Genomic DNA, 57,671 nt, shown 5'->3' with positions numbered 1-57,671 from the left:
GGGCGACTTCACCGGTATCGCAGGCGATCTCGTCGGATCCGTCGGTGACGTCACGGGCAATACCGGTAACCTGAGCGGAATCTCCGGTGACATCACCGGTGTCGCGGGCGACCTCACCGGCATCGTCGGCGACCCCAGCCTGATCGGTTCGGTCGGTGACGTCACCGGCGTCGGCGGCGACCTCTTGAGCAATGTCAGCGGCGTTGCAGGCGACCTGACCGGCAACTCCGGTGACTTGACCGGTGTCGCAGGCGACCTGACCGGAGTGGCTGGTGGCCTGATCAACGGCGATGTGACCGGCGGCTTGATCAATGGTGACGTGACCGGCGACCTGATCGACAACACGGGCACGATCACCGGCGTCGCGGGCGGCCTCGTCAACAACACCGGCGACATCAGCGGAATCGCGGGTGACTTGATCGGTTCGGTCGGCGACATCGGCAACAGCGGTGACCTCACCGGTGTCGCAGGTGATCTGATCGACAACTCCGGTGACATCGCCGGAACCGTCGGTGACATCTCGGGCATCGCAGGGGATCTCACCGGCAACTCGGGTGACCTCACCGGCATCGCCGGCGACCTGCTCGACAACTCCGGCTCGATCGGCAGCATCTCCGACAACGTCGACGACCTGGTCTTCTCGGTCGGCGACTGGACCAACTCGGTGGGCGACGTGACCGGTATCGCGGGCGGACTGGTCAACGGCGACGTCACCGGTGTCGCGGGCGATCTCACCGGTGTCGCGGGTGGACTGGTGAACAACACCGGCGACATCTCGGGCATCGCCGGCGACTTGACCGGCGTCGCAGGCGGTGTCGTCAACGGCGACATCATCGGCGACCTGACCGGCAACTCGGGCGACATCATCGGCGACCTGACCAACACCGGCGACCTCACCGGCGGCCTGATCAACGGCGACCTGACCGGCGTCGGCGGTGACCTGCTCAGCGACATCACCGGCAACACCGGCGACGTGGTCGGCGCCATCACCAACAACGGCGACCTCGCGGGCATCGCGGGCGGAATCCTCAATGGCGACATCACCGGCGACCTCATCGACGGCGACCTGACCGGCATCGCCGGCGGCCTCGTCAACGGGGACGTACTCAGCGACATCACCAACAGCGGTGATATCGGCGGCGTGATCGGCACGGTCGGTGACATCACCGGCAACAGCGGCGACCTGACGGGCGACCTGCTGGACAACTCGGGCGACATCGGTGGCGTGGTCGGTGACATCACGAACTCCGGCGATATCGGTGGCCTGATCGGTTCGGTCGGCGACATCACCAACAACGGCGATATCGCCGGCGTAGCAGGAGGACTCGTGAACAACACCGGAGACATCGTCGGTGACATCACCGGCAACAGTGGCGACCTCACCGGCATCGCAGGCGGCCTGGTCAACGGCGACGTGACCGGCGTCGCGGGCGACCTGCTGAACAACTCCGGTGACATCGGCGGCGTCCTCAGCGACATCACCAACACCGGCGACCTGACCGGCATCGCGGGTGGTCTGGTGAACGGCGACATCACCGGTGACCTGCTGGACAACTCGGGCGATATCGGTGGCCTGATCGGCTCGGTCGGTGACATCACCGGCAATACCGGCGACTTGACCGGGGTGGCAGGCGATCTCACCGGCGACCTCGTCAATGGCGACATCACCGGCGATCTGATCGACGGCGGGCTGACCGGCGTCGCGGGTGGTCTGGTGAACGGCGACATCACCGGCATCGCGGGCGATCTCACCGGTGTCGCGGGCGGCCTGGTCAATGGCGACGTTATCGGTGACATCACCAATGGCGACATCACTGGTGATCTGATCGACGGTGGCCTGGGCGGCCTCGTGAACGGCGACATCACCGGTGACCTGGTCGACGGCGGCATCACCGGTGTCGCAGGCGATCTCACCGGCGTCGCGGGCGGCCTCGTCAACGGCGACGTCCTCAGCGACATCACCAACGGCGACTTCACCGGCGTCGCAGGTGGTCTGATCTCCAACACCGGCGACATCACCGGCGACCTCATCGATGGCGACATCACCGGCGATCTGATCGACGGCGGTCTGACCGGCGTCGCAGGAGGCCTCGTCAACGGTGACATCACGGGCGATCTGCTCGACGTGACGGGCGTCGCGGGCGACCTGACCGGAGTGGCAGGTGGCCTCGTGAACGGTGACATCACCGGCGATCTGCTCGACAACTCCGGCGACATCGGGGGTCTGGTCGGCTCGATCACCGACAACGACATCGCCGGCGTCGCGGGCGGCATCCTCAACGGTGACATCACCGGCATCGCAGGCGGACTGATCTCCAACACCGGTGACATCACCGGTGGCCTGGTCAACGGTGATCTCACCGGCGGACTCGTGAACGGCGACATCACCGGCGTGGCAGGCGATCTGACCGGCGGCTTGGTCAACGGCGACATCACCGGCGACCTTCTCGACAACTCCGGCGACATCGGCGGCCTCGTGGGTTCGATCACCGACAACGACATCACCGGCGGCCTCGTGAACGGCGACCTGACCGGCGTCGCGGGCGGAATCATCAACGGCGACATCGTCGGTGACCTCACCGACGTCGGCTCGATCGGCGACATCACGGGTGACCTCGTCGACGGTGACATCACCGGCGGTCTGATCAACGGCGACGTGCTCAACGGCGTCGGTGACATCACCGGGGTCGCGGGCGGCCTGGTCAATGGAGACGTGACCGGCGACCTGGTCGACGGCGATCTGACCGGTGTGGCGGGCGGCATCCTCGATGGCGATATCGTCGGTGACATCACCGAAAACGGTGTGCTCACAGGCGATTTCCTCAACGATCTGTCGGCGGTCACCGGCGGTGTGGTCAACGGCGACATTCTCAGCGATCTCACCGGTGTCGCGGGCGGCGTGGTCAACGGCGACGTCGTCGGCGACATCACCGACAACGACATCGCCGGCCTGATCAACGGCGACGTGCTCAGCGGCATCAGCGACAACGAGCTCACCGGCGACCTGGTCGGCAACGTCGGCAACGTCACCAATACCGGCGACATCGCGAACCTCATCGGTCTCACCGGCCTGGCCGCGGCGGTCACCGGTATCGGCGGCGACTTCATCGGCGGTGACCTGATCGGCGGCGTAGATCTCGCCGGGCTCGCAAGCGACCTGTTCGACAACTCCGGTGACATCACCGGCGTCGCAGGCGGCCTGGTCAACGGTGACGTCCTCAGCAACATCACCGACAACGACCTCGTCGGCGGCGTCCTGAACGGCGACGTCACCAACACCGGCGATATCGGCAGCCTGGTCGGCGACATCACCAATACCGGTGACATCGGCGGTGTCGTCGGCGACCTCACCGGCGGTGACCTGACCGGCATCGGCGCAATCGGCGACCTGACCGGCGTAGCAGGCGGAATCCTCAACGGCGACATCACCGATGTCGGTTCGATCGGAGATATCACCGGCGGTCTCGTCGGCGGTGACCTCACTGGCATCGGCGGAATCGGCGACGTGACCGGCGACCTCATCGACGGTTCGGTCGGCGACATCACCGGCGGCTTGGTCGGTGGCGATCTGGTGGGCGACCTGACCGGTGTCGCAGGCGACCTCAATGGCGTCGGTGACATCACGGGCGATCTCATCGACGGTGGCCTGGTGGGCGACCTGACCGGCGTGGCGGGCGACCTCAATGGCATCGGTGACATCACCGGCGGCCTGATCAACGGCGACATCACCGACAACGACCTCGTCGGCGGAATCCTCAACGGCGACCTCACCAATGTCGGTTCGGTCGGTGACATCACCGGAGACCTCGTCGACGGCGGCTTGGTCGGTGACCTGACCGATGTCGGTTCGATCGGCGATATCACCGGCGGCCTCGTAGGCGGTGACCTCGTCGGTGACCTGACCGGCGTCGGTGACATCACCGGCGATCTGATCGACGGCGACTTCACCAACGTCGGCAACTTGACCGGCATCGCCGGCGACCTGACCGACGTCGGCAGCATCGGTGACATCACCGGCGGCCTGATCAACGGCGACGTGACCGGCGATCTGATCGACGGCTTCATCGGCGACGTGACCGGCGATCTGATCGACGGCGCCCTGGTCGGCGATCTGACCGGCGTCGCGGGCGACCTCACCGGCGTCGGCGCGATCGGCGACATCACCGGCGACCTCCTCGACACCGGCGACCTGACCAACGTCGGCAATCTCGGCGACCTCACCGCCGGCCTGATCAACGGCGACGTGATCGGCGATCTCACCAACGTCGGCACGGTCAGCGACATCCTGACCGGCGACCTGACCAACACCATCGGCGACATCACGGCCGACCCGAGTGGAGCCCTGATCGGTTCCATCGGCGACCTGACCGGCGTCGGCGGCGACTTGACCGGAATCAACGACGTGACCGGCATTGCCGGTGACCTGACCAGCACGGTGGGTGACATGACCGGACCTCTGAGCGGCAACGACATCACGGGCACGATCGGCGACATCACCGGCATCATCGGCGGCGATGGTGGCGGCGGCGGAGGGGGTGGTGGCGGTACCGGCGGCCTGCTGGGCGACATCACCTGGGTCGGCGACGTGACCGGCGTGGCAGGCGGGCTGTCCGGAATCACCGATTCCTTCAGCGATGTGACGACAGTGTTCGGCGACTGGTCGAACATGATCGGCGACGTCGGCGGTACCTTCGGCGATCTCACCGGCACCTTCGGCGACTTCAATGTCAGCGATCTGGTCGGCGATGTCGCGGGCGTCTCCGGTGACTGGTCGGGCATGATCGCCGGCATCAGCGACAACGCGCTGAACATCACCGGTTTCGGCAGCGGCCTGGTGAGCGACCTGGTGTCGGTGTCGGGCGACTGGAACAACACCTTCGAGGGCATCACCGGCAGCTTCGGCGACGTGGTGAACGTCGGCGGCGACCTGGTCGGCTCGATCGCGGGCATCGGCGGATCCATCGGTGACATCGGCGGTTCGGTCGGCGACATCGGCGGCACGTTCGGTGACCTCACCGGCTCTCTCACCGGCATCGGTGGCTCGGTCGGCGACATCACCGGCTCCCTGACCGGTGTCGGCGGATCGCTCACCGGGATCACCGGTTCGCTCGGTGACCTCACCGGCTCGGTGACCGGCATCGGCGGCGACCTGTCCGACGTGTTCGGCGACGTGACCGGCTCGTTCGGCGACCTGACCGGATTCGGCGGTGAGATCGGCGGTTTCGTCGCCGACATCACCGGTATCGGCGGTGACCTCACCGGTTCGTTCGGTGACCTCACCGGCTTCTTCGCAGACTTCACCGGTATCGCCGGTGACGTGGCCGCCTTCACCGGCGACCTGACCGGCATCGTCACCGGCATCGCCGATGTGACCGGTGTCGGTGGTGACCTGATCGGCTCTGTCGGTGACCTCACCGGTGTCGGTGGCGTCATCGGCGATGTGACCGGTTCCATCGGTGACATCACCGGTGCTACCGGGCTGATCGGCGACCTGGATATCGGCGACGTGACCGGCTCTGTCGGTGACATCAGTGGAATTGCAGGTGATGTGACTGGTGTTGCCGGTGGCATTGCGGGAGATGTGACCGGCGTTGTCGGCTCGATCGGCGACCTGACCGGCGTGGTAGGCGACCTTGACCTTTCTGGCATTGGGGATGTGACTGACATGGGCGACATCAATATCGGCGGCAGCAACAACATTTTCGGCGCAGGACTCAACGATGTGAACGGCATCGGCGACAACATCGGCGGCATCGGCAATGGTGTGGCGAGTGCCTGGGAGGACGTGCAGATCCAGGGCATCGGCGGCCAGGTGGACGAGTCGCTCAACAACTTCGGTGGCCTGGGCAACGGCGCGTTGGCAGGCGCTCTGGGTAGCGGCCTGGTCGGCGGCGACCTGACCGGCATCGGCGCCCACGACGTGACCGATGTGGTCGACGGCGGCATCCTGTCCAGCAATACGTTCGAAGACATCACCGCCAACGGCATCGGCGCGGCGATCGACGAGAGTTCGGTCCTCAACGATCTCGCCGCGGGTGGTGGCATCGGCAACGGCAACGTGGTCGGCGGCATCGTGGGCGGCCTGGCCGGCGACGGTGACGGTGGTCTGGCCGGTGCGGGCGGCGTCCTGAACGGCGACGGTGGCCTGCTCGGCGCGGCGGGCGTGGGCAACGGCCTGCTCGGTGCGGGCGGCGACGGCGGCCTGTTCGGTGGCGCGACCGATACCACCATCAACGGGATCGGCGCGGCGATCGACGAGAGCGCGATCCTCAACAACGTCAACGACGGTGGCATCGCCGGTGTGGCGGGCGGCGTGCTCAGTGGCGACGGTGCCGCGACCGGTGCACTGGGTGGCCTGCTCGGCGGCGGCCTGGTCGACGGTGACATCACCGGCCTGGCGGGCGGCGTGTTCAGCGGCGACTTCGAGGACATCACCACCAACGGCATCGGCGCCGCGATCGACGAATCCACCTTCACCGACCTGGTCGACGTGGAGAACATCACCGGCATCGGCGGCGCCCTCGGCGACGTGACCAACACCGGTGACGTGACCGGCCTCGCGGGTGGTCTGCTCAGCGGCGACGGTGGTCTGGCCGGCGCGGGCGGCGTGCTCAACGGCGCGGCGTTCGAGGACATCACCGGCATCGGCGGCAACGTCGACGACCTGGGTGGCATCGCGAACGGTGCGGTGGTCACCGGCCTGGCGGGCGGCGTCCTGAGCGGCGACTTCGAGGACATCACCACCAATGGCATCGGTGCGGCGATCGACGAGTCCAACGTCCTCAACGACGTGCTCGACGGCGGCGTGGCCGGTATCGGCGGCGCGGGCGGCGCGGCGGATCTGATCGACGGTGGCATCGCCTCCGGTCTGCTCGGCGGAGCGGTCTTCGAAGACATAACCACGAACGGCATCGGTGCGGCGATCGACGAGTCCAACGTCCTCAACGACGTGGTCGACGGTGGCGTCGCCAGCGGTCTGCTTGGTGGTGAAGGTGGCCTGCTCGGTGCGGCAAACTTCGAGGACATCACCGCAAATGGCATCGGCGCCGCGATCGACGAGTCGAATGTTCCGATCCTCAACGACGTGCTCGACGGTGGCGTGGCCGGTATCGGCGGCGCGGGCGGCGCGGCGGATCTGATCGACGGCGGTATCGCGTCCGGTCTGCTCGGTGGCGAGGGTGGCCTGCTCGGCGCGGCCAACTTCCAGGACATCACCACCAATGGCATCGGTGCGGCGATCGACGAGTCCCCGATCCTGAACGACGCGGTCGACGACGGTGTGGTCGACGTGCTCAACGGCGCGGTGTTCCAGGACATCACCGCCAATGGCATCGGTGCCGCGATCGACCAGTCCCCGATCGGCAACGATCTGATCGACGGCCTGATCAACGGTTCCAACTTCGAGGACATCACCGGTGTCGGCGGCAACGTCGACAGCGTGGGCGGGGTCATGAACGGCATGACCGACGTGCTCAACCCGACTGCGGTGGCCGGCCTGTTCAGCAGCGGCCTCAGTGGTTCCACGCACGACAACACCGGTTCGACGAACTCCTCGCCGTACAGCTCGGCCACCTCGGCGGCCTCCGACGGCGCGGCTTCCGCGGCCAATGCCGCCAGCGCCCTGACCGGCGCCGCGGCCACCACCGCGGGCCTGGCAGCGCTGAGCGACGACGATCTGGGCTTCGATCTGGGCAACACGTTCGACAACGCCGGTCTGGCCACCGGCCTCGGCGATCTGTCCGGCATCGCACCCGGTGAGCCGAACCCGTCGGGCACCGGCCTGGAAACCGGTTTCGCTCCCCTCGACGCGGTGACCGGAGCCCTGACCGGCGACTCGTCCGGCGGCGGCCTGCTCGGCGGAGTCCTGCCGACCGCGGGCGACGCGGACCTGCCCAGCGGCCTGCTCGGTGGCGTCCTGCCCACCGGCGACGGCGATCTGCCGACCACCGGCCTGCTCGGCGGGGTCCTGCCCACCGGTGATGCCGGCCTTCCGGCAGGCGACCTCGGTGGCCTGACCGGCAACCTCCCGACCGGCGACCTCGGTGGCGTCACCGGTGGCCTGCCGACCAACGATCTGGGCGGCGTCCTGCCCACCGGCGACGGCCTGGTCCCCAGCGTGGACGTGTTGCCCGATACCGCGGGCATCCTGCCCACCGACACCACCGGCGGCCTGCTCGGCGGCGCGACCGACGCGGTCGGGTCCGGCCTGGAAACCGGCTTCGGCACCGTCGACGGTGTCACCAGCGGTCTCCTCGGTGGCGACGGCGGCCTGCTCGGTGGCGGTGTCCCGACCGACCTGAACGGTTCGGGTGCCCCCTTCGACACCACGTCCGGCCTCGGCTCCACGGTCACCGACACCGTCGGTGGCGCAACGGATACCGGCCCGCTGCCCGGCCTGGATTACACCCCGATGCCGACACCGGCGCCGACTGCTCCGGTGTACGACACCACCGAAGCCGCCACCGGCGGACTGGCGGATACCGCCGGCGCCGCGACCGGTGCGGTCACCGACACCACCGGTGCCGCGACCGGCGGCCTGACCGACACTACCGGCGGCCTGACCGGCTCGCTGGACGCGGTCGATGTGGGTGGCGCCTTCGGTCCGGGTCTCGGCGCGACGGACACGGGCCTGCTGGGCGACTCCTCGGGCACCACCGCTCCGGATTCCGACGACGGTGGCCTGCTCGGTGGCGGACTGCTCTGAGAACTGATGACAACACCAGTGAAGACGACGCCGTCGGCAGCGGGCACCCCGCTGTCGACGGTGCTCGGTGACACGATCGAGGCGGCGCGCGCCGCCGACCGTGACGACCTGGTCGTCCGGTTGGAGGCGGTCGCGCAGCGAGTCAACGATCCGCGCAGGCGCATCGTGGTGACCGGTCAACTCGAGCAGGGCAAGAGTCGTTTCGTGAACGCCCTGCTCGGTCTGGACATCTGCCGCGTGGGCGACGACCTGACCACCACGATCCCGCTGCAACTGGAATACGGTGCCGTTCCGCGTGCCGAGCTGGTTCTCACCGCGGCGGGTGCGAACGAGATGCGGGTGGAGGTGCCGTTCGACGAGATCGGCACCATCGATGCCCGCAGCCCGTACGCGCAGGGCAGGCAGATCGCCAGGATCGAGGCGGCGGTGCCCAATCAGCTGCTCAGCGAGGGCATCGTCCTGCTGGACACGCCTGGCGTGGGCGGCCACGCCAGCGCGTACTCGGCGGCGGTCCTGGGCATGGTGCCCGCGGCGGATGCGGTGCTGATGCTGTCGGACGCCTCCACCGAGCTGACCGAGCCCGAGCTGTCGTTCCTGCGTCAGGTGCGTGAGCTGTGCCCGACCGTCGCGGTGTTGATCACGAAGATCGACATGTACCCGCATTGGCGTCAGGTCGCCGAGGCCGATCGCGCGCACATCGCCCGCGCCGGCCTGGACGTGCCGATGATGCCGGTGTCGTCGCTGTTGCGCGCGCACGCGCTGCGGTTGAACAACCCGCAGTTGGGTCGCGAATCCGGTTTCGGCGCCCTGTTCGGTTTCCTCAAGGAACAGGTGGTCGCGCGCGATCAGGTGTCCGCCCGTGCGGCGGTGGCCCGCGAATTGCATTCGGCCGCAGAGCATTTGGCTTTGGTGCTCGGTAGTGAACTCGTGGCCCTGAGCGATCCGCAACGCTCCGACGCCGCGATCAGGGAACTCACCGCGGCCCGCACCGCCGCCGAGGACCTGCGCCGCAATTCTGGTTATTGGCAGCAGACGCTGTCGGACGGCATCACCGATCTGATGAGCGACATCGACCACGACCTGCGCGAACGCCTGCGCGCGGTGGCGCATACGGCCGAGGACTGGATCGATCAGCACGACCCGAGCAGGCACTGGCAGGCCATCGCCGAATGGCTCACCGGAACCGTCGACACGGCGTTGGGCGACAACCTGCTGTGGACCCACACCAGGGCCGAAACCCTGGCCGAACAGGTGGCCGAGCATTTCGGTCAGGCCAGCGCCGTCGACCTGCCCGATGTGGACAACGCGATGGATTCCGAGGGCAAGGGTGCCGCGGCGGGCACCTTGAACGAGCTCGAGCCCGATATCAGCATGACCAGCAAGGTGCTGGTCGGTCTGCGCGGTTCCTACGGTGGCGTGCTGATGGTCGGTTTGGCGTCCACGCTGGCCGGCTTGGCGCTGTTGAATCCGCTGTCGATCGGCGCGGGTGTGCTGGTGGGTGGCAAGGCGTACAAGGACGACAAGACGCAGCGTCTGGCCCGGAAACGCATCGAGGCCAAGGCCGCGGTGCGCCGTTTCGTCGACGACGTGGCGTTCCAGGCCGGCAAGGAAACCAAGGACCGGATGCATCGCATCCACCGGGCCTTGCGTGACCATTACACCGGCGTGGCCGACCGCACCGTGCGCTCGATCGACGCCTCGCTGCGCGCCGCCCAGGATGCCGCCAACAGTGCGGTGGCCGACCGTTCCGATCGCCGCGGCGAACTCGAACACCAGTTGGTTCGGGTGGCCGAGCTGCGTCGGTACGCCGACGGAATGCTCGAGCTGGAAGGTCCGTCGAGTCGCCAACGCTCCTACGTGGCGCCGTCGGCGGGTGTGCGTCCGGTCCCGGTCGCCGACCGCAAGGCCAAGTGACCTGCGGAGTTCGTGCCGGATCCGTTCGAAGGTGTGTTTAAGTGAATAGATGAGGGCCGCGCGACGATGAGGCATCACGCGGACACCCCTGTCTCGGGCGAGATGGCGTCCAGCCGCCCGTCCGAGCCCGTGCACGGCGGTCTCGCCGAGGCGCGCGACCTGGTCGCGGCCGCCGCACAGGCTCTGGGCCATGACCCGTTGGCCCGCAGTCTGCTGTCCGACTGTGCCGACCGGCTGCGCCAACCCTTGCGTGTGGCGCTGGCCGGGTCGATCAAGGCGGGGAAGTCCACGCTGCTCAATGCCCTGGTCGGCCAGAGCATCGCCCCCACGGACGCCACCGAGTGCACCCGCGTGGTCACCTGGTATCGCACCGGCGCCACGCCGATGGTCACCGCGTACGCGTCGTCGGGCGCCTCGGCCAACGTCGTCCTCCGCCGTGGCGCGGGCGCGCACGGCCTGACTTTCGAAATGAACAATCTGCGCTGGAACCCCAAGGGTGACCACCTGGTCGACCACCTCGAAGTCCGTTGGCCGACAGCCGAACTCTCGCGTACCACCATCATCGACACCCCCGGTACCTCTTCTCTTTCGCGTGATGTTTCCGAGCGCACGATGCGCCTGCTGACCCCCGCCGACATCGATGCCGACGCTGTGACGATCCCCGGCGCGGACGCCGTGGTGTATCTGCTGCGCCGGATGGACGCCGCCGACGTGCACTTCCTCGAACAGATCGGCGCCGACGGTCGAGCCGGCCACCTGGGCGTGGTCGGGGTGGTCTCCCGCGCCGACGAGATCAGCGCGGGTCGTATCGACGCCCTCAATTCCGCCCGCGACGTGGCCTCCCGATTCGCCACCGAACTCGAGCGAACCGGCCTGTGCCAGGCCGTTATCCCCGTGGCCGGCCTGCTCGCTTTCGCGGCGGCGACCCTGACCCAACCCGAATTCGCCGCGTTCGCCGCCCTGGCCGCCCTCCCCGCGGAAGACCTCGAACTGGCCATGCTCTCGGCCGATCGCTTCTCCCGCCCCGACATCGACCTGCCGGTTTCCCCGCTGACCCGTGCCCAGTTGCTGGACCGGTTCGGCATGTTCGGTGTGCGTATGGCCACCGAACTGGTCCGCACCGGTATCGGTGACGCCACCGCCCTGTCCGTCGAGTTGACCGCCCGCAGCGGCATCAACGAGCTGCGCACCGTCCTGGACGTCCAATTCGGCCAGCGCGCAGACCAACTCAAAGCTCACTCCGCGCTGACGGCCCTGGATCGAGTCATCACCGCCAACCCCGGCACCGCGGCAGACCAACTCCTCCCGCGAATCCACACCCTCCTGGCCGATGTTCACGGCTTCGCCGAACTCCGGCTGCTCGGTCGGCTGCGCACCGACGAACTCCCACTCCCGCCGGACGATCTCACCGAACTGTTCCGCCTGATCGGCGGCGCCGGTGTCGCCCCCCATGTACGCCTCGGCCTCCCCGCGGATGCCGACCCCGAAACCCTGCGTACGCACGCGATCGCCGCGGCCCACAAGTGGCACACCCGATCCCGTCATCCCCTGATCGACAAGGCCACCGCCACCGCGTGTCTGACCGCGGTTCGCAGTGCCGAGGGAGCACTCTCTCAGCTATCGAGCTGACTTCCCCCGTTACCTTTTCGACTCCGACTCGATCCTACTCGGAAATCCGCGTAACGAAAGGGTTCCGAATGCGGAATATCCTTCCGAAGACTCGCAAGTCCGAGCGTGAAACGCACCCACCGACAGACGAGCACGGATCGGGCCCGCAAGCCGCGATCCGAAGGAGCGCAGGCCCATGAACCCCACCTCGATCCTCGACTTCATCCTCGATCTGCTGCGCGATCCCCAAGCCGCAGCAAACTATTGCGCCAACCCCGTCCAAACCCTGTGCGACGCACACCTGTCGGCCACTCCCGCCGAAATCAGCGCCGCCGCCCCGACTATCGCGGCCTCCCTCCGGCCCGACAGCAGTAACCCTGTCCACGCCATCGTCGCCGCGGGCACCACCGCATCCGCGGCGACCGCAACGACAATTGCTGCCGACACCCAAGCTGCCGCCACCCTCGGCTTGGCGACCAACCTCACCGGCGACATCGCCACCGACCTCGGCACCGCCGTGACCACCTCCACCGGTCTGACGACCTACCTCAGCGGTGCGTCGAACGTGAGCATAAATGGGGGCACCGACATGTCGGCCGCCCTGAACACCGCCGCCGAGATTTCCGGCGCATTCGGCGCCCAGATCGGGGCGGCCGCCAATGCCGGTGCCTCGGCGACCTCGCTCACCGAAGCGAACACCGACCTCGGCGCCCAGATCGCGGCAGGCCTGACCGCAGGCGCCGGCGCCACCCTCGGCACCGCGTTCGAAGCGGCCCCCACCACCGGCCTCGAAACCTCCCTGTCCACCGCATTCGCCACCACCACCCAACTCGCCCCGTCACTCGTCGGCGCGGTAGATACGAGCGCGGCCATCGGCGCAGGCGCAACCACCGGCCTGACCAGCACCGCAACAACAGGCGCTCCAACCGCCATCGACACGTCCATCAGCACCACCGCCCACGGCGCAGCCGAATCAGGCGCGCACCTCGGCACCGGCTTGGAGACCACCTTGGGCACCACCACGTCGTCCACAGTCGCGACCACACAAGCGTCAACCGACTTCGCCGCCACAGCATCCACGTCGACCACCGCCGACCCCACGGCACCGACCACCGCCGACTTCACCACCACCACAACCGCATCCGCCGACACCTGGTCCGCCGTAGACGTAGACAGCGCCTTCGGCCCCGCCCTGCACGCCTCCCCTCTCACCGGCGACACCGGCCTCCTCGACGATTCCCTCACCACCCCGCAGTCCTTCGACGCCCCCGACGAACTCTTCCACTGACCCCCATGGACACCCTGCTGTCGCTCCTCGACGACACCGCGACGGCCGCCCGCACCACCGGCCGCGAAGACCTGGTGGCCCGCCTCGAATCAGCCGCGATCCGTCTGCGTGACCCGCGCAGACGGATCATCGTCGCGGGCCACCCCTCCCAGGGCAAGAGCCGCTTCATCAACGCCCTGCTGAACCAGGACATCTGTCCCGTAGGCGACGACGCAACCACCACGATCCCGCTCCAACTGGCCTACGCCCCGCACGCAAGAGCCGAATTAGTGCTGTCCACAACAGTTTCCGACGAAACCCGCGTCGAGTTCCCGATCGAGGAACTCGCGCAGATCGATGCCCGCGCCGCAGGCAAAACGATCACGAGAATCGACCTCCACCTCCCGAACGACCTACTCGCCGACGGCATAGTCATCATCGACACCCCCGGCATCGGCACCCGCGGCCGCTCGGTGGGAGTACTGGAAATGCTGCCCACCGCCGACGCCGTCCTGATGGTCACCGACGCCTCGACCGAACTCACCGCCCCGGAACTGACGTTCCTCCGCCAGGTGCACGAATTCGGTGTCGCCACAGCAGTATTGGTGACAAAGACCGACCTTTACCCCCACTGGCGCCAGGTCTTCGAAGCGGACCGCGAACACCTGGCCCAGTTGGCCCTGCCCGTCCTTCCAATCTCGGCACTGCTGCGCACACACGCACTACGCCGACAAGACGCCCAACTCGGCGCCGAATCCGGTTTCGGCGAGCTCTTCCAGTTCCTGCGCGAGGTAGTAACTCGCAAGGAATCCGCGACCCGCCGCACGATCGCCTGCGAAATATCCTCCGCCGCAGAACATCTGACACTCGCCCTGGGCAGCGAACTAGCAGCCCTCCGCGACCCACAACACGCAGCCACCACCATCGCCGAACTCGAAGCAGCGAAAGCGACTGCCCAACAACTACATCGGCGAACAGCCGCCTGGCAGCAGACCCTCGCCGACGGCATCACCGACCTGGCAGGCGACGTCGACCACGACCTCCGCGAACGCCTACGCACCATCAGCCGCACCGGCGAGGAGTGGATCGACGACCACGACCCCGGCCGCCACTGGCAAGCCATCGCCGAATGGCTCACCGGCACAGTCGATACCGCCCTCGGCGACAACCTCCTGTGGGCCCACGCGAGAGCGGAAACCCTCGCCGAACGTGTAGCCGAACACTTTCAAGAACTCGGCACCACCGAACTGCCCGCCCTCGCCATCGAAGCCACCCACCAAACCGGCACCCTGGCCGAACTGGAACCCGATATCGGTGTGGTCTCCAAGGTCCTGGTCGGCATGCGCGGTTCATATGGCGGCGTCCTGATGGTAGGTCTCGCAACAACATTCGCCGGTCTGGCCATGCTGAACCCCCTGTCGATCGGCGCGGGCGTGCTGGTCGGCGGCAAGGCCTACCGCGACGACAAACAAGCCCGCCTCACCCGCCGCCGCGCCGAAGCGAAGAACGCCGTCCGCCGCTTCCTCGACGACATCGCCTTCCATGCCGCCAAGGACACCAAGGACCGCACCCACCACATCCACCGCACCCTGCGCGACCACTACGCGGGCATCGCCGAGCGCACCCTCCGCTCGATCGACGAATCCCTCACCGCCGCACAACAATCAGCGGGCATCAAAGCCGCCGACCGAGACCGCCGCACCGCCATCCTGGAACACCAACTGGCAACGCTGCGGCACCGAACGGCCCAACTCCACGTACCGACGAACGCATAGGGGCGCACGGCAACGCGCGCCCCCAGCAGTTTCATATCGTGACGGTTTCCGGCTCATCATCGAGCATCCGCTGCTCCAATCTGGCATCCTTCGGCAGAGCGAAGAATCCGAGGCACACCAGCAGCAGCATCCCGATGCCGTAGAACAGTGTGTGCCGGAAGCTCTCCGCGAAGTTCACGGCATTCGCCTCCGCACCAGCCTCGCCGAGCATCCGCGAAACAGCTTCGCCACCAACACCATTCGGATTACAACTAGCAGGCACCACCGTCGGATCATCCTCCGCCGATCGATCGTGCACACACGCCGCGAACCCGGCCACGATCTGATCCTGCACCCCCACCGGCACCCCCTCGACGGCCAATTCCGCCCGAATCTGCGGCGTCACCGACTCCACCCCACGATCCGAATCCCGGTCCAGCACACTGAAGAACAGCACCCCGACCAGCGCCACCCCGAGCGCCGTCCCCAACTGCTGCCCCGTATTGAGCAACCCCGACGCCGACCCGGCCTCACGCACCGGCACCTGCCCGAGCAACAGATCCAGCGTCGGCGCCACCACCATCCCGAACCCAGCCCCGGTGATCACCAACGGCAAAGCCATCTGCCACGAAGTGAACTCACTCCCGTACCGCACCCCCATCGCCCCGTACAGCGCGAACCCCGCCGCATTCACCAGCGCCCCGATCATCAACACCCGCCGCCCATACCGCGCGGCCAGCACCCCGACCGAAAGTCCCGCTCCCACACCGGCACCCACCGCGAACAATGCCGAGGTGAGCCCCGCCCGCAGCGGCGACCATCCGAGCCCGCCCTGCATGAACAACGTCCACACCAGGAAGAACCCACCCATCGCGATCCAGAACAGCAACCAGGCCCCCAGCCCGACCGCGAACGGCCGCGACCGGAACAGCCCGAGGTCGACCAGCGGCGACCGCCCGGCCCGCGTCAGCGCACGCTCGTAGAACAGGAACGCCGCGAACACCGCGACAGCCGCACCCATCATCACGAAAGTCCAAGCGGGCCAATCGAGTCGACGCCCCTCTGTCAGCGGATACACCAGCAGCAGCACCGAGGAAACCGCCAGCACCATCCCGACCGGATCCAACCGGGGCGGCGTCGCCGACTTCGAATCGCTCATCACGAACCACGCCGCGACGAACCCCGCGATCCCGACGGGGATGTTCACCAAAAAGATGGTCCGCCAACCCAATCCGAACAGATCGGCCTGCACCAGCACGCCGCCGAGTGCCAGCCCCACCGCCGAGGCCGACCCGCCGACACCGCTGTACACGGCAATCGCCTTGGCCCGCTCCTCCTTCGGGAACGTCGTCTGAATGATCGCCAGAATCTGCGGCACCATCAACGCCCCCATCGCACCCTGCGCGAAACGGGACCCGATGAGCATGGTCGGATCGGTTGCCAGCCCACACGCCGCCGAGGCGAGCGTGAAACCGGCCATGCCGGTGAGGAATACGCGTTTGCGGCCGTAGATGTCGCCGAGCCGCCCGCCGGTGATCAACACCGCGGCGAAGGCGAGCACGTACGCGGCGATGATCCATTCGAGCTGCGAGTACTCGGCCTGCAGGTCGCCCTGGATGCTGGGCACCGCCACATTGACGATGGTCACGTCGAGCAGGTCCATGAAGCCGGCGGCCAGCACCACTGCGAAGGCGATCCAGCGCCGGGGATCGGGAGGTGGGGGAGTGGAAGAGGTTGTCATCCTTCAAACTATGCACCTGAAGTGATTATCAATCAATAGGGCAATCATGAACGGTGCGTTAATCGGCGTATCGTAGGGGCGTGACCGACCCGACGCAGCTGTCGACCCACGCCGGATTCCTCCTCGGCCAACTGGGCTTCCACTCCGCCTACCGCTTCAGCGACCTCCTCGCGCCCCTCGGCATCAAGCCCCGCCACTTCGGCATGCTGAAACTCCTGAAGGCTCACGACGGCAGGACCCAGCAGGAGCTCGGCGAGGCCCTCGATATCCACCGCAACGTCATGGTCGGCCTGGTAGACGACCTGGAGAAGCGCAACCTCGTCGAACGCCGCCGCCATCCCGTCGACCGCCGAGCCCACGCTCTCCATCTACTCCCGGCCGCCCACACCCTCCTGGCCGAGGCCGAAGAACGCGTCGCCGAACTCGACGCCGAAGTCCTGGCACCCCTCACTCCGGAGGATCGCGTCCTCTTCCTGGACCTCCTGCGCAGAACCGCCGAAGGCAACGGCCTGCGTCCCGGAATCCACCCCGGCCTCACCCGCTGAGGAAGGTCTCCAGACCGTCACGATCGCGCATCAGGGGCTGACGTTGAGCGCACTCGTGGCAAGAATGGCGTGGGAATGAATCTCCGCAGCTGCTGGTTGTGCCGATCAACAACATTGAGCGACCTGGACTCAACTTCGGGTTGACTTGCGGTGGATCTCGAGGGCAAGATTGAGCCCACCACGCTCAGCGTTGCTGAAACTCGAACGTCAAACAGGAGGAACCACTATGGCTCGTGCGGTCGGAATCGACCTCGGGACCACGAACTCCGTCGTCGCCGTGCTCGAAGGCGGCGAGCCGGTCGTTGTCGCGAACTCCGAAGGCTCGCGTACCACTCCCTCGATCGTCGCCTTCGCGAAGAACGGCGAGGTTCTCGTCGGTCAGCCCGCGAAGAACCAGGCGGTCACCAACGTCGACCGCACCATCCGCTCGGTCAAGCGCCACATCGGCACCGACTGGAACGTCGAGATCGACGACAAGAAGTACACGCCGCAGGAGATCTCCGCGCGCACGCTGATGAAGCTGAAGCGCGATGCCGAGGCCTACCTGGGCGAGGAGATCACCGACGCCGTGATCACCGTCCCGGCCTACTTCGAAGACGCCCAGCGTCAGGCCACCAAGGAAGCCGGCCAGATCGCCGGTCTGAACGTGCTGCGCATCGTCAACGAGCCCACCGCGGCGGCGCTGGCGTACGGCCTGGACAAGGGCGACAAAGAGCAGACCATCCTGGTGTTCGACCTCGGTGGCGGCACCTTCGACGTCTCGCTGCTGGAAATCGGCGAGGGCGTCGTCGAGGTCCGCGCGACCTCCGGTGACAACCACCTCGGTGGCGACGACTGGGACGAGCGCATCGTCACCTGGCTGGTCGACAAGTTCAAGGCGTCCTCGGGCATCGACCTGACCAAGGACAAGATGGCCATGCAGCGTCTGCGCGAGGCCGCCGAGAAGGCGAAGATCGAGCTCAGCTCCAGCCAGAGCACCTCGATCAACCTGCCCTACATCACCGTCGACGCGGACAAGAACCCGCTGTTCCTCGACGAGCAGCTCACCCGCTCGGAGTTCCAGAAGATCACCTCCGATCTGCTGGATCGCACCCGCGCGCCGTTCCAGTCCGTGATCAAGGACTCGGGCCTGAACGTGGCCGACATCGACCACGTCGTGCTCGTCGGTGGCTCCACCCGTATGCCCGCCGTCTCGGACCTGGTCAAGGAACTGACCGGCGGCCGTGAGCCCAACAAGGGCGTGAACCCGGACGAGGTCGTCGCCGTCGGCGCCGCCCTGCAGGCCGGTGTCCTCAAGGGCGAGGTCAAGGATGTTCTGCTGCTCGACGTCACCCCGCTGAGCCTCGGCATCGAGACCAAGGGTGGCGTGATGACCAAGCTCATCGAGCGCAACACCACCATCCCCACCAAGCGCTCGGAAACCTTCACCACCGCCGACGACAACCAGCCGTCGGTGCAGATCCAGGTGTTCCAGGGTGAGCGCGAGCTCGCCTCGCACAACAAGCTGCTCGGTTCGTTCGAGCTCACCGGTCTGCCGCCGGCCCCGCGTGGCGTGCCGCAGATCGAGGTCACCTTCGACATCGACGCCAACGGCATCGTGCACGTGACCGCCAAGGATAAGGGCACCGGCAAGGAAAACAAGATCAAGATCCAGGACGGTTCCGGCCTGTCCAAGGAAGAGATCGACCGCATGGTCGCCGACGCCGAGGCGCACGCCGCCGACGACAAGGTGCGCCGTGAAGAGGCCGAGACCCGCAACCAGGCCGAGTCGCTGGTGCACCAGACCGAGAAGTTCATCAACGAGCAGAAGCTGAGCGAGGGCGGCGCGCAGGTGTCCGCCGATCAGCTGGCGAAGGTGGAGAACGCGGTCGCCGAGGCCAAGGCCGCGCTGGACGGCACCGATATCTCCGCGGTGAAGTCCGCGGTGGAGAAGCTGGCCACCGAGTCGCAGGCGCTGGGCCAGGCCATCTACGAGGCCACCGCCGCCGCCGACGCGCAGTCCGGTAACGGTTCGGGCCCCAGCCAGGCCGATGACGATCAGGTCGTCGACGCCGAGGTCGTGGACGAGCCGGTCGACACGGACAAGAAGTGACGCAGGAGAACTCCTCCGAGCAGGAGTTGATCGAGGACATCGTCGAGGACGCGGAGGTCGCCGATGCGGCGGCCCCCGCCCCCGAGGATGTCGCGCCGGAAAGCGATGAGCTGGCCGAGCGCACCGCCGACCTGCAGCGGTTGACCGCGGAATACGCGAACTACCGCCGCCGGGTCGAGCGTGACCGACAGGCCAACATCGATTCGGCCAAGGCCCAGGTGGTCACCGAATTGCTGGCCGTACTCGACGATCTGGATCGTGCCCGCGCGCACGGCGACCTGGAATCGGGTCCACTGCGGTCGGTGGCGGACAAGCTGGAAACCGCGCTGACCAAGCAGGGCCTTGTCGAATTCGGTGCCACCGGCGACCCGTTCGACCCGACCCTGCACGAGGCCGTGCAGCACGAGGGTTCGGGTGCGGATCCGGTGATCGGGATCGTCATGCGCAAGGGTTATCGGTTCGGCGATCGCGTGCTGCGGCACGCGTTGGTCGGGGTCACCGACGCGGAGGCATCGGACGCTGATGCCGACGCGAACGAGCAATAAGAAAGGAGGAGATGCCCGGTGAGCCAACGGGAGTGGATCGAAAAGGACTTCTACAAGGAGCTGGGTGTCTCCTCCGGCGCCTCGCAGGACGAGATCAAGAAGGCCTACCGCAAGCTGGCCCGCGACCTGCACCCGGACTCCAATCCGGGTGACACCAAGGCCGAGGAGCGGTTCAAGACCGTCAGCGAAGCCAACGCGGTGCTGTCGGATCCGGCCAAGCGCAAGGAGTACGACGAAACGCGCCGCATGTTCGCGGGCGGTGGCGGCGGCGGGCGAGGATACGGCGGCGGTGGCGGGTTCAATCCCGGTGCGGGCGGCGGGTTCTCGCAGGACTTCAACATCGGCGACATCTTCGGACAAGCCGGTGGCGCCGGTGCCGCGGGCGACGGCGGCCTCGGCGATCTGCTGGGTGGGCTGTTCGGCAACCGCGGTGGCGGCGGTCGGGCGGCGTCGCGTCCGCGGCGCGGTTCCGATGTGGAGACCGAGACGACGCTGGGTTTCCGGGAGGCCGCCCAGGGTGTGACCGTTCCGCTGCGGATGACCAGTCCGTCGCCGTGCACCACGTGTCACGGCAGCGGCGCCAAGCCGGGCACCAGCCCGCGCGTGTGCCCGCACTGCGATGGTGCGGGTGTGGTCAGCCGTAATCAGGGTGCGTTCGGTTTCAGCGAACCCTGTGACGACTGCCGCGGTACCGGCACGATCATCGACGACCCGTGTTCGGACTGTTCGGGCACCGGTATCCAAAACCGCACGCGCACCATCACTGTCCGGATTCCGCCGGGCGTGAGCGACGGTCAGAAGATCCGGTTGGCCGGGCAGGGCGAGGCGGGTCTGCGCGGCGCGCCGTCGGGCGACCTGTTCGTCACCGTGCACGTGAGCCAGGACAAGGTCTTCGGCCGTCAAGGCGACGACCTGACCCTGGTGTTGCCCGTGAGCTACAGCGAATTGGTGCTCGGGACAACGGTTTCGGTGCCCACCCTGGATGGTCGGGTCGGTGTGAAGGTGCCTCCGGGCACTGCCGACGGGCGTATTCTGCGGGTGCGTGGTCGTGGTGTGCCCAAGCGCGGTGCGGCGGGCGGTGCCGGTGACCTGCTGGTCACGGTGAAGGTCGCGGTGCCGCAAACGCTGGATTCCGATGCCACCGACGCGCTCAAGCGTTACCAGGAGGCGGAGAAGTCCAGTGGTTTCGAACCGCGCGGAGGATGGGCGGGTGCGTGATGCGCGCAGCCGGCTCAGCGCCTGGAGGAGGTAGCGCAGCGTGACCAGGGAGGGCGCAGGCAGCCCGGCCGATCCGAATTCCGTGTCCGATGCCGCCGCGCGTGCCGAGTTCTTCATGATCTCGGTGGCGGCTCAACTGGCGGGGATGCACGCGCAGACGTTGCGTACCTACGACCGGTTGGGTTTGGTGACACCGCAACGGACCTCGGGTGGCGGGCGTCGCTATTCGGCCCGTGATGTCGAGGTGTTGCGCGAGGTGCAGCGCTTGTCGCAGGACGAGGGCGTCAACCTCGCGGGCATCAAACGCATCATCGAGCTCACCAATCAGGTCGAGGCGCTGCAGCATCGCGTCGAGGAGATGAGCGCGGAGTTGGAGCGGTTGCGGGCGGGTTATCGGCCCGATCTGTCGCCGCCCCAGCGCAGTACCGCGCTGGTGGTGTGGCAGCCGCGGCATCGCCGCTGACGTTCGGTTTCACCTCGGGCCTCCGGTTCGACATCCGCTTGTCGCGGGTGCGAATCGGGGGCCCGTCGCCGTTGGCGAGGCAATGCCGAGCGACCCGCTGGTGACTGTCCAGCAACTCACTTATTCCTGATCTCGCTGATCGAATACTGCGCTGCAGGGCGCTGAGGTGCGGATTTATCACCGCGGATGTCCAAAAGTTAGCTGGCTCGAAGCTGGATCAGGCTCGGCGCGAGGGTGATTCGGCGCTGTCGGGCAGCCACTCCGGTGCAGCCGCCCCGCGTGTCACGGCACGGCGCGTCGGAGCGTGGCGCAATCGCGCCGTAGCGGGGGAGTCGCTCTACCAGCGACGTTGGTGGTGAAATGCCTGGTATGTCAGGAACTTTGAGCGATCGTGAGGCCGTATTCACCCCCAGTTAACGGTCTGTAGGTATGTTTTAGGCGGACACAGATGAGCTGCACCTTGGTTTTCGAGAATTACACGCGTGATGTTTAAGAGTACGATTCCGAAGCTGGCAAACCTCGCCTAGACTTCTCGCATCGGCTGCTGACGAGTGTCCTCCCAGCCCGTCACTCGCCGGCGCGGCTAGCGTTCGATGGCGAAACGAGGTTGTGACACATATGGATTCGCGGACTGTCGCTTTGATCCGTACTACGTTCAAGGCGGTCGCTGCGGAAGACGGTGGACCGGAGAAGCTGTCGAGGTCGTTCTACTCGATCCTGTTCACGGACTACCCCGGTGTCCGTGACTACTTCCCGGCCGCCATGGATTCCCAGCGTGACCGACTCGTCAAGGCGATCTCCTACGCCCTGGACCGTCTCGAGGAGCCCGACAAGCTCCTGCCGTTCCTGGCCCAGCTCGGGCGCGACCATCGCAAGTACGGCGTGCAACCGGCGCACTATGTGGCCGTGGCCAACTCGTTGAAGTCGGCCATGCGACAGTTCGCGGGCACGGAGATGTGGACCGACGAGGTCGCCGCCGCCTGGGACGAGGGCCTGGCCACCATCAGCGGCGCGATGATCAGCGCCGCCGACAAGGAGTCGACCCCGCCCGCCTGGAAGGGCACCGTGGTCGAACACCGCGAGGTGCTGCGCAATCTCACGGTCGTGCGGTTGCAGCTCGACGAACCGATGCAGTACGCCGCGGGCCAGTACCTCAGCGTGCAGATCCCGTCCCGGCCACGGATGTGGCGGTACCTGTCACCCGCGAACCCGGCAAACCCCAACGGGGAGATCGAATTCCACATCCGCAGTGTGCTCGGCGGTTGGGTCAGCCCCGCGATGATCGCGCACACCGCGGTCGGCGACCAGTGGCTGCTCGGCTCCCCGCTGGGCGGTCTGGGCGTGCCCCGCAACACCAAACGCAAAATGCTGATGGTCGGCTGCGGCACCGGCATCGCCCCCCTGCGCGCCCAGATCATGGCCATGGCCCAACGCCGCGTGAACCCGAAGGTCCACCTGTTCGTCGGCGGCCACCACCCCTGCGACCTCTACGACCTGCAGGTCCTGAGCCAACTTGCCATCGCCAACAAATGGCTCACCATCACCCCCGTCACCGAAAGTGACGAAAACCCCTGGTGGTACTACGATTCCGGCGAACCCCACCCCGACCTACCCGGCCTGGAACCCCGCATGACCGGCCAAATCGGCAAGGTAGTAGCCAGCTACGGCCCCTGGTCCGACCGCGACGTCCAAATAGTCGGCTCCCCATCCATGGTCCAAACCACCAAGTTCCGCTTGATGGCAGCAGGCACGCAGGCCCAATCAATCCGCCACGACCCGTTGTTCTGAGCGTTCATCGGGAGCAGGCACGCAAGCCCAGTCAATCCGCCACGATCCGTTGTTCTGACTCGTCATTCCCGCGGGCACCAAGCCCAATCGACCCGACGCGACCTCTGGTTTCGAGAATCAGCCGAGCACAAGGCGGTGGGCGTTGAACCTACTCAGAGAACGGTGAACACTCGTGTCGGAGCGGCGGCGATTCGAAGAGGTCCTGTCACCTGACGGATAGTCTGCGCTATCTCGGTGTCGGTGTCGGTGTCGGGTCACGCGGGTCCGGAGAGCAGAGCGTGAGGAATGTCTTTCCATTCAGCGCGGCAACCTCGGTGGGGTTCAGCCAGCCGACATCTTGGAACCAGTAGGTATCATTCGGGTGTGCGGTAGATTCCCGCACAACTGTCGGAATATCAGTAGATTCTCCCATCAGAGTCAGCTCGTTCTGAGTTTTCCAGTCGAACCCTTGTGGGAGCGGCGTTATGATTCGCCAGCCCGGATTTGGCCCGAGGGTCAGATACTCGATGTCGGCTCCCTCTGGTCGTTCGGAGGCCAGCACCAAGTAGGTAGCGTTGTTTCGATCGAAGAGAAATGACAAGCGATCCTGCTCAGGACATTGCGGTCCTGTCCAGATATGCAATATTCCGTCCGTCATGCGCGCACCGAATGCTCTCGGCAATCCCGGACTCGTATCTTGATCCAAATCGGTGAGGAGTTGGCAGGAAGTCAGCATCGCTGTTGCGATCAAAGCTACAGCCACGCGGCGGATCACTTGTATCCCCCGTCTCGCAAACCGGCATCCTCCTCCAAGCCGTCAATATTGGTTCTTACAGCCCAGAGCATGCCGAGGAAGCCCTTTTGTGCCCATTGCTGGGAATGCCGTTCCTCGTGATGTAGGAGTGGGTCTAGATCTCTGCCAGTGTTGAAGGTCGTGAGCCCCTGCTCGCCCCACTTATTGCCGCTTTCGACAACCTGCTGGAGCTTGTCTGCTGGATCGAGCGGATAATCGATATTTAGCATGAATATGTCGCCGTAAGTGGTTCCACCTAGCTGACTGTAGACGCTTTGCAGCGTGTTGCCACCCAAACCCATCAGCATTCCGTTGGGAGTGGCGACGAGGCTTCCGCCATTATTGTTGACAAAGCTCACGTCCTGACTGTAGGTCCAAGAATTCTTGTCTTGGCGGTCAATAATGCGCTGAATCTCGCTACTGGAATACGGGGTTTCGAGGAAATCGTTCGGCCGATAAGATCGACTTGCCGCCGCGTCGTAGTCGGTGCCCGCATTCAAAATGTATGACATTACTACGGCGCGTTTCGCATCATCTCCGCTGATGTCATACGGCAGTTGGAAGTAGGTTTTTCCGTCCGGGTCGGTGAGCGGTTCAAGTCGATCGAGGACCGTGAAGTCGTCCGGAGTGATGTCGTGTGTGCTGGCGATATCGACAATCGTCTCCGGTGGTATTCCCCGACGACTTGCGTTCTCCATCCACTTCTTGTAGTTGCCGGTGTTGCCTGGGTCGTTGTAGAAGGCTTTGTTGAAGTCGCGGTAGTACTGCTGGGTGTCGGTTGGCACGCCTGGGACGTATTTACCCGCGGAGATGTCGGCAATGTCCTTGGCGGATACGCCGGTTGGCAGGTGGGCCATGATCGCGGCCGCTGTCGTGTGGTCGCCGTTGCGTAGTGCGGCGGCGAGGGCCGCGCCGTCCTCGGTGGCGAGTCGAGTAGCTGCCGCGTCGGATCGGTCGTCGGCGACGTCGAGGCCCGATCCGAGCAGATCGCCTGCCGCGCGAATGTATTCGGCGTGTTCAGCCAACTTGGCGATGGCGGTGCTTGCCGCTGCTTCGAGTGCTCTGTGGGCGGTATTGATGAGTTCTTGGTAGGCGTTGACCTGGTCGGCGCTGCCGGTGAGTTGCCAATTGTCGTTGATGGATAAGTCTGATCCGGGGGCTTCGAGTGCATCGGTTACCTTGCCAAGGAGCACGGATCGGTGGGATTCGAGCGAGGTCGCGACCTCGCGCAGCACCGCTGGTGCGTCACGGACTTCAAGGAAGAGTTTGTAGCCCTGCTGATGGTCTTGAGCTACCCGGTCGTATGCGGCGTCATGCGCCCTACCCATCCAATACGACTGGCTGTCTGTGAACACCTTCTTCGCTCGATCCAGTTGGTCGAGGTAGAGCTGATTCTCGGTCTCGATCCGGGCGGCGAAGTCGTAGAGTCGACTGGTCTTCCAGTTGATCACCTGTGTCCGGGTGATCGTCACGCGCCGGCCAATCGCTGTACGTCGAACTGGTGCATGGCTTGGGCGAAGTCCTCGTCGGTTGCTTGGACGTTCGACGCGGTCGTGGTCACTGCTTTCGAGATGGCCTCGAGCCGTTTGGTCACTCGCCAGTACGAGCCTTCGATGAACTCGCCGAGCTGCTTGCCGGCCGCCGGTACATCGCAGCCTGGCAGGGCGTCGCCGAGGTGATCGGATACCTCGCGGACGTTTCGCGCATCGATCTGGCGACCAACGTCGTCGAGGATGGTCGCCAACTTGCCCAACTCAACGATATCGGCGTGCAACATCCGTACTCCCCCAAACGTACGATCCGGATGAGTCAACCCTACCCCGGTCTCCCGCGACCCATGGTGGGTACAAGTCGAGTGAGCACGTCAGCCGGATGAGCATCGCGCGGAGACGCGGGCCCCTCAGGCACCTTCGGAAACGATGTTGGCCGGGGGAGTGCCCGATTCGATCAGGCGGTCGACGGTGGTGCGAACCATCGCTGGCGAACCACACACCAGCACTTGATGTTTGGTGAACGGACCGTGCGCTGCGGCCACGTCAGCGAGCGTCCCGTGCAGCATTTCCTCGGGCCCGAAACCGATATCGGAGCGGGTCTGCTCATACAATTCATCGCGCACCGCAGGATCATCCGGACTCTCCACAACGGGAATGACCGAAAGCCAAGGCAATTCGCCCGCCAGCAGGAACAGCATGTCGTTGGCATAGAGGTCGCGCGGCGAGCGCCCACCGACGAACAGATACGTGCGCGGCGGCATATCGCGACGAGCCAGCTCCAGAATCTGCGCCCGCATCGGCGCCAACCCGGTCCCGCCCGCGATCATCACCAATTCGACAGCATCGGGTTCCACCGCGAAAACCCCATGGGGAGCGTTGATTCGCCACTGATCACCCGGTTTGGTGTCGGTGACGATCGAACTCGAACACCACCCGCCCGGCACCGTCCGCACATGGAATTCGAGCTTGCCGTCCAGCGAAGGCGGCAGCGCGGGGGAGAACCGTCGTCGCACGCCCGGATGCTGCGGCACCTCGATTTCCACCGAGCCTCCCGCTTCGAACGGCACGAAGTCGCCGATCAGCCGGATCACGGCGAGGTCGTGGCGCAATCGGTGGTGTCCGACCACGGTCGCCGTCCATGCGGGGTCGGGAAAAGCGTTGCTCATCAGCCTCTTTCGCGAAGTCTCAGACGGGGTCGGACGCGATGATCTCACTCGGGGTGCCTGCTCGCAGCAGCGCGTGCCGGGTCTCGGCGATCATCGACGGCGAACCGGCGATCTGGATCTGCCGGTCCGACCACGCACCGAAACTGGTCACCACCGCTCCCAGATTACCGACCAGCCGGCGCGGCATTCCGGGCGGCGTGGTACCCGAATCTTGGGGATACCACCAGGGATTGGTGTTCTCGGCGCAGACCGGCACCACGGTCAGCCACGGGTTGGACTGCGACAGCTGCCACATATTGCCCACGTCGTAGAGGTCGCCCGGATACCGCCCGCCGATGAAGAAGTGCACGCGCGGGTTGATCCCCCGCTGACTCATCTCGATCAGCTGCGCCCGCAACGGCGCGATCCCGGTCCCCGACCCGATCATCAGCACATCGCGCTGCGATTCCCGATCCACGTGCAACCCACCGAGCGGCCCGGCGATCTTCCACCGATCTCCGACCTTGGTGTCGTTGACGATCGCCGGACTCACCCAGCCACCGCTGATCCGCCGCACATGGAATTCGATCTCGCCATACGGGTTGGCCGGGATGGCGGGGGAGAAGTAGCGCCACATGTTGGGCCGCTGCGGCACCGCGACCGGCACATACTGCCCGGCTTTGAACGGTATCGGCCCGTCGGCCTGCAGCCGCACGATCGCCAGATCATCGAGCACCCGCCGATGCCCGACCACGGTCGCGTCCCAGTACGGCTGCGAGGTGTCCTCGTTGGCCCCGATCGCCATCGACGCCGAGATCAGCAGCGTGATGTCACGCCACCCCTCGTCGAGTTCCCTGGTCCACCGGTTGCCGTGAAAAGTGCGCAGCGCGGCCAGCAACGCCCGTCCGGCCAGGTCGTAATGGTCGGCTTCGACCCCGTATTTGCGATGGTCGCGGGCCAGTTGCTCGAGGAACCGTTGGGCCCGCTCGAAGTCCTCGAGATGGTCGAGCACGAACTGCACCGCGGTGGTGATCCGCTTGGCCTGCATGTCCATGGCAGGCGGAAACAGCTCACGCAACCGCGGGTCCTGTGCGAACAGGTGACCGTAGAACGCGCTGATCAGCCGCTCGGAACCACCGGGTGTCTCGGCCACCCCGCGGAAATCGGCGCGGACCAGCGCAAGCGAACGCGCATCCACGTCGTCAAGCTCCGTTTCTATCGAATTTGCCGCAATGTGGCCCACCACACGGTGCAACCCACCCCAGTATCCCCCGAAACCAACATCCGGGTGCAGGGATGCTCATCACGCCGCCCCCAACCGCACGGATCGCCAACGCCAACGCCAACGCGACCTCGGCCCATCGATACGAGTCGGTGATCGCGAAGCCGACGAAGCCCAACCCCCTCTGCGATGAGTTCGAGGTGGCGCTGACAAAGAAAGAGCCCGCAGGCGCATACGTCCTGCGGACTCTTTCAAGCTCGCTGATGAGGGACCTTGTCCTCACCTTCTTAAGCCAGAATGCTACCACCTGTCGGTGACGTGCTCAAGAATCTATGCATGTCCAAGCGCCGAGCCAGAGCCGAACTGATCCGCTGCCTCCACAGGACGCGCCTGGAGCCGTACCTGGAGGAGGCCGGGCGGGATGAGCGGTCGGCTTTGGCGTTGTATCAGTGGAATCTGCAACTGACTGCGGCGTTCCAAGAGGTACTGAGTGTGACCGAGGTACTGCTTCGCAACGCGATCGACTGCCAGTTGCAGAAGTGGAACGACAACGAACTGGGCTCGTCAGGTAGCTGGCTGCTGACCGCCCCGGCCGCCCCGCTGCGGAGCCTCACCAACAGCAAGCGCGCAAGCGCAAAGGACCAGGCGGACAAGGCCGCCGCTCGGTGGGATGCGAAGCATCGCCGTTACGGCCACGTCGTGACGCACGACGACGTGCTGGCGCAGGTGACCTTCGGAGCGTGGAAGGATCTGCTGCCTAACCACGTACCCAACGCTGGCGATACGACGAGCAATGCCAATCGGGTGCGAATGTGGAACGAGGCGTTGATCCACGCATTTCCCCATGTGACCGACCCAGACGGAATGACGACGTTCTGGCGGGTATACCGATTGCATGGCCTGCGCAACCGCGTCTCGCATATGGAAAGCCTGCTGACCTGCGAGATCGCAGACAGGGCTCGAGACGTCTTCGATCTGGCAGGGTCGATCAGCCCGGCGGCGCGAAACTGGCTCACAGGTATCAGCCGTGTATCCGCGGTGGCGAAGACGCGACCGATGCCTACGAAGCTCGGTGCTCTCGTGGGGCCGATCAGTTGACGACTATCCGCACCGCCGCCTCCCGAGCCCCCTCATCGACCTCCCCGATCTCGAACCCCCTGCTCGCGATGTGCTGGATCAGCGCGGGCTCCGGCGGCAGGCCGTACTTGCGCAGGTAGTAGGGGACCGCGCCTGGCCAGACGAACACACCGTCGGTGTGGAAGTTCAGCGGCACGTCGCGTTTGGCCGGGTCGAACTCGTCGGCGTCGAAGCTGCGGGCGCTCAAAACCACCGGGGCGTGCTCGAGGTAGGACAGCACCTGCTCCTGGATGTCGGAGTCCACCGCAGGCCGGTTCACCACCGGTTTGCCGTCGGGTTTGCGGCCGTCGAACGGCGCCGAAAGTCGAAGTTCGCTCATGATCGGACAACTTACGCGGTGCCGTTGACGTGCCTGAATCAGATGGCGAGGACGGTTTTTCCGCGTGCACTGCCCTGGCCGAGCACTGCGGGTGCAGCCTCCAACGGCACAGTCATTTGCACCGGAACAACCACATCTCCCGCGGCGACCCGCGAAAGCAACCGGCTCAATTCCGCTGAGCTGCCTTTGGATTGGAAGTTTCCGCCGGTGATGTCGCGTGCTTTCAAGTCCTCTTCGTCAGCCGCCCAAGTAGTCGAGTAGGCGTGTCCGCCGCGTTTGACCAGCGTGGCGTGAGTGGCGAAATCCCCTGGCGCGCTGACCAAGTCGAAGAGAACGTCGATCCCGTCGGGGTGGGTGAAGCGAACGGCGTCGGTGACGCTGGTGTCCTTGTAGGTGGCGGGGTCCGGGTCGACGAAGTTGGGGTCGGCGGGGCGGATCTGGGTGTAGTCGACGGTTTCGGAGGCGCCGAGGCGGGCGACCTGGTCGGTGGCGTCGGCGCGGGCGGTGGCGATCACGTGGGCGCCTGCGATGTTGGCCAGTTGGACGAGGAAGGAACCCACTCCGCCGGTCGCGCCGACGATCAGAACTGTTTGGTCGGGCTGGATGCCGGCCGCGTCCACCAGATCCTGCGCGGTCACGCCGGCGATGGGCAGCGCCGCCGCGGCCACCGAGGTGACACCGTCGGGGATCGGGACCAGCGTCGCGTCTTCGGGGACGGTGGCGTATTGCGCCCAACTGCCGTGTCCCGCAGGCGCGGTCAGGAATTTGCCGACCACTTTGTCGCCGACCTTGAACTTGCTCACGCCCGACCCGATCGCGGAAACGGTGCCCGCGCCGTCCACGCCGAGGATCATCGGGAAGTCGGTGGGCATCTTGCCCTCCAGTATTCCGTCGGCCATTTTCAGGTCGAACGGGTTGACCCCCGCCGCGTCCAGGGCCACCTGAACCTCACCCGCGCCCGGTTCGGGCACGGGCACATCGGCGAGCTCGGGTGTGGCGCCGAACTTCTGAACCACGATCGCGCGCATAGGGGGTGAACTCCTCGCATCGGGGGTGAGCCGGGCATCGCAATCCTAGGCGGATAGGCGTCCGACATGCGGTGATTGATCGTCTTCGGTGGTGTCGCGGCGTACCGTGAAACGCGGATCGCAAGTCTGCCGAAGAAAACTAGAGTTGAGCGGAACAGACTCAACTCTACCCGCGTTGAACAAGTCGATACCCGGCACACACAAGGAGATTCGTGGACTCGTTCAATCCCACCACCAAGACGCAGGCGGCGCTGACCGCTGCTCTGCAGGCCGCGTCCGCCGCAGGCAATCCGGAGATCCGTCCGGCGCACTTGCTGGTGGCGTTGCTCGATCAGACCGACGGCATCGCCGCGCCGTTGCTCAAAGCCATCGGTGTCGACCCCGCGACCGTGGAACGCGAGGCGGGCGACATCGCCGACAAACTACCGCGCGCGACCGGCGCGACCACCACACCGCAGCTGGGCCGCGAAGCCTTGGCCGCGATCACCGCCGCGCAGCGCCTGGCCACCGAACTCGGCGACGAGTATGTCTCCACCGAAAACCTGCTGGTCGGGCTGTCCGAGGGCGATTCCGAGATCGCCAAACTGCTGCGCAAGCACGGCGCGACCCCCGAGGCGTTGCGCGACGCATTCGCCACGGTGCGCGGCAGCGCGCGCGTGACCAGCGCCGACCCCGAGGCCAGCTACCAGGCGCTCGAGAAGTACTCCACCGACCTCACCGATCTGGCCCGCGCGGGCAAACTCGACCCGGTGATCGGCCGCGATACCGAGATTCGTCGCGTGGTGCAGGTCCTGAGCCGTCGCACCAAGAACAACCCGGTGCTGATCGGCGAACCCGGCGTGGGCAAGACCGCCATCGTCGAAGGCCTGGCGCGCCGCATCATCGAGGGCGACGTGCCGGAGTCGTTGCGCAACAAGAAGGTCGTGTCGCTGGACCTGGGCGCGATGGTGGCCGGCGCGAAGTATCGCGGCGAGTTCGAGGAGCGGCTCAAGGCCGTGCTCGACGACATCAAGAACAGCGCGGGCGAGATCATCACCTTCATCGACGAGCTGCACACCATCGTCGGCGCGGGCGGCAGCGGCGATTCGGCGATGGACGCGGGCAACATGATCAAACCGCTGCTCGCGCGTGGCGAGCTGCGGTTGGTCGGCGCGACCACGCTCGAGGAGTACCGCAAGTACATCGAGAAGGACGCCGCGCTGGAACGCCGTTTCCAGCAGGTGCTGGTCGGCGAGCCGTCGGTGGCCGACACCATCGGCATCTTGCGCGGTATCAAGGAGCGCTACGAGGTGCACCACGGTGTGCGCATCACGGACTCCGCGCTGGTGGCGGCGGCGACGCTGTCGGATCGCTACATCACCTCGCGCTTCCTGCCCGACAAGGCGATCGACCTGATCGACGAGTCGGCCTCGCGGCTGCGCATGGAAATCGACTCGCGACCGGTGGAAATCGACGAGGTGGAGCGGGCGGTGCGACGCCTGGAGGTCGAAGAGGTCGCGCTGGAGAAGGAGACCGACGCCGCCTCGAAGCAGCGCCTCGAGAAACTGCGTCAAGAACTGGCCGACGACCGCGAAAAACTGGGCCAGCTCACCACTCGCTGGCAGAACGAGAAGAACGCGATCGACTCGGTGCGCGGGGTGAAAGAGCAGCTGGAAACCTTGCGCGGGGAGTCCGAACGGGCCGAACGCGACGGCGATCTGGGCAAGGCCGCCGAACTGCGTTACGGCAAGATCCCCGCCTTGGAAAAGGAACTGGCCGCGGCCGAAAAGGCCAATGGCGCAGCGGCAACCGGCGACATGATGCTCAACGAGGAGGTCACTCCCGACGACATCGCCGACGTGGTCTCGGCCTGGACGGGCGTGCCGGTCGGTCGGATGTTGGAAGGCGAAACCGCCAAGCTGCTGCGGATGGAAACCGAGGTCGCGGGGCGCGTTGTCGGGCAGGAGGAAGCGGTGCAGGCGGTGTCGGACGCGGTGCGTCGGGCGCGTGCCGGGGTCGCGGATCCGAACCGGCCGACCGGGTCGTTCCTGTTCGTGGGCCCGACGGGCGTGGGTAAGACCGAGTTGGCGAAGTCGTTGGCGGACTTCCTGTTCGCCGACGAACGCGCCATGGTGCGCATCGACATGAGCGAGTACAGCGAGAAGCACTCGGTGGCTCGGCTGGTCGGCGCGCCGCCGGGATATGTCGGGTACGACCAGGGCGGTCAGCTCACCGAAGCGGTGCGCAGGCGGCCGTATTCGGTGGTGCTGTTCGACGAGATCGAGAAGGCGCACCCGGACGTTTTCGACATCTTGTTGCAGGTTCTCGACGAGGGCAGGCTCACCGACAGTCAGGGTCGCACGGTCGATTTCCGCAACACGATCCTGATTCTCACCTCCAATCTCGGCGCCGGTGGCGATCGTGAACAGGTGATGGAGGCGGTGCGTCGGGCGTTCAAACCGGAGTTCATCAACCGGCTCGACGATGTGGTGATGTTCCATGCGCTGGACGCCAAGCAGTTGGAATCGATCGTCGACATCAACCTGCGTCAGCTGCAGAAACGGCTGTCGCAGCGTCGCCTGACCCTGGACGTCACCGAGGAGGCCAAGCAGTGGCTGGCCGTGCGCGGCTACGACCCGGCCTACGGCGCGCGGCCGCTACGCAGGCTGATCCAACAGGCGATCGGGGACAGTCTGGCCAAGGAACTCCTCTCCGGTGCGGTCGCCGACGGTGACACGGTCAACGTCAGTGTGGACAACGCCACCGACAAACTCGTGGTCGAACGCGAAGTTATCCACAGCTAGGGAATTTATCCACAGGCCGGTGCGTAGGGGCCTGCCAAACGCACCGGCCTGTCCTACCCTGGAGCCCATGACGAACCCCAAGGATCCGTGGCAACGCCCGGACGACGCGCCGACCGAACGGCTGGGTTCGTCGGGCACCGAGTCGACCGCGCAGTACGGGGCCGGTTCGTTCGACGAGTGGGGTCAACCGTCGAATCCGACGCAGGCGCTGCCCCCGCACGACGCGCAGTGGGGTGGTTACGAAAGTGGTTATCCCGCAGCACAACCTCCACCGCAGCACGCACCGCCGCCCGGCTACGACCAGGGTTACCAGGCCGCGCCGCCACCCGGACATCCGCCGCAGCCGCAGGACGGTAACCAGCAAGAACCGCCCAAGCGCCACACCGGTTTATGGATCGCGCTGGGTATTGGCATCTTGGCTCTGATCGCCGTCGGCGGCGTGCTGGCAGGGCTTGTACTGAGCGGAAATTCCTCCGAAGACAACACCGCCGCACCGCCGTCGACCAGCCAACTCCTCGTCCCACCGACGATGAAACCCACCACCCCCGGCACCTCGCCGAGCACCAGCGGGATACCCGGCTTGCCAGGACTTGGCGGCGGTGAGGATCTGGGCGCCACGATGGGCAGCATCACCGCCAACACCGGCACCGAGATCACCATGAGCACGCTGGGCGGGTCCGATGTTCGGGTGCTGATCGACGATGCGACGCAGGTGATCTCGTTGACCAGCACGAAGGCGAGCGAGCTACCGGTGGGCGACATGGTTATGGTGCAGGGCGACAAAAACCCAGACGGGTCGATCCACGCCAAGATCATCATCTCCACGGCGTTACCGGGCGGCCCCCGATGAGCGACCCGCGCGTCCAATCCCCGGTGCTACCGGGCAATCACGGCGACGGCTGGATAGGCTAGGCGACGATGACGGCTATGTGGTTCGGGTTAGCAGCGATCGCACTCGTGGGTGCGGTCGTCCTGTTGTATTTCGATCGGGTCCAGCGGCAGCGCACCGGACACGCCAGACAGGTGTGGGCGAAGTCCCAGGGTTACACCTACGTGTCGGTGGAGCCTGCGCTGGCGTCGACGTGGCGCCGTGGCGCGTTGGCCAAGCTCGGTTACCTCTCGGCGGTCGACGTGGTCTCCGGTATTCGCAAGGGCGAGAAGTTCGTGCTCTTCGACCTGGAAGACGCCGCGACCCTGGTGGCCGTGCGCCGCCAGATCGGGTCCGAGATCGACGTGGACATGCGGCTGAAAACCGCGGCCCCGCCGAAGGACCACGATCTGGAACTGCTCGGCGCCATCGGTGACCGGGTGGTGTTCGCCACCGATCCCGAGATCGCGCGGCACGCGGTGGATCAGCGGATGGTCGGGTTCATCGAATCGCTGTCCGACACCGTGCAGATGCTGTGGAGCGAGGGCAACTGGACGCTGGGCATGTTGCCGGTGGGCAGTACGTCCAAGGACTGGGAGACCGCGATCGACGTGGTGCTGCGGCTGTCCGGGCTGCTGCACGTGTTGCCGCCGGTGGCCGAGCCCAACGAGTTCACGCGGCCGCGTTCCAGCGCCAACCTCGCGCCGGGCTTCCGCCCCGAGTACGACGAGGAAGACGACGACCGCGAATTCGCTTCGGGCCGTGAGGGATTCGCCGATGTGGAGGAACGTGGCCGCGCTCGTTTCCCCGGCCCTGACGAACTCGACGACCAGCCCTACGCCGGTGGCCTGTCCGGCGACGAGCAGTACGCCCCGGCGCGCGCGTCCGAAGACGACGAGCCTTACCCGTCGCGCTTCGCCGACGACGAGCCCTACGCGTCCCGCTTCGACAACTCCTCGGCCCCCGCCGCCCGCTTCGCCGAAGACGATGAGCCCCGCAACCCCGCCCGCGACGAGCGCGCCCCCCTCGGCCGAGCCCCCGCATTACCCGCCGACTACGACCCCGACCTGGACGACCCGGAGTTCGAGGACCAACCAGCCCCCGGCCGCCGCCCGCTGGGCGAACCCCCGAAGCGCCCATCGCTGGCAGTAGTCCCCGAACCCCGCGCACGCACCGAGGCCCCCCACGACGACGCGGAACCCGGCCAACCGGGCGGCCCCTTCCACCCCGGTTTCCGCCCGTACCAGGGCCCAGTACCGAAGTGATCCACCCGCCGCGACGGTAACCGTCGCGGCACAACCGGAATCGATCTCGCGATGACCGACAGTCCCTTGCGCCTGCCCGGCGTCCACCGCCCCGTCGCCATGATCACCGGACCGACGTCCGGCATCGGGCGCGGCTTCGCCCACCGCCTCGCGGCGCTGGGTTACGACCTGGTCCTGGTCGCCCGCGACGAAGCCCGTCTGCGCGAGCTGGCCGACGAACTGGCCCGCCGGTTCGCCACGTCGGCGCAGGTCCTGGTCGCCGATCTGGCCGACGACGACGATCGCGCACGCGTGGCCGAACGGGCCGCGCAGGGCATCGAATTCCTGGTCAACAACGCGGGTTTCGCGCATTCGGGCGAGTTCTGGACGCTCGAGCCCGCGCAACTGCAGGCCCAGCTCGACGTCAACGTCACCTCGGTGCTGCAGCTGACCAGAGCCGCGCTGCCGGCGATGGTCGCCGCGGGCGCCGGTTCGATCGTGAATGTGGCCAGTGTGGCCGGGCTGATTCCCGGACGGGGGTCGACCTACTCGGCCTCCAAGGCCTACGTCGTATCCTTCACGGAGGGTTTAGCGGGTGGATTAGTGGGCATCGGTGTTCGCGTCCAAGCGCTGTGCCCCGGATTCGTGCACACCGAGTTCCATGAGCGCGCCGGCATCGAGATGAGTTCGCTGCCCCAGCGCCTGTGGCTGGATGTCGATCAGGTGGTCGACGGGTGCCTGCGCGATCTGGACTCCGGTCGGGTGATCAGCGTGCCCGGCGTGCAGTACAAACTGCTCACCGCGGTCGCGGGGTTCGTCCCGCGGACCCTGGTGACCCGACTCAATCGCGGACTCTTCAACGCACGCGGAAGGACATGACTCAGATGATCGACCAGGCACGTGAGTCGCTCACGAAGGCCGATCGCGACCAGCTGGCGGCGCTGGTGCGCGAGCTCGCGGTCGTGCACGGCAAGGTGACGTTGTCGTCGGGCAAGGAAGCCGACTACTACGTCGACCTGCGCCGCGCGACCCTGCACCACCAGGCCGCGCCGCTGATCGGCACGTTGCTGCGCGAACTGGTCGGTGACTGGGACTTCGACGCCGTCGGTGGCCTGACCATGGGCGCGGATCCGGTCGCGATGGCCGTGATGCACGCGCCGGGTCGCCCGATCGACGCGTTCGTGGTCCGCAAGGCGGCCAAGGCGCACGGGATGCAGCGTCAGATCGAGGGCCCCAACATCGTGGGCAAGCGCGTGCTGGTCGTGGAGGACACCACCACCACCGGAAATTCGCCGCTGACCGCGGTGCGCGCGCTGCGTGACGCGGGCGCGATCGTGGTCGGTGTGGCCACCGTCGTCGACCGGGAAACCGGTGCTGACCAGGTGATCGCCGAAGAGGGGCTGGAATATCGATCCATCCTCGGTCTCGATGATCTCGCGCTGGGTTAGCCTGAACAACGCCGAACCCGGACGACGACGTGGTCTGTCCGGAATGTCTGAAGGACGTGTGAGTCACCTGTGGTGAGCATTGCAGTAAACAAAGGTCGCGACAATGTCGCGATGCTCGGGATCGGTGCCTACCGTCCGCAACGCATCGTCAGCAATGCCGAAGTGTGCGAGCAGCTGGACTCCACGCCGGATTGGATCTTCGATCGCACCGGCATCCACAACCGGCGCTGGATCAGCGGCGACGAGACGATCCAGTCGATCGCCACGGCCGCCGGTGAGCGCGCGCTGAACAACACCCCGATCGATCGCACCAAGATCGGCGCGGTCATCCTGTGCACGTCCAGCTGGCTCAAGCTCACCCCGCACGGTGCGCCGTCGGTGGCGTCCGACCTGGGGCTCAACGGTGTGGCCGCGTTCGACCTCACCTCCGGCTGCGGTGGCTTCTGCTACGGCCTGGGCGTGGCCGCCGACCTGATCCGCGCGGGTTCGTTCGACTACGTGCTGGTGATCGGCGCCGAGACGATGACCGTCGGCCTGGACAAGACCGACCGCGGCACCGCGATGATCTTCGGTGACGGTGCGGGCGCTGTCGTCGTCGGTCCGGCCGAGGAGAACGGCATCTCGCCCACGGTGTGGGGTAGCGACGGCGAGAACGCCGAGGCCATCGCCCAGGACATCGATTTCCTGGCGTTCCAGCAGCGCGCGCAGCAGATGCAGGGCACCGATCCCGCCGTGGAGCCGGTCGGCCAGATGTCGCTGCGGATGGAGGGCCCGAAGGTCTTCCGCTGGGCCGCGGTCACTCTGCCGCGTGCACTGTCGGCGGCGCTGGACAGCTCCGGCGTGGCCAAGGAGGACATCGAGGTGTTCATCCCGCACCAGGCCAACGCCCGGATCAACGAGTTGATGAAGAAGAACCTGGGCCTGGCCGACGAGGTCCCCATCGCCAACGACATCGAGAACACCGGCAACACCTCCGCCGCCTCGGTGCCGCTGGCCATCGAGGAAATGTTGGTCACCGGCAAGGCCAAGGGCGGCCAGGTCGCGCTGCTGCTGGGCTTCGGCGCGGGTCTGAGTTACGCGGGCCAGGTCGTCACCTTGCCGCCCGCCCCGAAGGAACCGAGCTTCTGACATGCGAGGACTGCGCGCCGCTTATGTCACGGCGGCGGCAGTCACCGTGTTCGGTGCTGTCACCGGCCGCGACCGCCTGCAATGGGTCGCCAAGCCACTGCTGATGCCGCTGTTGGCCGCCGACACGGTGGCCAACAGCGACCTCGCCCCGACCGAGCGCACGATCCTGCTCGGCTCGCTGGCCGCGGCCACCGTCGGCGACGTGCTGCTGCTCGACCCCGACGACGACCGCCGCCTCATCGCGGGCGCCTCGTCGTTCGCGGTCATGCAAACCGGCTACTCGATCCTGTGGTGGCAGCGCGGCGCCCGCCCACGCCCTGACATCGCCGTCCCCCGCGTAGTGGCCTGGCTGGGCGCCGCCGCGCTGCTCCGCGCCAAAGCCCCCAACCTCGCCCTCCCGCTCACCACCTACGGCGCGACCCTGGGCACCGCCGCAACCCTCGCCTCGGACCCAACCCTCGCACCCGACGCGAAAACCTTTGCGGGCGTGAACATTCCGAACGCAGACCCCCGCAGCCGCTACGGCGTCGGCGCCCTACTGTTCACGATCTCGGACGCCCTGATCGTCGCGCGCCGCCTCTTCGCCCGAACCGACCGCACCCGCCGCCTCACCGAAGGCACCATCCTGGCGACCTACGCGACCGCCCAGTATCTGCTCACCGTCCCGCCCCGGAACACTTTCTGATACAGCGCGTCACATGGCGCTTACTTTGGTGTTGTCGCGATGAAATACCGCGCGCGCACGCTTCCTAGATGAGCGGGGAAACGCAGTTCATCGAGGTGCACGGGTATCGCCGGGCGTTCCGCATGGCAGGCACCGGCCCACCCCTGCTGCTGATCCACGGGATCACCGACAGCTCGGGAACCTGGGAACCCGTGTTCGACGCGCTAACCGAGCACTACACCGTCATCGCCCCAGACCTCCTCGGCCACGGCGAATCCGCCAAGCCCCGCGCCGACTACGCGGTGGCCGCCTACGCCAACGGCATGCGTGACCTGCTCAGCGTGCTCGGCATCGACCGGATCACCGTGGTCGGCCATTCGCTGGGCGGCGGCGTCGCGATGCAGTTCGCCTACCAGTTCCCTGAGAAGGTCGAGCGAATAGCGCTGGTGTGCCCGGCGGGAATGGGCGCGGGCGTGCACCCCGCGTTCCGACTCGCGACCCTGGCAGGCGCGGGCCCGGCCCTGATGGCGATCACCAGCTGGCCGGTCCGCACCGCCGTCCGCGCGGCCGTCCCGGTGGTGACCGCAGCCGGTGGCCTGGGCCTGGGCCCCGACGCCGAATACGTCCTGCGCCTCTACGGCCACCTGGCCGACCCCGGCGCACGCAACGCCTTCCTGCGCACCATCCGCGCCGCCGCCGACCGCCGCGGCCAAACCATCACCATGCTCGACCGCGGCTACCTCGCGGCCCACCTGCCGACCCTGGTCATCGGCGGCACCCGCGACACCGTCATCCCGTCGGGCCACGCCGAACGCGCCCACCGCGCCTTCCCTGGTAGTCGCATCGAAATCTTCGCGGGCGCAGGCCATTTCCCGCATCATTTCGACCCCGACCGTTTCGTGAAGTTGATCCGCTCGTTCATCGAGGAAACCGACCCCGCCGTGTTCGATCCGCTGCGCTGGCAGCGCACCCTGCGCCGCGGCCGCCCGATCGTCGGCTTACCCACCCTCGAAGCGACCCCGGAGCCCACGCTCCCGCAGGGTGCTGGATTGTCACCGGAGTCCACACCCCCGCAAGTCGCTGGATCGTCACCCGCGTAAGCCTTCACAGCACCAGAATGATCCGATCCCGATCCTGCGGGTCGACGCGAATCGGAACAGTCTGTCCCACAACCATTCTCGCCTTGTCCACCGGCATCACATCCACCACGATCGTCCCGCTATACGTGTCGGCCCCCGGCACCGTGAGCTCCACATCCAACTCGGTCAACTCACTGGCATGATCCGTGCGCCCCAACGGATGCACCCCTTCGATCCGCGCCCACCCCTCCAACCCGTGCCTGCGCAACCGCCGATCCGCCCGGGTCGGCATCGAAGCCCACGTCACCGCGCCCCCGCACGCCGTCCCGAACAACCCCACCATGATCATCACCTGATAGGGCACCGTCCCCGGTGGCGCGTGCGGCGCCAACCACCCCAACCACACCGCGAGCGCGATGAGATACCCCGCCACGACCCAGGCCAACGCCCGCATCACCCGCGCATGATCCATCCGGCTCACCACCCAGTTCCAGGGTAGCGCGGCGTCCGCCTAGCATTGTCGGGTGAATGAACCAGAGGTCGCGGGCCCGACCGAGTGGGGCGAGCATCCGCACGGCCTCGGTCCGTGGGCGCAGGAATACGACACCCCGGTGCCCACCGATGAGCGCTACGACCCGGTCCTGCTGGCCGAGGGCGACCGCCGCAATGTCGTGGATGCCTACCGGTACTGGACCCGTGAGGCGATCGTCGCCGACATCGACTCGCGCCGTTTCCCCTTCCATGTGGCGATCGAGAACTTCGGCCACGACGCCAATATCGGCACCGTCGTGCGCACCGCCAACGCCTTCGCCGCCGCCGCGGTGCACATCATCGGCAAGCGACGCTGGAACCGCCGTGGCGCGATGGTCACCGACCGCTACCAGCACCTGATGCACCACGCCGACCTCGCCGAGTTGCGCGAGTTCGCCGCGCGCGAGGGGCTGACCGTGGTGGCCGTGGACAACGTGCCCGGCGCGGTCCCGTTGGAGACCGCGGACCTGCCGAAGAACTGCCTGCTGCTGTTCGGTCAGGAAGGTCCCGGCGTGAGCGACGACGCGAAAGACGCAGCGGCGCTGACGGTTTCGATCGCCCAGTTCGGCTCGACCCGCAGCATCAACGCGGGCGTCGCCGCGGGCATCGCCATGCACGCCTGGATCCGCCAACACGCCGACCTGTCGGTGGCCTGGTAACGGAACGAGCACGGAATGTCGGTGCCACCTGGCACCATGGGGTCATGACCTCGCGCAGTGGCCGGCGCCCCCAGCCCGCAGATCGTGCCGGATCGGTGCCCACTGCGGCGCTGTGGTCCGAGCGTGCCGATATGGCCGAGTCCGCGATCATCTCGCGGCATCTGCGGATGCTGTGGGGTTGTCCCGGAACGGAATTGGGTGTGGTGGGCTGGCCAGCGACCCGCCGCGAACGAGCCTTCGCCGGCTGGCACTACTGGTGGCAAGCGCACTTACTCGACGTCGCGGTGGACGCCGCCAACCGCGTGCCCACCCCGGCCCGCCGCAAACGCATCGGCGCGATCGCCCGTGCCATCCGGTTACGCAATATCACCGGCTGGACCAACCGCTACTACGACGACATGGCCTGGTTGGCCATCGCCCTGGAACGCGCCGAACGCACCCTGGACCTCACCGATGCCCGCCGCGGCCTGGTCGCTCTCGAGCAGAAGCTCTACGGCGCCTGGGATCCCGAGGTCGGCGGCGGCATCCCGTGGCGGATGAAGTCGGACTTCTTCAACGCCCCCGCCAACGGCCCCGCAGGCATCGCCCTGTTGCGCCTGGGCCACGTCGGACGCGCGCAGCAGATGGCCGACTGGCTCGACGCCACCCTGCGCGACCCGGAATCGGGCCTGATCCTGGACGGCATCCACTTACCGTCGGGCGAGATCGAACGCCCCGTGTTCACCTACTGCCAGGGCGTAGTGCTCGGCCTGGAAGCCGAACTGGCCGTGCACACCGACGACGAACGCCACGTGCAGCGAGTCATCGCCCTGCTCGACGCCGTCGAGGAGCACATGACCACCCGCATGGTGATCTCCGGTGGCGGCGGCGGTGACGGCGGCCTGTTCAACGGCATCCTGGCCCGCTACCTCGCGGTGGTCGCGCTGATGCTGCCCGGCGAGGGCAAGGCCGAGGAAACCGCGCGACGCTGCTGCGCCGCGATCGTGAAAGCCTCCGCCACCGCGGCCTGGGCCAACCGCCTCGAGGTCGAAGGCGAGCCGCTGTTCGGCTACGACTGGAGCAAACCGGCACGCTTACCCGGCGGCACGTCCGGCGCGGGCAAGTTCACCGCGGGCGGCTCGGTGACCGCCTCGGCCGTGCCCGAACGCGACCTGTCGGTGCAGTTATCGGGCTGGATGTTGATGGAAGCGGCCTACCAGGTCACCGCGGCCGGGCTGTGAGTCAGCGCTCGGTGTCGCCCGCGATGCTGGGCTCGAGGAATTCCTCTTCGGGCTTGGACATCTCCTGGCGGTAGTGCCGCAGCCCCAGCGCGGTGCCCACGATCAGGCCCACGATCAACGTGCAGATCACCGCGGGCATCAACCACGGCACCTGCTCGAGGAACTCGCCCGCGTAATACCCGATCAGCAGCAGCACCGGCGCCCAGATGATCGCGCCGATCGTGCTGGCCACGGTGTACTTGCGATGGTCCATCCCGGCCGCACCGGCCACCATCGGGCACAGCGTGCGCACCCACGGAATCCACCGCGCGACCAGCACCGCGAAGAACCCGTGCCGTTGCAGCAGATCGGTGACCTTGGCCAAGTTCTTGGTGTTGATATATCGGCCGTTCTTGCGCGCGACCAGGCGATGCCCGGTACGCGCGCCGACCATATAGCCGACCTGATTGCCGATGATCGCGGACAGCATCGTGCCCACCGACAGCGCCCACACCTGCGCTTCGCCATTGGCGTGCGAGGCCAGCACGATGCCGGCGGTGATCAGCATCGAGTCACCGGGCAGGAACAGTCCGATGATGAACGCGCACTCGAGGAACACGAACACCAGCACCACCGCCCAGACCACAGCGGGGCCTGCTGAGATCAGCGGCTCGAAGCTGCCCATGGCGAGGAGGGTCGACGGTACTGCGGTCACAGCGATCAGTGCGTCTCGTTCGTCGAAGTCGCCAGCTCGCCGTTGGGCGCCGGGACCACCGGTGCCTTGCGGCGCTCGAGCACCTTCTTACCGACCGTGATGATCGCGGGCAGGATCGACACGAACACGATCAGCAGGAAGATCGCTTCCACGTGCTCGCGGATGAACGGCACATTGCCCAGGAAGTAGCCGATGACCGTCACGCCGCCGCCCCACAGCACCGCGCCGACGATGTCGAACGCCACGTACTTGCGGTAGCTCATCTGCGACACACCCGCCAGCACCGGCATGAACGTGCGCACGATCGGCACGAACCTGGCCAAGATGATGGTCTTGGGGCCGTGCTTCTCGAAGAACTCGTGCGTCTCGGTGACGTAATGCTTCTTGAAGAAGCGGCTGTCTTCCTTCTTGAAGATGGCCGGGCCGATCTTGCGGCCGATCCAATACGCGCACTGGTCGCCGAGGAACGCTGTGAGAATCACCAACGGCACCAGCCACCAGATCGACACGACCGGGTTCTCCTGCGCGGCGAGCATGCCGCCGGTGAACAGCAGCGAGTCACCCGGCAGCAACGGGAACAGCAGGCCGGTCTCGATGAAGACAATCGCCAGAATGGCAGGCAGAACGGCGTTCTTCAGCCACGTCTGTTGTAGGAGATACATCGGGTCCAGCAACTGCGTCAGCGCAAGGTTGTTCGTTACCGCATCGGATACCGCCAGCAAAGTCACGGCCCCCACAGTACCGGTCCGATCTGTGACATGAGTGCCCCGCGGGTGAACCTCACGACCGGGTGATCTCGCACTCGTCTACTAAATTAGGGTGTGGCCTGACAGAATTGGTTTTTTGCTCCCCACAACACGGAGGTCACTGCTGTGCCTATCGCGACCCCGCAGGTCTACGCCGAGATGCTCGGCCGGGCCAAGGCGCACTCGTTCGCGTTCCCGGCGATCAACTGCACGTCGTCGGAGACGATCAACGCCGCCATCAAGGGCTTCGCCGACGCGGGCAGTGACGGCATCATCCAGTTCTCCACCGGCGGCGCCGAGTTCGCCTCGGGCCTGGGTGTGAAGGACATGGTCACCGGTGCGGTGGCGCTGGCGGAGTTCGCGCACGTCGTGGCCGCCAAGTACGACGTGACGATCGCGCTGCACACCGACCACTGCCCCAAGGACAAGCTGGACACCTACGTGCGTCCGCTGATCGCGATCTCGCAGGAGCGCGTGAACCTGGGCGGTCTGCCGCTGTTCCAGTCGCACATGTGGGACGGTTCGGCCATCCCGATCGACGAGAACCTCGAGATCGCCAAGGAACTGCTGAAGGCCTGCAAGTCGGCCAACATCATTCTCGAGGTCGAGATCGGTGTCGTGGGCGGCGAGGAAGACGGCGTCGAGGCCGAGATCGACGACAAGCTCTACACCACCCCCGAGGACTTCGCGAAGACCATCGAGGTGCTGGGTGCGGGCGAGAACGGCCAGTACCTGCTGGCCGCCACCTTCGGCAACGTGCACGGTGTGTACAAGCCGGGCAACGTCGTGCTCAAGCCCGAGGTGCTCGCCGAGGGCCAGCGCGTCGCGGCCGCCAAGCTGGGTCTGCCCGAGGGTTCGCAGCCGTTCGACTTCGTGTTCCACGGTGGTTCGGGCTCGCTGAAGTCCGAGATCGAGGACTCGCTGCGCTACGGCGTGGTGAAGATGAACGTCGACACCGACACCCAGTACGCCTTCACCCGCCCGGTCGCCGGCCACATGTTCACCAACTACGACGGTGTGCTGAAGGTCGACGGCGAGGTCGGCAACAAGAAGGTCTACGACCCGCGCAGCTACCTGAAGAAGGCCGAGATCTCCATGGCCGAGCGCGTGACCGAGGCCTGCAACGACCTCAAGTCGGCCGGTCGCTCGGTCAGCGGTTCCTGAATTCTCGTATCGAACAAACGGGGCCCGAGCTCATGAGTCTTGATGTCCGTGTGCTCGGGCCCGTTCGACTGCTCGTCGGCGGCGAGCCGGTAGCGGTCGGCGGGCCCAAGCCGCGCGCCCTCCTCGCCGCGCTCACCGTCAACCGACGGCGCGCGGTGTCTTCCGCTGTGCTGGCGGAGATGGTGTGGAACGAGGATCCGCCCGATTCCTACGCCGCGAGCCTGCAGGTGTTCGTGTCGAACATCCGCAAGGCCTTGCGCAACGCGGGGATCGATTCCGCGCTGGTGTTGCGGACCGAAGGCGCGGGGTACCGACTCGAAATCCCTGATACCGCTTGCGATCTCGGCCGTTTCGAGAGTGCGCGCGAAGCCGGTTCGCGGTGTCTCGATGTCGGCGACCATCCCGGCGCGGCCAATCTTTTCGGTGCGGCACTGCGGGAGTGGAGTGGACGGGCGCTGGCCGACCTGGCCGGGTTGCAGTTCGCCGACGGGTTCGCCACGGCGATGAACGAGGAACGGCTACTTGCCGCGTCGGCGCGGGTGGACGCTGAAATCGCTTGCGGGCGTGCGTCTTCGGTGATCGGCGAGTTGGTGTCGATGACCAACGAGCATCCGCTCCGTGAGCCGCTGTGGGGGCAGTTGATCACGGCGTTGTACCTGTCCGGGCGGCAAGCCGATGCGTTGGAAGCGTGTCGGCGGGTGCGTGGGGTGTTGGCCGAGGAGCTGGGTATCGATCCCGGTTCCGCGCTGATCGAGTTGGAGCAGCGGGTTCTGCGGCAGGAACCGTTGAATGTGTTGGCGTCCAGGCGATCCGACCAGGTCGCCGCGGCGATGACCGAGACTGTCACCGAGGTGCCGCAGTCGATCCGCAACGGGAATTTGCGGTTCGTCGACGGCCGCACGCTCCCGATTCCCCACGGCGGCATCAGGATCGGGCGGATGACCGATAATGAACTGGTTCTCGATGATCCGAAGGCCAGTCGCTATCACGCGCACATCATGCCCAGCCGGGCCGGACTGTTGATCAAGGATCTGCACTCGGCCAACGGGGTTTATGTGAACGAGGCGCCGATCGACAGCGGGGCTCTGCTGGCTGATGGGGATGTAATCCGTATCGGCGGAACGGTTTTGACCTTTATCGCGGTGAAGTAGGGGGCGGCGGTTCCCGGCGGTTTGGTGGGGCAAAGCCACGGGGGTTTAGGTGGTCCCGGGGGGTTTGAGGCTGTGTTTTTGGAGCGCTGGCGCGCTCGAGCGCGGCCCCTGTGGGGCCGCGAGTTAGCCACCGTTGCTTGAGGCTGCGCCTCGGACGCAACGGCGGCTAACTCGCGGCCGGGCCGCTACGGCCACTGCGTGGCCGCTGCTCCCTATGGGTCGCAGGTGCGGGGCTGGGAGTGCGGTAGGTGGCGGGTTTGGGGCGAGGTGTGTGGTTGGGGTGTGCGGTGTGGGGCGCTTCGGGGTGTGCGGTGTGGGGTTCAGGTCAGGCGGATTTCGGCTGCGGCGCGGCCGAAGAGCTTGCGGCCCTCGGAGATTCCGCTCAGCAGGACCGTTGCCGCGCGGCGGTCGGGGTCTACCGACTTGACCTTGCCGGAGAACTCGATCACGCCTGCGTCGGTGGGGGGAACTGGGACGAAACCGGAGAAGCGGACGCTGAGCTTTTCGATGGCGGTCGGGTCGCCCAGCCAGTCGGTGAGGTACTGCGCGGCCAGGCCCATGGTGAGCAGGCCGTGCGCGACAACCGTTGGTAGACCTGCCAATTCGGCGGCGCGGTCGCTGAAGTGGATGGGGTTGGGGTCGCCGGACACGCCCGCGTAGTTGGCCAGGTCGCCGCGGGTGAGGCGGGCGGTGGCGGGGGGAAGTTCGGTGCCCTTGGTGAGGGTGTCGAATTCGGGGGTGGTGTTGACCGGTGCGGCCTCGTGCGGGGGCAGCGCGAGGGCGGGGCCGGTGCGGCGGATCAGCAGGTCGTGCGTGCCGACACCGGCGACAGTGTCGGGGCGCGGGTGCATGCTGATGTTCTCGACGGCCTCGACGATATTGGGGTCCACGTCCATGCCGCGGCGGGCAACGATGGTGGTCGTGCCCTGCACGGCGACCTGGTCGTGCTGGTTCACCAGTTTGAAGCCGACGTTGATGAAGTCGTTGTCGCCGAACTGGCGGATCGACTCGATCTCGATCTCGGTGCTGATCCGGTCGCCCGCCAGCATCGGGTGGAACAGCTCGAAGACCTGGTCGGTCTGCAGCACCTGCGACAGGTCGTACTCGGTGAGCACGCTGTCGAGCAGGGCGCGGGTGGCGCTCATGCCGATCACCGACGCGAAGGTCGGCGGGGCGATCACGCCGTCGTAGCCGAGCTTGCGCGCGTCGACTTCGTGCTGGTGGGCGGGGTGCAGATTCTGCACGGCCCTGGCGAATTCTCGGATCTTCTCGCGGCCCACTTCGTAGTGGTCACGGAAGCCGAAGCGCTGACCAACCAGCGTCGCATCCGGGACCACAGCGTCGATGTCCGGCTGCTCCACTGTCTGTTCCGTGCTCATGATCCGGAAAACTTTACTTGTTTACCCATCTGGATCACCAGTTATGTGTGACCCGTCATAGCAGGCACAAGTGTCCGCTACGACGGGTCGACACCGATCAGGGAGTTCCGGCGGGGTCGCACACCTTCCAGCTGCCGTCGGTGCGCTGCAGGTCGAACGTGCGCGCGGTCCGCTTCGACGGATCCGACGAGGTGTACACCGTGGCCTGCGCCAACGCCGTATCGCCGGTGATCCGCACCGCGTCCACACTGTCGACCACCGGAATCGACCCGCGTTCGGTCGACGCCTTGTGCACGCCGTCGAACTTGTCCGGCTCGATCCCCTGGTAGAAGTCGTGCAGCTGCCCGCACGTGCTGGCCCGCAACTCCTCGAGATCACCGGACTGCAGCGCATCGGTGTAATCCCCGATCACCGCCCGCACCTGCCCCTCGGGCGAGGAATCCGTACCACCCATCACCGCGAAAGCACCCGCGATCAAGGCGACAACGAGCACCACGCCCGCACCGGCCATCAACAACAACTTCTTGGACTTACCCCCGGCCTTCCCTGGCTCACCCTGCTCCGCCCCCACCCGCTGCGGCGGCGCCACCTGCCGAGGCCCCTCGGCCAACTGATTGGCGGGCCGAGTCGGCTGAATATCGGCAGGCGAAGGCGCCGACCCACCCGTGCGCTGCGGGACACCGGGCCCACGCGGCGGCGAAGGCTGCGTCTCCTCGACGTCCTTGTCCGCGCCGGCAGCCTGCATCCCCGCAGCCCCCAGCCTGGCAGCCGGCGGATCGAACTGCTTCGACCCGACGGGCCCCGGGTTGCCGGGTCCCTGCTTCGCGAATGCCGAAGGCCCTTGATTGCCGACACCGGGTGCCTGCTGTTTCGAAGCGTCAGACCCAGGCCTGCCCGGCCCGGAATGCCCTTGCTGCCCGTGCCCCTGTTGTCCGGAACCCTGTTGTCCGGAACCCTGCGGGCCGGGTCCCTGCTGACCGTGCCCCTGTTGTCCGGAACCCTGCGGGCCGGGTCCCTGCTGACCGGGGCCCTGCTGACCGGGCCCTTGTCGACCACCTGCGGAAGGTCCCTGCTGCCCGAGCGCGCCGACTCCATGCTGTCCCGGACCGCCGGGACGCTGACCTTGACCGCCGGGGCCTTGCTGGCCTTGACCGCCCGGGCCCTGCTGACCCTGACCGCCCGGGCCCTGCTGACCCTGACCGGGTCCTCGCTGGCCCGGACGGCCGGGTCCTTGCTGACCTGAACCGCCAGGTCCTTGCTGGCCGGGACCGCCAGGCCCCTGGTTGCCTTGGCCGCCGGGTCCTTGCATGCCGGGTTCCTGTTGACCTTGACCGCCGGGCCCTTGCTGGCCGGGACCACCGGGCCCCTGCTGACCCGGACCGGCAGGCCCCTGCTGACCAGCCTGCCGCGGCCCACCCGGACCACGCGGCGTATTCGGCGGCGGCGTCATCACAGGCCGCCCACCCGCAGGCTTCACCCGATCCGTCGCACCAGCCCCACCGGCCGTCGGTCGCTGCACCGGGACCGCGGTCGTCGGCGCATCCGCCGAATTCACAATCCGCATCGCCACGGTCTGATCCTCCGAAGCCGGACCACCCTTCGGCGAACCGGTCTTGAAGTTCTCCGTCGCATCGGCATCGACAGGCTTACCGCCGCGCGCCCCGCCCTTCCCTGCCACGCCGGCACCCGCTGCGGACCCGGCCCCCGAATCCTTCTCGGCCGCCACGTCTGCCGCAGACCGAGCAGTCGAATCTTTCTCGGCCACCGTGTCGTGAGCACCTGCCGCGGACCGGGCAGTCGAATCTTTCTCGGACCCTGTGCCGTCAGCGCCCGCTGCAGGCCGAGCGGCCGAATCATTCTCGGCCACAACAGCGTCCGCTGCCTTCATCGACTCGACACCGTCTCGAGCGCGCAGATCGTCCTTGTCGAAACCGGACCCACCAACAACATTCGCGTTCGATCCGCGCGCCGCGTCGCCACCCCCGGCCGCCCCCGAAGTGCTCGCCGCACCCGCGTCTTCCGCGCCGGCACCGGACCCGCCATCGGCGAGGGAATCGGAGGTCGTTTCAGCCCCAAGGGTTTTTGCGGTTGCCGCAGCCCCAGCCGCCGCAGTCCCGCCCGCAGCCCCAGCCGCCGCAGTCCCGCCCGCAGCCCCAGCCGCCGCAGCTTCCGCCGCCGCAGTTCCGGCCGCACCGCCCGCAGTCGCCCCGCGCCTGACTCCGCCACCCTCGCCCGACGTCGACCCGGACTTCACATCCGCCTCATCGACGGTGAGATCGGCCCTGCTCATCGCATGGGTCGGCACCTCGGCCTGATCCGCCTTCGACTTGCCGCCGAACTTCACCGTCTGGTCATCAGCCGAACTCCCGCGCCCCGCACCGGAATTCCGCCCCGGAATCGACATCGCGGTCGTCGGCGCATCCGGCCCAGCCACTTCAGCACCCCGCCCCGCACGCCCGCTGGGGCCCGCCCGTTCAGGACCCCTCTCCGCACGAGGATCGGCACCATCCGCTCGCCCCGCACCCGGCAGCCCTTGCGACAAACCCGCCAGCGGCGATTCGCCGCCGGCTCCGCTACCCGGTCGACCACTCGCATTCCCCGGCCCACCAGGCCGCTGCGCAGGCCCACCACCGACGCGAGGCCCCCCGGCCTGCCGCGAACCCGGCCCGCGATCAGGACCGATCGGCCGTCCACCCGGCCCCGAACCCTGTTGCCCACCAGGAGCCTGCTGTGCGCCCGACGCCTGATCCGGCCGCCCCGAACCCTGGTGCCCCCCAACAACATTGCCCGGCTGACCCGCACCGGGACCACTCGCGGGCCGCACCCCACCGGGCGTAAACCCGGGCCGCCCCCACGACTGCTGCGCACCCGGCCCCGAAGGCGGTTGCCCCGAAGGCGAACCCGACGTACCGGACCCCGGCGCGTTCCCACCGGGCCGACCCGGCAGATCCCCACGCCGAATCACCACGGTCTCGGCACTACCGGGCGTCGCCCGATCCGGCTCCGTCACCGACCCGGGCCCACCGGGAGGAGACGCCGACGTCTCATCGCGCCGCCCGGGCGCACCGGGACCGGCAGACTCTGCTGCCGGGTTGTTCTCGTCGGTCGGGTCGGACACCTCTGTACCCCTCGCTCAGGCTCGAACGTTGCACTCTGGGATCAGCCTAGTCGGCGCTGCGCGCGAACCGTTTCCGAACTCGCGCACGGCAACGCAACCCACCGATCACGCAAGAACATGGGTAACTCCCCAACCACCTCCCACCCCAGAATCACAAAACGCTCGCCCGACAACAAACAGTCGAGGCTCCGGACGGCACGCTGAATACGCGGAGAGGCGGCACAGTGCACAATGAATCCCATGACTTCCTTCGGTGACCTGCTCGGACCGCAGCCGGTCCTCCTCCCTGAACTGACCGACGCCGAAGACGCCATCGCCACCGGCACCGACCCCGTCGAGGTCGCCGCACAGTTTCCGGCCGCCTCGATCGCCTGGGCCCAGCTCGCCGAGGCCGCGCTGAAACGCGCCGGCGGCGAGGTCAACCACGACACCGTGGCCGCGTACGCGTTCGCCCGCACCGGCTACCACCGTGGCTTGGACCTGCTGCGCCGCAACGGCTGGAAGGGTTTCGGCCCGGTCCCGTGGAACCACGAACCGAACCAGGGTTTCCTGCGCAGCGTTGGCGCGTTGGCCGCCGCGGCGAAGACGATCGGCGAGACGGAGGAGTACGCGCGCTGCTTGGACCTGCTCGAGGATTGCGACCCGCGGGCCGCGACCGAGCTCGGTTTGGACTGAAGTCACCGGCCGGGTCCGAGTCATAGGTGAGCGAGCACAAGCCCTTCGTCGCCGTGGCCACTCCGGTTGTCGCGGCGGCCAAGGTGAGCACCGTCGGCCGGTATCGGGCGTCGGTCGAGCGCTTGCGGCTGTCGGCGATCCCGATCATCCAGTGTGCGCTGGGTGCGGCGCTGGCGTGGTTCATCGCGCACGACGTCGTCCACCACCCTGAACCGTTCTTCGCCCCGACCGCCGCGGTGGTCTCGATCGGCATCTCGTTCGGCGCGCGGGTGCGTCGTTCGGTGGAGTTGGTGGTGGGTGTCGCGGTCGGCATCGGCATCGGCGACCTGTTCATCGCCCAGGTGGGTACCGGTGTGTGGCAGGTGGCGCTGGTGGTCGCGGGTGCCATGGCGGTGTCGGTGTTCCTCGGCAGCGGCGTGCTGATGACGATCCAGGCGGCGGGTTCGGCGGTGCTGGTCTCGACGTTGCACCAGGCGCCGGGCGCGGGCCCCAATCGCATGATCGACGCGTTGATCGGCGGACTTGTCGGTGTGCTGATGGTCGCGCTGATCCCGCTGCACCCGGTGCGCCGTGCCCGCGAACACGCCGCCGACGTGCTGTCGGCGATGAGCAAGTCGATGATCTCCTGCGCCGAGGGCCTGCTCGAACAGAACTCGACCAAGGTGGCCGACGCGCTGGCCGCGGTGCGTGCCACCCAACCCCAGATCGACGCGTTGCGAGACGCGTTGGAGGGCGGCCGCGAGATCAGTCGAATATCGCCGCTGTACTGGAACTCCCGAAAACGGTTGGAACGCATCCACAACGCCTCGGACCCACTCGACAACGCGGTGCGCAACACCCGTGTCCTGCTTCGTCGTTCGCTGACGCTGGTTCGCGACGACGAGGTCCTGGACCCGCGCCTGATCGACCTGGTCGACCAACTGGGCCACGCCACCGATGTGGTGCGCAAGATGATGCTGGCCGACCCCGGCGAGCAACCCGATCAGGCCGAAGCCACCCGCGCCCTGCGCAGCGTGGCCAGGGACGCCCGCCCCGAGCTGGTCGCGGGCGCGGGCCTGTCGGCGCATGTGGTGTTCGCGCAGATCCGGTCGATCGTGGTGGACCTGATGGTGGTGTGCGGTTTGCAGCGCATCTCGGCGATCGCCCTGCTCCCGCCTACCGTGCCCAATCCGTATGTGACACCGGAGGAATGATCAGCGCCAGAAACGCGTCAACTGGCTGCCGTACGCGGCCCACACTTCAGGCACCCCGGACAGTCCGAACAGGGCGTAGACCCCGTTGAAGAACACGTCACTCAACGGCGTGAAGAAGATGACGGCGAACAGAATCAGCATGCCGTACGGCTTGAACTGATCCAGCGACCGTCGCGTCTGGTAGCTCAGCGACGGCTCGATGACCCCGTAACCGTCCAGGCCGGGCACCGGAAGAGCGTTCAACAGAAACGCCGTGATCTGCAGAAACGCCAGAAAGCTGAGCCCACACCAGAACGCGGGATGTTCGGCCATCGTCCCGAAAGCCCGGATCACCAGCAACAACACGATCGCGCACAGCGCGTTGGACGCGGGCCCGACCGCGCTGACCAACCGTTGCACACTGGTCTTGAATCGCGTGGTGTCCACGTACACCGCCCCACCGGGCAGCCCGATTCCGCCCAGCGCGATGAACACCAGCGGCAGCCCGATCGACAGCACCGGATGGCTGTACTTCAGCGGATTCAACGTGAGATACCCACGCACTTCCACCTCGTGATCGCCCGCCCGCCATGCCACATACGCGTGCGAGAATTCGTGCAGGCACAAGCTGACGATCCAGCCGAACACCACCAGCAGGAAAACGCCGACCTTGGCCTGCGTCGAGTCGATGTCGGCGTCCCATGCCAGCGCACCGCCCGCGGCGGTGATCAGCACGATGAGCAGGAAAACCGGGCTCGGCCGCACGTGGCCGGTCCGTCGATCCGACGGAAAAGAGTAAGTCATCGCACCAATAACCAGGGTTGTTCGAACCGATAGAACGTGGATCGGGGGACCGTGCGCTGCGCGGTGACTCCGTCGCGAGTGACCACCGCGCCGGGGCTGCCCAGTTGCGCGGCGCGCCCGGCGACCCAGGAGCGCTTGCGCAAACCCTTGCGCACACGCGCGCGCACACCGGGCATGGTCATGGTCGGGGAGATCAGCATCGTGGTGACCGTGCCGGTGAACAGCAGCGTGTCGTCGACATAGGCTTCGCCCTCGAGCTTCGCGCCGTCGACGCCGGTGATGCTCGCGCGCCCGACCAGCACGGTGCCGGTGTCGTCGCGGATCAACGGTGTCTCGATCGCGCGGCCCTCGACCGCGCGCTTGGCGGCGGCGTTGCCGGTGCCGGTCTGATAGACCCGCGAGCCGTAGGTGGTGTCGACGGGCACGAACCCGACTTCGACGTGCAGTCGATCGGTGCGCATCAGATGGGTCAGTACCGCGGCCAGCGACGCGTCGGCGCCCAACACGATCAGGCGCGGCAGACTGTCGGCCGCGAGCACGGGCAGCAATTCGTCGATCACCGCGACATCGGGCACGATCGCGGTCTGGGTGTTGGGGAGCGAGGCGAGCGCGATCGGGACCGGCATGTCACCGCATCGGAGAACGTGGGTACTCAAACTGCGGTACACCCTCCTCGGTCACACATACATCACTGCCGACTGGTAACCGTAACCGATCCGACCGGGCCCGGCGGGGGCAGGTCGACAGGACCTGATCAGGCGTGCGCTAGACTGTGTCCCCGGCCACCGCCTCAGTTCGGCAGGTAGCTGCAGCACCAGGTGCTGCCGTCGATCTGTAGGAGACTGCGAAATGCCGGCAATCGTGCTCATCGGTGCCCAGTGGGGCGACGAGGGTAAGGGCAAAGCTACCGACCTGCTCGGTGAGCGGTTGCAGTGGGTCGTTCGATACCAGGGCGGCAACAACGCCGGTCACACGGTGGTGCTGCCCAACGGTGACAAGTTCGCGCTGCATCTGATCCCGTCGGGCATTCTCACCCCCGGCGTCAAGAACGTCATCGGCAACGGTGTCGTGGTCGATCCCGGCGTGCTGCTCGACGAGCTCGCGGGCCTGGAAGAGCGCGGAGTCGACACCTCCGGCCTGCTGCTCTCCGCCGACGCGCACCTGATCATGCCGTACCACGTGGCCATCGATAAGGTCACCGAACGCTTCCTCGGCAACCGCAAGATCGGCACCACCGGTCGCGGCATCGGCCCCTGCTACCAGGACAAGGTCGCCCGCGTGGGCGTGCGCGTGGCCGACGTGCTCGACGAGAAGATCCTCACCCAGAAGGTCGAAGCCGCACTGGAATTCAAGAACCAGGTGCTGGTCAAGATCTACAACCGCCGCGCACTGGACCCGCAGCAGGTTGTCGACGAGGTGCTCGAGAAGGCCGAAGCGTTCAAGCACCGCATCTCCGACACCCGCCTCGAACTGAACCTGGCGCTCGAGCGTGGCGACACCGTGCTGTTGGAAGGCTCGCAGGGCACCCTGCTCGACGTCGACCACGGCACCTACCCGTTCGTCACCTCGTCCAACCCGACCGCGGGCGGCGCGGCGGTGGGTTCGGGCATCGGCCCGAACAAGATCGACACGGTGCTGGGCATCCTCAAGTGCTACACCACCCGCGTCGGCTCGGGCCCGTTCCCGACCGAGCTGTTCGACAACTTCGGTGAGTTCCTGGCCAAGAACGGCGGCGAGGTCGGCGTCACCACCGGTCGCGCCCGTCGTTGCGGCTGGTTCGACGCGGTCATCAGCCGGTACGCCACCCGAGTCAACGGCGTCACCGACTACTTCCTGACGAAGCTGGACGTGCTGTCGGGCCTGGACACCGTCCCGATCTGTGTCGCGTACGAGATCGACGGCGAACGCGTCGAACAGATGCCGACCACGCAGACCGGCTTCCACCACGCGAAGCCGATCTACGAGGAGATGCCGGGTTGGTGGGAGGACATCTCCCAGGCCCGCACCTTCGAGGAACTGCCGGCCAACGCGCAGGCGTATGTGCTTCGGTTGGAAGAGCTTTCGGGTGCGCGGATCTCGTGCATCGGTGTCGGGCCGGGTCGTGATCAGACGATTGTTCGGCATGATGTTTTGGCTTGATGTGAAGTAGTAGTCGAAAAGTCCGGTGCCGGTTTCGGTGCCGGACTTTTTTGTCGATTCGGGTTGCGTGCGTGCGGATTCGGAAGCTCCAGCGTGCGGGGGAGTGTCTGTTGACGAGTGGCATAGGTGCTGGTCACCCCGTGCGCACAGGGGTTATGTCAACCCGCTATCGATTTGTAGCATCCTGCTGGCTACCGATATTGTTCCGAGCGCGGCACGCGGGGACGTGCCATTACTTTGACTGTTGTTAGTGGGTGTTCGGCGTGATCCGTCGGTCTGTGAATGTGAACTCTTCGGCGGTGCGGCGGGTGGCTCGCCCTGCGGCGGGGCTGCTGCCCATGGCGTTGGCGGTTGCCTGCGCTGGTGTGGCGCTCGCGGTGCCGCAGCCGGGGGTTACCGAGCCGCCGGTGCAGCCGGGTGTGACCACCCAGGCGCCCGCCGATGAGGGTGGTCGGTCCGATCTGACCAAGTCCGACGGTCCGGATTCGCTGGGCCACCTCACGCCGCCGCGTCCCGAGACGCGCCCGGTGCCGGAGTACTCCACCCCGGCCCCGCCGATCGTGATCGAGGAACTCCACCTTCCTGAGCCGGTCGAGCCCGTCGCCCCGATCGCTCCGCCCGAGCGCACTCTCCGCGTCGGCGATTTCACCCGCCCGGTCCCGGATGAGGTGCCCAACGACATCCTCGACGGCGTCAACACCAACGCCGCCAACGTCGAAGCCGCTATCGCCACGGGTGGCAAGTCGGTCGGCATCGATCCGAGCCGCGCGGACAAGATCGCCGGCGCGACGGTCGGCGGCGCGCTGATCGGTGCCACGGTCGTCGGTGTTCCCGCGGCCGTTGTCGGCGCTGTTCCCGGTGCGCTCGCGGGTGCGGTTGTCGGCGCGGGCACGGGGTTCGTGGTCGGTGCGGTCACGACCGGTACTGCCGGTGCGATCCTCGCGGCCGCTGCGGCGGTGCCCACGGGTGGCGTCGGCTCCCTCGCGATTCTCGGTGCGAGCGCCGCGGCGACCGCGGGTGCCACCGGTGCCGGTGCGTTGATCGGCGCGGGCGTCGGTGCGGCCGCGGGTGCTGCGGTCGTCGGCATTCCCGCCGCGGCGATCGGCGCGGTCGGTGGCGGTGTCATCGGCAGCGTCGTCGGCGCGACGGCCTTCCCGGGCGCCCACCAGGGCACGCCGACCGGCCCGACCGAACAGCTCGAGGCCCTGGTCGACGACCAGCTCCTGCCGAACCTGCCCTGCCCGCAACTCCCCGAGCTCCCGCAGATCCCGCTGCCCCAGGTTCCCCTCCCGCAGGTCCAGCTCCCGCAGGTCCCCCTGCCGCAGCTGCCCGACTGCCCCTGCAAGGACTGACACACCGCACCCGGCGTAATCGACCAATCGGCGAGCTTTTCAGCCAAATCCTGACTGAATCGAGCCGAATTGGTCGATTACGCCGGGTGTCACCATCCGAAGGGTGCTCCGAGCGACCCCTTCGAACACTCGGGGTAGCGTCGAGACTGATTTCGGATGGAGGTGACTGATGGCGGTACGTGGTTGGCTCGCAGTGTCAGCGCTAGCACTGGCCCTGCTGCCCGGATGCGCGGCTCCGGACGATCCGACCCCGCCGCCCAGCGCAGCCAGGACCACCACGGTCTTACCCCCGGCCCAAACCCTGGCCCCCTCGCAGCAACGCAACGAACGCATCCGCGGCATGCTCTACGCCGCGGGCTGTACCAGCAACAGCTGTGTTCAGGCCTACTTCGCCTGCCTGGACGGCTATCTCACCGGCGAGCCGTGCCAGTTCTTCCGCGACAACCCGCCGCCACCGTAATCACCGTGCGCGAGTGAGGAATTCGCCGACGGCGGGTGCCAGGATCGAGATCTTCGGGTTGTGGCTCACCCCGGCCAGCTCGGCGAACTCCGCGTTCGGCAGCACCGCCGCGGCAGCCTTGGATCCCTTGGTGAGCAGCGGCGCGGTCCGGTCGCCCGCGAGCACGAGCACCGGAACCTGCACGCCCTTCCAATCGGCCGGTTCCAGCTTCACTCCACGCATGTACGGCTGCATCACCGCCCAGTCGTGCGCGGTCGAATTCGACGTCGCCGCAAGCTTTTTCCAGAACGGCGTCACCCGCATCACCCCGACCATCAGCGCGGGCATCCCCATCGCCTTGGTCATGTAATACCGAACTGTCTTGTCCCGCTTGCCCGCCGCGATCATCGGGTGCAGCTTGGCTGCCAAATCCTTGGGCGGCACATGATGTTTCGCGTC

Annotated in this window: 46 protein-coding genes (2 of these 46 cut by a window edge); 30 read left to right on the top strand and 16 right to left on the bottom strand. The window is 66.9% G+C overall.

The window, feature by feature from the left end; translation table 11 throughout:
* The 5 genes from ACFWVD_RS17640 to ACFWVD_RS17620 form a co-directional block, all read left to right on the top strand.
* Positions 1-8,704 carry the 3' portion of a hypothetical protein gene (locus tag ACFWVD_RS17640; protein WP_379243909.1) on the top strand. Its footprint begins 10,910 nt before the window's first position, so 8,704 of the gene's 19,614 nt are visible here — the last part of the coding sequence; the start codon falls outside the window, past its left edge; the stop codon is at positions 8,702-8,704.
* Positions 8,705-8,710: 6 nt separating this feature from the next.
* Positions 8,711-10,618, top strand: a complete 1,908-nt coding sequence (locus tag ACFWVD_RS17635) for a dynamin family protein (protein ID WP_379243907.1) — start codon at positions 8,711-8,713, stop codon at positions 10,616-10,618.
* Between the two features lie 102 nt (positions 10,619-10,720).
* On the top strand, positions 10,721-12,247 hold the full coding sequence (locus tag ACFWVD_RS17630; RefSeq protein WP_379243970.1) for a dynamin family protein: 1,527 nt from the start codon (positions 10,721-10,723) through the stop codon (positions 12,245-12,247).
* A gap of 175 nt (positions 12,248-12,422) precedes the next feature.
* Positions 12,423-13,514, top strand: coding sequence for an IniB N-terminal domain-containing protein (locus ACFWVD_RS17625; RefSeq protein ID WP_379243905.1), 1,092 nt, complete (start codon positions 12,423-12,425; stop codon positions 13,512-13,514).
* 5 nt (positions 13,515-13,519) lie between these two features.
* On the top strand, positions 13,520-15,268 hold the full coding sequence (locus tag ACFWVD_RS17620) for a dynamin family protein (RefSeq protein ID WP_379243903.1): 1,749 nt from the start codon (positions 13,520-13,522) through the stop codon (positions 15,266-15,268).
* Positions 15,269-15,299: 31 nt separating this feature from the next.
* Here ACFWVD_RS17620 and ACFWVD_RS17615 read toward each other — a convergent pair whose 3' ends face one another.
* Complete coding sequence (locus tag ACFWVD_RS17615; protein ID WP_379243901.1) at positions 15,300-16,988, bottom strand: MFS transporter; 1,689 nt, start codon at positions 16,986-16,988, stop codon at positions 15,300-15,302.
* Positions 16,989-17,068: 80 nt separating this feature from the next.
* On the opposite strand from ACFWVD_RS17615, the gene ACFWVD_RS17610 reads away from it, so the two are divergent.
* From ACFWVD_RS17610 to ACFWVD_RS17585, 6 genes are all read left to right on the top strand, one after another.
* Positions 17,069-17,533 carry a MarR family winged helix-turn-helix transcriptional regulator gene (locus ACFWVD_RS17610; RefSeq protein ID WP_379243899.1) on the top strand — a complete coding sequence of 155 codons (465 nt, stop codon included), beginning with the start codon at positions 17,069-17,071 and terminating at the stop codon, positions 17,531-17,533.
* A 226-nt stretch (positions 17,534-17,759) separates the two neighbouring features.
* Positions 17,760-19,625, top strand: coding sequence for a molecular chaperone DnaK (gene dnaK / locus ACFWVD_RS17605; protein WP_379243897.1), 1,866 nt, complete (start codon positions 17,760-17,762; stop codon positions 19,623-19,625).
* Entirely contained in the window at positions 19,622-20,170 is a 549-nt protein-coding gene (gene grpE / locus ACFWVD_RS17600; protein ID WP_379243895.1) for a nucleotide exchange factor GrpE, read from the top strand. Before dnaK ends, grpE begins: the two co-directional genes overlap by 4 nt.
* Before the next feature lie 18 nt (positions 20,171-20,188).
* Complete coding sequence (gene dnaJ / locus ACFWVD_RS17595; RefSeq protein ID WP_379243893.1) at positions 20,189-21,388, top strand: molecular chaperone DnaJ; 1,200 nt, start codon at positions 20,189-20,191, stop codon at positions 21,386-21,388.
* A 115-nt stretch (positions 21,389-21,503) separates the two neighbouring features.
* On the top strand, positions 21,504-21,851 hold the full coding sequence (locus tag ACFWVD_RS17590; protein WP_379243969.1) for a heat shock protein transcriptional repressor HspR: 348 nt from the start codon (positions 21,504-21,506) through the stop codon (positions 21,849-21,851).
* A 618-nt stretch (positions 21,852-22,469) separates the two neighbouring features.
* A complete protein-coding gene (locus tag ACFWVD_RS17585) occupies positions 22,470-23,639 on the top strand; it encodes a globin domain-containing protein (protein WP_379243891.1) in 1,170 nt (389 codons plus the stop codon).
* Positions 23,640-23,865: 226 nt separating this feature from the next.
* Here ACFWVD_RS17585 and ACFWVD_RS17580 read toward each other — a convergent pair whose 3' ends face one another.
* The 5 genes from ACFWVD_RS17580 to ACFWVD_RS17560 form a co-directional block, all read right to left on the bottom strand.
* Positions 23,866-24,381 (bottom strand): hypothetical protein, encoded by a 516-nt coding sequence (locus ACFWVD_RS17580; protein ID WP_379243889.1) that lies wholly within the window; start codon positions 24,379-24,381, stop codon positions 23,866-23,868.
* Between the two features lie 8 nt (positions 24,382-24,389).
* The gene (locus ACFWVD_RS17575; RefSeq protein ID WP_379243887.1) at positions 24,390-25,883 is read right to left on the bottom strand and encodes a hypothetical protein; all 1,494 of its coding nucleotides are present in this window, start codon (positions 25,881-25,883) and stop codon (positions 24,390-24,392) included.
* The gene (locus ACFWVD_RS17570; protein ID WP_379243885.1) at positions 25,880-26,185 is read right to left on the bottom strand and encodes a hypothetical protein; all 306 of its coding nucleotides are present in this window, start codon (positions 26,183-26,185) and stop codon (positions 25,880-25,882) included. The genes ACFWVD_RS17575 and ACFWVD_RS17570 overlap by 4 nt, the downstream gene beginning before the upstream one ends.
* Positions 26,186-26,311: 126 nt before the next feature.
* On the bottom strand, positions 26,312-27,070 hold the full coding sequence (locus ACFWVD_RS17565) for an FAD-binding oxidoreductase (protein ID WP_379243883.1): 759 nt from the start codon (positions 27,068-27,070) through the stop codon (positions 26,312-26,314).
* Between the two features lie 19 nt (positions 27,071-27,089).
* Positions 27,090-28,247, bottom strand: coding sequence for an FAD-binding oxidoreductase (locus ACFWVD_RS17560; RefSeq protein ID WP_379243881.1), 1,158 nt, complete (start codon positions 28,245-28,247; stop codon positions 27,090-27,092).
* Positions 28,248-28,607: 360 nt separating this feature from the next.
* Between ACFWVD_RS17560 and ACFWVD_RS17555 the strand changes: the two genes are divergently transcribed.
* Positions 28,608-29,369: a hypothetical protein gene (locus tag ACFWVD_RS17555; RefSeq protein ID WP_379243879.1), complete on the top strand. Its 762-nt coding sequence runs from the start codon at positions 28,608-28,610 to the stop codon at positions 29,367-29,369.
* On the opposite strand, the gene ACFWVD_RS17550 is transcribed toward ACFWVD_RS17555, so the two are convergent.
* Together ACFWVD_RS17550 and ACFWVD_RS17545 are read right to left on the bottom strand one after the other, a co-directional pair.
* On the bottom strand, positions 29,362-29,727 hold the full coding sequence (locus ACFWVD_RS17550; RefSeq protein ID WP_379243877.1) for a hypothetical protein: 366 nt from the start codon (positions 29,725-29,727) through the stop codon (positions 29,362-29,364). The genes ACFWVD_RS17555 and ACFWVD_RS17550 overlap by 8 nt on opposite strands.
* 38 nt (positions 29,728-29,765) lie before the next feature.
* A complete protein-coding gene (locus ACFWVD_RS17545) occupies positions 29,766-30,755 on the bottom strand; it encodes an NADP-dependent oxidoreductase (RefSeq protein WP_379243875.1) in 990 nt (329 codons plus the stop codon).
* Between the two features lie 212 nt (positions 30,756-30,967).
* On the opposite strand from ACFWVD_RS17545, the gene clpB reads away from it, so the two are divergent.
* From clpB to ACFWVD_RS17505, 8 genes are all read left to right on the top strand, one after another.
* Positions 30,968-33,538 (top strand): ATP-dependent chaperone ClpB, encoded by a 2,571-nt coding sequence (gene clpB / locus ACFWVD_RS17540; protein WP_379243873.1) that lies wholly within the window; start codon positions 30,968-30,970, stop codon positions 33,536-33,538.
* 67 nt (positions 33,539-33,605) lie between these two features.
* A complete protein-coding gene (locus ACFWVD_RS17535; protein ID WP_379243871.1) occupies positions 33,606-34,388 on the top strand; it encodes a DUF5666 domain-containing protein in 783 nt (260 codons plus the stop codon).
* A 68-nt stretch (positions 34,389-34,456) separates the two neighbouring features.
* A complete protein-coding gene (locus ACFWVD_RS17530; RefSeq protein ID WP_379243869.1) occupies positions 34,457-35,671 on the top strand; it encodes a hypothetical protein in 1,215 nt (404 codons plus the stop codon).
* 51 nt (positions 35,672-35,722) lie between these two features.
* A complete protein-coding gene (locus ACFWVD_RS17525) occupies positions 35,723-36,529 on the top strand; it encodes an SDR family NAD(P)-dependent oxidoreductase (protein ID WP_379243867.1) in 807 nt (268 codons plus the stop codon).
* 5 nt (positions 36,530-36,534) lie between these two features.
* Positions 36,535-37,098, top strand: coding sequence for an orotate phosphoribosyltransferase (gene pyrE / locus ACFWVD_RS17520; protein WP_379243865.1), 564 nt, complete (start codon positions 36,535-36,537; stop codon positions 37,096-37,098).
* A 69-nt stretch (positions 37,099-37,167) separates the two neighbouring features.
* Entirely contained in the window at positions 37,168-38,226 is a 1,059-nt protein-coding gene (locus tag ACFWVD_RS17515) for a beta-ketoacyl-ACP synthase 3 (RefSeq protein ID WP_379243863.1), read from the top strand.
* Position 38,227: 1 nt separating this feature from the next.
* Positions 38,228-38,911 carry a lysoplasmalogenase gene (locus ACFWVD_RS17510; protein ID WP_379243861.1) on the top strand — a complete coding sequence of 228 codons (684 nt, stop codon included), beginning with the start codon at positions 38,228-38,230 and terminating at the stop codon, positions 38,909-38,911.
* 68 nt (positions 38,912-38,979) lie between these two features.
* Entirely contained in the window at positions 38,980-39,990 is a 1,011-nt protein-coding gene (locus tag ACFWVD_RS17505) for an alpha/beta hydrolase (protein WP_379243859.1), read from the top strand.
* 4 nt (positions 39,991-39,994) lie between these two features.
* Here ACFWVD_RS17505 and ACFWVD_RS17500 read toward each other — a convergent pair whose 3' ends face one another.
* Positions 39,995-40,441 (bottom strand): hypothetical protein, encoded by a 447-nt coding sequence (locus ACFWVD_RS17500; protein ID WP_379243857.1) that lies wholly within the window; start codon positions 40,439-40,441, stop codon positions 39,995-39,997.
* Positions 40,442-40,493: 52 nt separating this feature from the next.
* Between ACFWVD_RS17500 and ACFWVD_RS17495 the strand changes: the two genes are divergently transcribed.
* Entirely contained in the window at positions 40,494-41,159 is a 666-nt protein-coding gene (locus tag ACFWVD_RS17495) for a TrmH family RNA methyltransferase (protein WP_379243855.1), read from the top strand.
* Positions 41,160-41,290: 131 nt separating this feature from the next.
* Positions 41,291-42,379: a glycoside hydrolase family 76 protein gene (locus ACFWVD_RS17490; protein WP_379243968.1), complete on the top strand. Its 1,089-nt coding sequence runs from the start codon at positions 41,291-41,293 to the stop codon at positions 42,377-42,379.
* 1 nt (position 42,380) lies between these two features.
* Here the strand turns inward: ACFWVD_RS17490 and ACFWVD_RS17485 are convergent, their stop codons facing one another.
* Together ACFWVD_RS17485 and ACFWVD_RS17480 are read right to left on the bottom strand one after the other, a co-directional pair.
* The gene (locus tag ACFWVD_RS17485) at positions 42,381-43,043 is read right to left on the bottom strand and encodes a DedA family protein (protein WP_379243967.1); all 663 of its coding nucleotides are present in this window, start codon (positions 43,041-43,043) and stop codon (positions 42,381-42,383) included.
* Between the two features lie 35 nt (positions 43,044-43,078).
* A complete protein-coding gene (locus ACFWVD_RS17480; RefSeq protein WP_379243965.1) occupies positions 43,079-43,735 on the bottom strand; it encodes a DedA family protein in 657 nt (218 codons plus the stop codon).
* Positions 43,736-43,945: 210 nt separating this feature from the next.
* On the opposite strand from ACFWVD_RS17480, the gene fbaA reads away from it, so the two are divergent.
* Together fbaA and ACFWVD_RS17470 are read left to right on the top strand one after the other, a co-directional pair.
* Entirely contained in the window at positions 43,946-44,983 is a 1,038-nt protein-coding gene (gene fbaA / locus ACFWVD_RS17475) for a class II fructose-bisphosphate aldolase (protein WP_379243853.1), read from the top strand.
* Positions 44,984-45,015: 32 nt separating this feature from the next.
* Positions 45,016-46,134 carry a BTAD domain-containing putative transcriptional regulator gene (locus ACFWVD_RS17470; RefSeq protein WP_379243851.1) on the top strand — a complete coding sequence of 373 codons (1,119 nt, stop codon included), beginning with the start codon at positions 45,016-45,018 and terminating at the stop codon, positions 46,132-46,134.
* Between the two features lie 320 nt (positions 46,135-46,454).
* On the opposite strand, the gene ACFWVD_RS17465 is transcribed toward ACFWVD_RS17470, so the two are convergent.
* The gene (locus ACFWVD_RS17465; protein WP_379243849.1) at positions 46,455-47,513 is read right to left on the bottom strand and encodes a fused (3R)-hydroxyacyl-ACP dehydratase subunits HadA/HadB; all 1,059 of its coding nucleotides are present in this window, start codon (positions 47,511-47,513) and stop codon (positions 46,455-46,457) included.
* Between the two features lie 97 nt (positions 47,514-47,610).
* On the bottom strand, positions 47,611-48,258 hold the full coding sequence (locus ACFWVD_RS17460) for a hypothetical protein (RefSeq protein ID WP_379243847.1): 648 nt from the start codon (positions 48,256-48,258) through the stop codon (positions 47,611-47,613).
* Between the two features lie 174 nt (positions 48,259-48,432).
* Here ACFWVD_RS17460 and ACFWVD_RS17455 point away from each other — a divergent pair, with 174 nt between their 5' ends.
* The 3 genes from ACFWVD_RS17455 to ACFWVD_RS17445 all read left to right on the top strand — a co-directional run bounded on the left by ACFWVD_RS17455 (position 48,433) and on the right by ACFWVD_RS17445 (position 52,499).
* Positions 48,433-48,756, top strand: coding sequence for a hypothetical protein (locus tag ACFWVD_RS17455; protein WP_379243845.1), 324 nt, complete (start codon positions 48,433-48,435; stop codon positions 48,754-48,756).
* Positions 48,757-50,871: 2,115 nt separating this feature from the next.
* Positions 50,872-51,306, top strand: coding sequence for a DUF3151 domain-containing protein (locus tag ACFWVD_RS17450; RefSeq protein ID WP_379243843.1), 435 nt, complete (start codon positions 50,872-50,874; stop codon positions 51,304-51,306).
* Between the two features lie 83 nt (positions 51,307-51,389).
* On the top strand, positions 51,390-52,499 hold the full coding sequence (locus ACFWVD_RS17445; RefSeq protein ID WP_379243963.1) for an aromatic acid exporter family protein: 1,110 nt from the start codon (positions 51,390-51,392) through the stop codon (positions 52,497-52,499).
* Here ACFWVD_RS17445 and ACFWVD_RS17440 read toward each other — a convergent pair whose 3' ends face one another.
* Positions 52,500-53,282 carry a site-2 protease family protein gene (locus ACFWVD_RS17440; RefSeq protein ID WP_379243841.1) on the bottom strand — a complete coding sequence of 261 codons (783 nt, stop codon included), beginning with the start codon at positions 53,280-53,282 and terminating at the stop codon, positions 52,500-52,502.
* On the bottom strand, positions 53,279-53,908 hold the full coding sequence (locus tag ACFWVD_RS17435) for a hypothetical protein (RefSeq protein ID WP_379243840.1): 630 nt from the start codon (positions 53,906-53,908) through the stop codon (positions 53,279-53,281). The genes ACFWVD_RS17440 and ACFWVD_RS17435 overlap by 4 nt, the downstream gene beginning before the upstream one ends.
* Before the next feature lie 223 nt (positions 53,909-54,131).
* Here ACFWVD_RS17435 and ACFWVD_RS17430 point away from each other — a divergent pair, with 223 nt between their 5' ends.
* The 3 genes from ACFWVD_RS17430 to ACFWVD_RS17420 all read left to right on the top strand — a co-directional run bounded on the left by ACFWVD_RS17430 (position 54,132) and on the right by ACFWVD_RS17420 (position 57,233).
* Positions 54,132-55,421, top strand: a complete 1,290-nt coding sequence (locus tag ACFWVD_RS17430; RefSeq protein ID WP_379243838.1) for an adenylosuccinate synthase — start codon at positions 54,132-54,134, stop codon at positions 55,419-55,421.
* A 308-nt stretch (positions 55,422-55,729) separates the two neighbouring features.
* The gene (locus ACFWVD_RS17425; RefSeq protein WP_379243836.1) at positions 55,730-56,773 is read left to right on the top strand and encodes a hypothetical protein; all 1,044 of its coding nucleotides are present in this window, start codon (positions 55,730-55,732) and stop codon (positions 56,771-56,773) included.
* Positions 56,774-56,942: 169 nt separating this feature from the next.
* On the top strand, positions 56,943-57,233 hold the full coding sequence (locus tag ACFWVD_RS17420) for a hypothetical protein (protein ID WP_379243834.1): 291 nt from the start codon (positions 56,943-56,945) through the stop codon (positions 57,231-57,233).
* Here ACFWVD_RS17420 and ACFWVD_RS17415 read toward each other — a convergent pair whose 3' ends face one another.
* Positions 57,234-57,671: the 3' portion of an alpha/beta fold hydrolase gene (locus ACFWVD_RS17415; RefSeq protein WP_379243832.1), read on the bottom strand. The gene runs 381 nt beyond the window's last position; the window shows 438 of its 819 coding nt (coding positions 382-819); its start codon lies beyond the right edge, outside the window; its stop codon occupies positions 57,234-57,236. It lies immediately after the preceding gene.

Origin of the sequence: Nocardia sp. NPDC058666, from assembly GCF_042714895.1 — a bacterium.
Classification (GTDB): domain Bacteria; phylum Actinomycetota; class Actinomycetes; order Mycobacteriales; family Mycobacteriaceae; genus Nocardia.
The sequence above is the reverse complement of the archived record's forward strand: the minus strand, read 5'-3'. Positions and strand labels throughout refer to the sequence as shown.

Coding starts and splice junctions, on each gene's coding strand:
- ACFWVD_RS17625 (WP_379243905.1), top strand. CDS start 12,423: ATGAACCCCACCTCGATCCTCGACTTCATCCTCGATCTGCTGCGCGAT.
- ACFWVD_RS17460 (WP_379243847.1), bottom strand. CDS start 48,258: ATGCAGGCTGCCGGCGCGGACAAGGACGTCGAGGAGACGCAGCCTTCG.
- pyrE (WP_379243865.1), top strand. CDS start 36,535: ATGATCGACCAGGCACGTGAGTCGCTCACGAAGGCCGATCGCGACCAG.
- ACFWVD_RS17585 (WP_379243891.1), top strand. CDS start 22,470: ATGGATTCGCGGACTGTCGCTTTGATCCGTACTACGTTCAAGGCGGTC.
- ACFWVD_RS17535 (WP_379243871.1), top strand. CDS start 33,606: ATGACGAACCCCAAGGATCCGTGGCAACGCCCGGACGACGCGCCGACC.
- ACFWVD_RS17420 (WP_379243834.1), top strand. CDS start 56,943: ATGGCGGTACGTGGTTGGCTCGCAGTGTCAGCGCTAGCACTGGCCCTG.
- ACFWVD_RS17545 (WP_379243875.1), bottom strand. CDS start 30,755: ATGCGCGCGATCGTGGTTCAGAAGTTCGGCGCCACACCCGAGCTCGCC.
- ACFWVD_RS17615 (WP_379243901.1), bottom strand. CDS start 16,988: ATGACAACCTCTTCCACTCCCCCACCTCCCGATCCCCGGCGCTGGATC.
- ACFWVD_RS17630 (WP_379243970.1), top strand. CDS start 10,721: ATGGCGTCCAGCCGCCCGTCCGAGCCCGTGCACGGCGGTCTCGCCGAG.
- ACFWVD_RS17480 (WP_379243965.1), bottom strand. CDS start 43,735: ATGTATCTCCTACAACAGACGTGGCTGAAGAACGCCGTTCTGCCTGCC.
- ACFWVD_RS17490 (WP_379243968.1), top strand. CDS start 41,291: ATGGCCGAGTCCGCGATCATCTCGCGGCATCTGCGGATGCTGTGGGGT.
- ACFWVD_RS17440 (WP_379243841.1), bottom strand. CDS start 53,282: ATGACTTACTCTTTTCCGTCGGATCGACGGACCGGCCACGTGCGGCCG.
- ACFWVD_RS17465 (WP_379243849.1), bottom strand. CDS start 47,513: ATGAGCACGGAACAGACAGTGGAGCAGCCGGACATCGACGCTGTGGTC.
- ACFWVD_RS17430 (WP_379243838.1), top strand. CDS start 54,132: ATGCCGGCAATCGTGCTCATCGGTGCCCAGTGGGGCGACGAGGGTAAG.
- ACFWVD_RS17635 (WP_379243907.1), top strand. CDS start 8,711: ATGACAACACCAGTGAAGACGACGCCGTCGGCAGCGGGCACCCCGCTG.
- ACFWVD_RS17550 (WP_379243877.1), bottom strand. CDS start 29,727: ATGAGCGAACTTCGACTTTCGGCGCCGTTCGACGGCCGCAAACCCGAC.
- ACFWVD_RS17485 (WP_379243967.1), bottom strand. CDS start 43,043: ATGGGCAGCTTCGAGCCGCTGATCTCAGCAGGCCCCGCTGTGGTCTGG.
- ACFWVD_RS17590 (WP_379243969.1), top strand. CDS start 21,504: ATGATCTCGGTGGCGGCTCAACTGGCGGGGATGCACGCGCAGACGTTG.
- ACFWVD_RS17565 (WP_379243883.1), bottom strand. CDS start 27,070: ATGAGCAACGCTTTTCCCGACCCCGCATGGACGGCGACCGTGGTCGGA.
- ACFWVD_RS17470 (WP_379243851.1), top strand. CDS start 45,016: ATGAGTCTTGATGTCCGTGTGCTCGGGCCCGTTCGACTGCTCGTCGGC.
- ACFWVD_RS17620 (WP_379243903.1), top strand. CDS start 13,520: ATGGACACCCTGCTGTCGCTCCTCGACGACACCGCGACGGCCGCCCGC.
- ACFWVD_RS17555 (WP_379243879.1), top strand. CDS start 28,608: ATGTCCAAGCGCCGAGCCAGAGCCGAACTGATCCGCTGCCTCCACAGG.
- ACFWVD_RS17505 (WP_379243859.1), top strand. CDS start 38,980: ATGAGCGGGGAAACGCAGTTCATCGAGGTGCACGGGTATCGCCGGGCG.
- ACFWVD_RS17500 (WP_379243857.1), bottom strand. CDS start 40,441: ATGGATCATGCGCGGGTGATGCGGGCGTTGGCCTGGGTCGTGGCGGGG.
- ACFWVD_RS17530 (WP_379243869.1), top strand. CDS start 34,457: ATGACGGCTATGTGGTTCGGGTTAGCAGCGATCGCACTCGTGGGTGCG.
- ACFWVD_RS17435 (WP_379243840.1), bottom strand. CDS start 53,908: ATGCCGGTCCCGATCGCGCTCGCCTCGCTCCCCAACACCCAGACCGCG.
- ACFWVD_RS17525 (WP_379243867.1), top strand. CDS start 35,723: ATGACCGACAGTCCCTTGCGCCTGCCCGGCGTCCACCGCCCCGTCGCC.
- ACFWVD_RS17450 (WP_379243843.1), top strand. CDS start 50,872: ATGACTTCCTTCGGTGACCTGCTCGGACCGCAGCCGGTCCTCCTCCCT.
- ACFWVD_RS17510 (WP_379243861.1), top strand. CDS start 38,228: ATGCGAGGACTGCGCGCCGCTTATGTCACGGCGGCGGCAGTCACCGTG.
- dnaK (WP_379243897.1), top strand. CDS start 17,760: ATGGCTCGTGCGGTCGGAATCGACCTCGGGACCACGAACTCCGTCGTC.